Here is a 52,996-nt window from a genome sequence, read left to right on the forward strand (position 1 = left end):
TGCCCGGCCTGGTCCTCGGCCCGGTGCTCGGCCTGGTCCTGGGGCGTCGCGGCGGGGCCGGTCCGGTCGTTGGAGCTCATGTCGGCTCTTCGCTGCGCTCGCTCATGACGAGGAGCGAGCCTACGCCCCGGCCCGGCAAGCGGCTGTGCCGCACCCGTCGGAGATGAGAAGATTTCCGGGTACGGCGGAGTGGATGGGGCGACCCGGCCCGCGTTGCCTGGAGGTGACCATGCTGTCCTCGCGGCTTCGCATGACCGGCTGGCCCGCGGTGCTGCTCGGCCTCGTCCTGGGGGTCCTCGGGGTGCTGCCGGGGGCCGCGCCCGCTCTGGCGGCCGACGTCTTCGTGCAGCTCAACCCGGACACGGTCCAGGCCGGCAATCTCGTCGGCATCCGGGCCAGTTGCCAGGACAACACCCAGCCGGCCACCGTCGAATCCGGCGCCTTCGGCACCCTGACCGTCCAGCCCCAGCAGAACGTGCTCACCGCGGCCGCGCTGGTGCCCGCGAACACCAGGGCCGGCACGTACCGGGTGAAGCTCAACTGCCCGGGCGGCCCGGACGCCACCGCGAGCCTCATGGTGCTGACGGGCGGGCAACCCAGCCGGGGGCCGGCCACCGGATTCGGCGGCACGGCGGGGGAGCGGCCCGGCGGCGGCCTCCTGCTGGTCGGCCTGACCGCGCTCGTGCTGGGCGCCGTGTTCGGTGTGCTGGCCCTGCGTCGGCGCCCCGCGGTGGTCGGGCTCCGTCTCGACGGCGGCCGCGGCCGCCTCGCGGATCGGGGACCGGACCGCCGGCCGGAAGGCGGTCCCGACGGCCGGGCGGATCGCGGGCTCGACGGCCGGGCCGATCGCGGTCCCGACGGCCGGGCGGATCGCGGTCCCGACGGCCGGGCGGATCGCGGGCTCGACGGCCGGGCCGATCGCGGCCCGGACCGCCGGCCGGTCCGCCACTGACCCGGTCCCGGCGCCGTGGCCACGCTGCACCACACCCACCGCCCGGCGCTGCGACCGCGCCGGCCCGACCGGCCGATGCGCCGGTACGACCGGCCCCGGTCGCGGCGGCGGTGGTTCGGGCCGGCCGCGGTGGTGCTGCTGCTGTTCGGCGTGTTCGCCACCGGCGCCGGCCTCGGCCAGGCCGCGAGCGGCCCGTGGGCCTGGCTCAGCGGCCGTAGCAAGCCGCCGCCCCGATCCTTCCCGGTGCTCGCGCCCAGCCGCCCGGTGCGGGTGGTGGTGAAATCGATCAAGGTGGCGGCGCCGGTCATGCGGGTGGGGCTCGCGGCCGACGGCTCCGTGGCCGTGCCCGACCTGGCCAACCACAACCAGATCGGCTGGTACGACCGTGGGCCGACGCCGGGACAGTTCGGCCCGGCCATCATGGTGGGGCACGCCGACACCAAGACCGGGCCGTCGGTCTTCCACGACCTGGTCCGGCTCCGCCCCGGAGCGCGGATCGAGGTGACCCGCGCCGACCGGTCGGTGGCGCTCTTCGAGGTCAACTCGGTGGAGCACTTCGACAAGGGCAAGCTGCCCGCCCAGCGGGTCTACGGCGACTTCACCCGGCCGCAGCTCCGGCTGATCACCTGCGGCGGCGACTGGCTGGGCGGCAGCGTCGGCTACTCGGACAACGTCGTGGCGTTCGCCTCGCTGATCGGCTCCCGCAGGTTGTAGCCGGGCAAGCTCAAGATCATTGCGTGGGATCGGCGCGCGCCGCCGGCAGGTCGACACCGAAAACCGGCAACGATCATGGCGTCGCCCTCGCCCTCGCCCTCAGCCGGTCAGCGGGACCACCTCGAACTCCAGCAGCGTCGCGCCGCTGGCCACCGGGCGCTGCCCACCGCCATCCCGCCCGCCGCCGTGCGCCTCGCGGGCCGGGCCGGCCGCCCAGGCCCGGTAGGCCTTCTCGGTCTCCCAGCGCGTGTAGACGAAGTATCGGCTCTCGCCGGCCACCGGTCGCAGCAGCTCGAAGCCGAGGAAGCCGGGCACGCCCACCATGGCGGACCGGCGGGCGGCGAACCGCCGTTCCAGCTCGGTTCCGGCGCCCGGCGGGATCTCGATCGCGTTGATCTTTACCACAGCCATGGATCCCACCCTACGCAGCGCCGGCCGGCTCCACGTCGATCACGATGGGGGCATGGTCCGAGGGGCCCTTGCCCTTCCGCGCCTCCCGATCGACGTACGCCGACCGCACGCCGTCGGCGAGCGAGGGGGTGGCGTACACGAGGTCGATCCGCATGCCCTTGTTCTGGTGGAACATCCCGGCCCGGTAGTCCCAGTAGGTGTAGGGGTGCGGCCCCTTCATGGGGGTGGGCACCACGTCCACGAGGCCGAGGTCGCGCAGGTCGGCGAGGGCCTGCCGCTCGGCCGGGGTGACGTGGGTGGACTCGGCGAACAGGCTGGGGTCCCACACGTCCGCGTCGGTGGGCGCGACGTTGAAGTCCCCGCAGACGGCCAGCGGCGCGCCGCCGCCCAGCTCGGTGGCGAGCGCGTCGCGCAGCCCGGCGAACCAGTCCAGCTTGTAGCGGTAGTGCGGCGAGTCCGGGGTCCGCCCGTTCGGCACGTAGATCGACCAGACGCGCGTCCCGGCGCACGTGGCCGCGATGGCCCGGGCCTCCGGTTGGGGGAAACCCGGCTCGCCGGGGAACCCGACGGCGACGTCGGTGAGGCCGATCCGGGACAGCACGGCCACCCCGTTCCACCGGCCGTCGCTGTGGCTGGCCACCGCATAGCCCAGCTCGCCGACCTCGTCGGCCGGGAAGGAACCGTCTGGGCACTTGGTCTCCTGCAGGCACACCACGTCCGGGCCGGTGCCGGCCAGCCAGTCCAGCAGCCGGGGCAGGCGTGCCTTTACCGAGTTCACGTTCCAGGTGGCCAGGCGCATGTCAGCTCCCCGGGTTCTCGCCGCGGTTCTGCTCGGCCAGGAACCGTTCCAGCTCCGCGCCGAGCTCGTCGGCGGTGGGCAGCGGGCCGCCCTGGGAGGCCAGCAGGTTGCTGCCGGTGCGGCCGCGGGTGAACGCGTCGTACTGCTCCTCGAGCGCGCGTACCAGCGTGGCCGCCTCGGCGGTCTCGGCGATCTGCCGGTCGATGTCCGACCGGACCTCCTCCGCGGCGCCGCGCAGCGCGTCGGTTGGCAGCAGCAGCCCGGTGCTGCCGGACACCGAGCCGAGCAGCAGCTCGGCCGCGGCCGGGTAGTCGGTCTGGGCGACGTAGTGCGGCACGTGCGCGGCGAAGCCGAGCGCGTCCCGGCCGCGCTGACCGAGCCGGTATTCCAGCAGGTGGCCGGCGCTGCCCGGCACCTGTACCCGCTGCAACCACGGCTCGTGCCCGACGAGCAGGTCCGGCCGGGTGGCGTGTGCGGTCACCCCGCCGGGGCGGGTGTGCGGCACCGCCATGGGGATCGAGTTGAGCCCCACGGTCAGCCGCACGTCGAGCCGCTCGATCAGGGCGATCACGGCCGCCACGAACCGTTCCCACTGGCTGTCCGGCTCCGGGCCGGTGAGCAGCAGGAAGTCCACGCCGCCGGAGTCGGTGAGGGCCCGCAGCTCCAGCCGGGGATCCTCGTAGCTCTGCCAGTGGTCCTCCACGAAGATCATGGGTGGCCGCCGGGAGCGATAGTCGATCAACTGGTCGACGTCGAAGGTCGCGACGAGCCGTCCGTCGAGGGTCGAGGTGAGGTGTTCCCGGGCCAGCCGGCTGGCGTGCCCGGCGTCCACGAACCCGGTGAGCGCCTGGATCAGCACCGGCTGACCCAGCTCCGGCAGGTCGTCGGCAAGTTCGTACAGCTCGTGCGGATCACGCACCGGTCCAGACCTCCTCAACGCGGCGGCTCGCGCCGGCCGAAACGCCCCCATGGCACAACGCTGCCGTCATCTTCGTCCATCCCAGCCAACCACCCCGACCCGCGGTGCCCGAACGGCGCGGGTGGTGATGTGCGTCTCCGCCGTACCGGCTCGCCCGGGCCGCCGGCCGGCGCGGGCCGGGCGGCGGCCGGCGCGGGCCGGGCCCGGGGGCGGCCGGCGCGGGCCGGGCCGGCGGCATCCGGTTGGCGCGCGGGCGGTTTGGGTAAGGATGGCGGCAACGCCCCGCCCGGGGACGGACAGGAGGAGCGACGATGTCGGTTATCCAGCGGCTCACCGCGTTCCTGCAGTCGCCGCGTGGCCAGCGGATGGTCGCGCGGGGCCGGCAGGAGCTGGCCAAGCCGGAAAACCAGGCCAAGCTGCGCCAGCTTGCGGGCCGGTTCACCAACCGCCGCCGGTAGCGGCGCGGCGCGGCCCCGAGACGACCGGGGGCCGCGCGGCGCCGGCCGCACGCACCCACCCCATCTTCAGGAGGTCCGCGTGACCGACACCGCCCGGCCCGATGACGGTGCCACCCGCGGCGCGGACCCGGCCGGCGGCGACGATCCGGTCGACGGCATCGATCCGGCCGGCCCGGCGGCGCTGCCAGCGAACCTGTGGGACCGGATGCGCGACGATCCGCAGTACGCGCCCGAGCACCTCGCGCTGGAGGCGGTCCGCCGGCTCGGCCCGGAGGCCGCCCGGTGGGCCGAGCGGGCCCGCGCCGCCGGGCCCGAGGTGGCCGGCGACGAGCTGGCCCAGCGGGTGATCCGCAAGTTCCTCAACCTGGCCCGGCTCTCGGGCGCGGTCTCCGGCGCGGCCGGCCTGCCCGGCGCCATCATCGACGTCGGGGTGCTGGCCTGGACCCAGGCCCGCATGGTGCTGCACATCGCCGCCGCGTACGGGGTGGACCCGACGCAGTCCGAACGGGCCACCGACCTGCTGGTGCTGCAACGGGTGCACAAGGTCGCCGAGAGCGCCCGGCTGGCGCTCGGGGTGGCCGCCGGTCGGGAGCGGGCCGGCGAGCTGTTCGCCCGGACCGACACCCCGCTGCGGCAGGCGCTGCTCCGGCTCGGCGTGCGGCTGGCCCGGATGGCCGGTGTCCGGGCGGCCAAGCGGATGCTGGCCAAGGCGGTGCCGGGCGCCGGGGTGCTGCTCGGCACCTGGGCCAACTCCTCGGCCACGGCCGAGCTGGCCCGCCGGGCCCAGGACATGTACCGGCCGGAGCCCGGTCGGGTGCCGGCGCAACGCCAGCCCTGAGCGCCGCCTGCCCATGAGCCCCGCCTGCCCCTGAGCGCCGCCTGCCCCTGAGCCCCGCCTGCCCCTGAGCGCCGCCCCGCCTGGACGCCGGTCGCGGCTGGCCGGTCAGCCGCCGAGCCGCCAGGCCCGCCAGGCCGTGGCGGCGAGGGCTTGCTGCCCGTCCACGTCCGGATGGAAGAAGTCCAGCGGGTTCACCATGTCCTTCGAGAAGGCCACCCGGTGCACGGCGCCGCCGTCGTACCGGCATCGCCTGCCGTAGCCGGAACACGCGGCCGCGAGCTGGTCGTCGTACGCGTCGATCCGGGCCGCGAACGCGGCCCGGCGCCGGACGTCGGTGGCGGACGTCGAGGTCGGGTTGGCCAGCAGCGCCGGGCACACGCCGTGCGCCCACACCCGTACGGCCAGCCGGTCGGTGTGCCCGACGGACCACAGCCGGTTCAGATCGGGGACGCTGGCGACCAGGACCTGCGCCCGGGGGCGGCCGTCGCGCAGGACCCGCAGCGCCCGGTCGACGTCGGCGCGGAACTCGGCGACCGGGGTCATCTGGTCGATGTCCGGACGGCAGGCGTCGTTGGCCCCCACCAGCAGCGTCACGTAGTCGGCCCGGTGCCGCACCGCGGCGCCGGCCTGGTCCGGCAGCGCGGCCGCCCGGGCCCCGGCCACGGCCTCGTTGTGCGGGGTCAGGTCGAGCCCGGGGTCGTCGGCCATCAGCCGGCTGCGGATGCTGTCCACCCGGGTGCTGCTGCCGGTCGACCAGGAGTTGCGCGGGCAGGAGATCAGGCTCAGGCACGAGCCGAAGGCCGTGCTGATGGAGTCGCCCAGCGCCGCGATCGAGGCCGCGTGCCGGTGCGTCGGGGATCGGCTCGGGCCGGGGTGGCCGGTCCCGCCACCCTCGCAGGCGATGCCCACGGCGGCGACGGCGGCCGCGGCCACGGCGGCGATCCAACGGCGAGGCATCCGGCTCCCGAGACGTCGACGGACGGCGATGGCCGGGTAACTCTACGGTGCTTCCGGGCTCCGGGGTAAGGGTCCCGTCGGCGGCCCGACAGGTTAGCCGCCCGCGGGCCCGGGTAGTTGGATCAGATGGCAGCCAGGCAGCAGCCGCGCGGGGCCCGCGGAACGGTCGGGCACGCGTACAGTGCCCTCAACCTGCGGTTGGCCCTGGCCTCGTTCGGCCTGGTGGTCAGCGTCGTCCTCGGGATCCTGGTGCTCCGGGCCGGCTACCGGGTGCCCGCCGCGGTGCTGTTCCTGCTCGCCGCGGTCGCGGTCGTCGACCTGGTCGTCGTGCAACGGCGGCGGGCCGCCCGCCGCCGGGCCGAGCCGCCGGGCTCGCGCCACTCGCTCTTCGAATGAACGGGAGTACGCCGATGACCATGGCCAGCGTCAACCCCGCGACCGGCCAGACCGTGCAGACCTTCGACGAGGCCACCGACGAGCAGGTCGACGCCGCGATCGGCCGCGCCCACGACGCCTATCGGGCGCTGCGCGGCACCACATTCGCCCAGCGCGCCGGCTGGATGAACGCCGCGGCCGACCTGCTGGAGGGCGGCGCCGACGACACCGCCCGGATGATGACCACCGAGATGGGCAAGACACTGGCGGCCGCGAAGGCCGAGGTGACCAAGTGCGCCACGGCCTGCCGCTTCTACGCCGAACACGCCGAGGAGTTCCTGGCCGACGAGCCGGCCGACGCCGACGCCGTGAACCCGACCCGGGCGTTCACCCGCTACCAGCCGATCGGCCCGGTGCTCGCGGTGATGCCGTGGAACTTCCCGCTCTGGCAGGTGATCCGGTTCGCCGCCCCGGCCCTGATGGCCGGGAACACCGGCCTGCTCAAGCACGCCTCCAACGTGCCGCAGACGGCGCTGTTCCTCGAGGACCTGTTCACCCGCGCCGGCTACCCGGCCGGGTCGTTCCAGGCCCTGCTGATCGACTCCAAGAAGGTGGAGCGGGTGCTCACCGATCCGCGGGTCCGGGCCGCCACGCTGACCGGCAGCGAGCGGGCCGGCCGGTCGGTCGCCGAGATCGCCGGCCGGGAGCTCAAGAAGACCGTGCTCGAGCTCGGCGGCAGCGACCCGTTCGTGGTGATGCCGTCGGCCGACCTGGACCGGGCCGCCCAGGTGGCCACCACCGCGCGCTGCCAGAACAACGGCCAGTCGTGCATCGCCGCCAAGCGGTTCATCGTGCACGCCGACGTGTACGACGCGTTCGCCGAGAAGTTCGTGGCGGCCATGTCCGCCCTGCGGGTGGGCGACCCGATGGCGGACGGGACCGACGTCGGCCCGCTGGCCACCGAAAAGGGCAGGGAGGACATCGAGGAGCAGGTGCGGGACGCGGTCGACAAGGGCGCCCGGGTGCTCTGCGGCGGGCAGCGGCCGGACGGGCCGGGCTGGTACTACCCGCCGACGGTGGTGGCCGAGCTGACGCCGCAGATGCGGATGTACGCCGAGGAGGTCTTCGGCCCGGTCGCCGGCCTCTACCGGGTCTCCTCCTACGCCGAGGCTATCGAGCTGGCCAACGGCACGCCGTTCGGGCTGGGCTCGAACGCGTGGACCCGGGACGAGGCCGAGCAGCAGCGGTTCGCCGCGGACCTGGACGCCGGCAGCGTCTTCGTCAACGGCATGACAACCTCGTACCCGCAGCTGCCGTTCGGCGGGGTGAAGAACTCCGGCTACGGGCGCGAGCTGTCGGCCTGGGGCATCCGGGAGTTCTGCAACGTCAAGACGGTGTGGGTCGGCGAGGGCGCGGCGCCGGGCGGCACCGCACACGCCGAATGATCGAGGCCGCCGGGCGACGCGGTTGACCGCGTCGCCCGGCGGGTACCGATCGGCGGCATGACGACGTACGGAATCCACGCCTCCCACGAGCAGATCCACCCCGCCGCCCTCCTGTCCGCGATGGTCCGGGCCGAGCAGGCCGGGTTCGACGCCGCCATGTCCTCCGACCACTTCTCGCCGTGGAGCACCCGGCAGGGCCACTCCGGCTTTGCCTGGTCCTGGCTGGGGTCGGCGCTGCAGGCCACCTCGCTGCCGTTCGGTGTGGTCAACGCGCCCGGCCAGCGCTACCACCCGGCGGTCATCGCCCAGGCCATCGGCACCCTCGCGGCCATGTACCCCGGTCGGTTCTGGGCGGCGCTCGGCACCGGTGAGGCCAGCAACGAGCACATCACCGGCGGCGGGTGGCCGCGCAAGGCGGTACGCACCGCCCGGCTGCGCGAGTGCGTCGGGGTGATCCGCGCGCTGCTGGCCGGCGAGGAGGTCAGCCACGACGGGCTGGTCACCGTCGACCGGGCCCGGCTGTGGACGCTGCCCGAGCAGCCGCCCGCGCTGGTCGGCGCGGCCGTGAGCCCGGCCACCGCGCGCTGGTGCGCGGAGTGGGCGGACGGGTTGATCACGGTGAACGCGCCGGTCGACCGGCTGCGCCGGATCATCGAGGCCTACCGCGAGGCCGGCGGCCGGGGCCGGCTCCACCTGCAGGTGCACCTGAGCTGGGCGCCGGACGAGGCCGAGGCCGCCCGCATCGCCCATGACCAGTGGCGCAGCAACGTCTTCCCGCCGCCGGTGTGCTGGGACCTGGAGCTGCCCGAGCACTTCGACGCGGTCTCCGACCGGGTCCCGCTGGAACAGGTGGCCGACGTCGTGGAGATCTCCGCCGACCTGGACCGGCACGCCGAGAAGCTGCACGGGTACGCCGAACTCGGCTTCGACGAGATCTACCTGCACCATGTCGGGCAGCGGCTGGACCGGTTCATCGACGCGTTCGGCGCAGAGGTGCTGCCGAAGCTGCGGACTGCGTGATCGGGACCAGACCCGGGACCTTCTAGGCTTGCTTCCATGCATGGCTTGTTGGACGTCGTCCTGCTGCTCGCCGTGGCGGTGCTCGGGGCGGCGTTGGCCCGCCGGCTGGGCATGTTGTCGCCCATCGTGCTGGTCGTGGTCGGGCTCGTTCTGTCGTTCGTTCCGGGGATCCTCAACGTTCACCTCGAACCCGAGGTCGTCCTGATCGGGATCCTGCCGCCGCTGCTGTACGTCTCGGCGCTGGAGACCTCGGTGCCGGCGTTCCGCACCAACATCCGGCCCATCCTGCTGCTCGCGGTCGGTTTGGTGATCTTCACGGCGATCGTCGTTGGTGTGGTCGTCCACCTGTTGCTGCCGGCGCTGCCGCTGTCGATCTGCGTGGCCCTCGGCGCGGTGGTGGCGCCGCCGGACGCCGTGGCGGCCACCGCGGTGGCCCGGCGGATCGGGCTGCCCCGCCGGCTGGTGACCATTCTCGAGGGCGAGAGCCTGATCAACGACGCCACCTCGCTGGTGCTGCTGCGGGTGGCGGTGGCCGCGGCCACCGGGCCGGCCCTGAACGCCCTGCAGGTCGGCCGCGAGGTGCTGGTGGCCGCCGGTGGCGGGGTGGTGATCGGGCTGCTCGGGTTCCTGCTGTTCGGCTTCCTGCACAAGCGCGTCCGGGACCCGCTGCTGGACAACGCGCTGTCGCTGATCGCCCCGTTCGCGGTGGTGGCCGCGGCCGAACCGATCGGCGCCTCCAGCGTGGTGGCCGTGGTGGTCACCGGCCTGGGCCTGGGGCACAAGCTGCCGGTGCTGATGTCGGCCGCCTCCCGGCTGCAGATGAGCGCCTTCTGGCGGCTGGTCCGGTTCCTGCTGGAGGGCCTGGTCTTCGTGCTGGTCGGTCTGCAACTGCGTGAGGTGGTGACCGGGCTGGACCGGCCGGTCGCCATCGTGGCCGGGGTCACCGCCGCCGTGCTCGGCACGGTGTTCCTGACCCGGTACGTCTGGGTCTTCCCGGCCACGTACCTGGCTCGGCTGGTGCCCCGGGTCCGTCGCCGCGACCCGTCGCCGCCGGCCAACTTCCCCGCGGTGATCGGCTGGGCCGGCATGCGCGGCGTGGTCACGCTGGCCGCGGCGCTCGCGCTGCCGCTGACCGTGCCGGGCGTGCCGACCTACTCCCGCAACCTGTTCGTCTGGATCGCCTTCGCGGTCATCGTCTTCACCCTGGTCGTCCAGGGCGCGACGCTGCCGGCGGTGGCCCGGCGGCTGCGGCTGCCCTCCGACGACCCGGCGCAGGACGCGCTGGCCGAGGCCGGCATCCAGCAACAGGCCGGCCGGGCCGCGCGGGAGCGGCTGGAGGCGGCCGCCGACGGGGCGCCGGAGGCGGTCGTGAAGCGTCTCCGCCGGTTGGTCGAGGACCGCACCAACTCGGCCTGGGAACGGCTCGGCGGCGACGAGCGGGAGACCCCCTCCCAGGCGTACGGTCGGATCCGGCAGGAGATGATCGACGCCGAACGTGAGGTCTTCCGCAGGGCCCGGGACGACGGCCGGATCGCCGAGGAGGTGCTGGTTCGCGCCTACCGCGACCTGGACCTGGAGGAGTCGATGTTGAGACGGAGTGAGGAATGAGCTGCACCCACCTGGCCGAGGCGGGCACGGTCGAGCCGGAGACGACCGGCGAGTGCCCGGAGTGCGTGGCCGCGGGCGACGACTGGGTACACCTGCGGGCGTGCCTGAGCTGCGGGCACGTCGGCTGCTGCGACTCGTCGCCGAACCGGCACGCCACCAAGCATTTCCAGGCCACCGGGCACCCGGTCATGCGATCCATCCAGCCCGGCGAGAACTGGCGGTGGTGCTTTGTGGACGAGGCCATCGGCTGATCCGCCGGACGCCGCCGTCGCCCGGCCCCGGGGCGCGGCCGTCACCCCGGCGCCGGGGGCCGCCGTCACCCGGCCGCGGGGTGTCGTGGTTTGCCCTCGATCCGCCACAATGAGTGGCCCGGACCGCAGCGGGCGGTTCGGGAGGCGGGAGGCGGCGTGGGCCAGGACAGCGAGCCGGCGGCCGGTCCGGCGATCCCGCCGCCCCGGGTGGTGTGGTTCCGCCGGCTGCGCCTGGTGGCGCTGCTCGTGGTGCTGGTGGTCGCCGGGGTCGCGGTGGCCCGGGTGGTCACCGCCGGCGGGCCGCCGACCCGCCAGGACCTGCTGCGCCGGGCCGGCCTGGCCGGCAAGCAGCAACTGCTCATCGGCGTGAAGGACGACCAGCCGGGGATCGCCCAGGTGGCCCCCGACGGCAGCTACGCCGGATTCGACATCGACATCGCCCTGATGATCGCCGCCGACCTGGGCTTCGCGCCCGGTTCGGTCCGGCTGCTGCCGATCGAGAGCGAGGACCGGATCCGGCGGCAGGCCCGCGACGGCGACCGGTTCGTCACGGTGGACATGGTGGTGGCCTCGTTCAGCATCACCGACGAGCGGGTCCGGCAGGGCGCCACCTTCTCGGCGCCATATCTGAGCACCGAGCAGTCGGTGCTCACGCTCAAGACCGATGAGCGGCCGGTGGACAGCCTGCGCGACCTGCGCGGCCGGAAGGTCTGCACGCTGGCCACCTCCACCGCCGAGCCCAACCTGCGCGACCTGGGCGCGCTGGTGGGCACCCGCAAGCGGGTCAGCGAGTGCGTGCAGGACCTGTACGACGGCCACGTCGACTCGGTGGTCACCGACGCGGCCATCCTGGCCGGCTTCGTGGCGCACCGGCCCGGCGATCCGTGGTCGGTCCAGCGGGCCCGACCGCTGCGGCTGTGGGACATCGGCGAGGCCGGCCAGGAGCTGTACGGGGTGAACACCGGCTCGAACGTGGCCCTGCGCGACCTGGTCGACCTGTCGCTGTACCGCTCGGCGACCGACCCGGAGGACCGGCGGTGGGAGGACGCGTTCGACCGCAACCTGCGCTGGGAGCAGCCGGCCAGCCTGCCCCAACAGGTGGCGGTGGACCAGCAGCCCGCGGCCCGGAAGGTGGAGGTGCGGCAGTGGCCGTGGGAGACGGTGGCCCTGCCACCTCCGGCCCCGTGGCGGCGGGCGGCCCGGAGCGGCGCCCGCGGGCGCGGACGGCCCAGCAGTGGCTGCTGACGCTGCTGCCGGCGTTCCCGGTCCTGCTGCTGGTGCTGCGTCTGTGGCAGCTCAGCCGGCAGGACATGTCCACCATGCTGCTGCTGGTGCAGTACGTCAGCCCGCTGGGCATGCTGAGCGCGCTGCTGATCGCGCTGGTCTGGGCGTTCCCGTTCGGCGTGCTGGTCCTCGGCGTGCTCGGCTGGCTGCTGCGGGTCAGCGCGCCCGACCGGTTCGACCCCGAGCGGTCGCTGCTGGCCTCGGCCGCGGCGCGCACCCCGGGCTGGGTGTTCGGCGCGGCCACCGCGCTGGCCGCCCTCACCTGGCAGCTCCGCTTCCTGCCGGCGCTGCTCATGCTCGCCCTGTGGCTGGCCGGCCTGCGGGCCCGGTACCGGTGGCCGGGGCGGCCGGACCGGCTGCTGGCGGTGGGCGTCGCCGTGCCGGTCCTGGCCGCGGTGCTGGCGTACGGCTGGCTCGGGCCGGCCATCGTGTCGGCCGTGCGGCTGGGTGAGCTGGTCACGGCCGTGCTGCTGGCCCTGCCGCCGGCCGGCGCCGTCGTCCTCACCGGTCCGGTCCCGCGCCGGGCCGCGCCGGCGGTCACGCACGGCACGGCGTACGCGGTGGCCGTGATCGCGCCGCTGGTAATGGGTACGGTGTTCCTTCGGGTCTCGGTGCTGCCCACGGCGGCCGTCGAGGTCGGCCCGGCGCCACCCGCGACCGGTCCGGTCGAGGTGGTGGTCGGGCAGGTGGTGACGGTGACCGACCGGATGACGATCGTGTTGGACCAGCGGGGGAGCGTACGGTTCGTGCCGAACGAGGAGGTGCGAGGTCAGGTGCTCTGCCCCGAGACCGCCCGGATCCCGACCAGCGCCGTGCGGGCGCACGGCTGGCCGGTGGAGGAATCCGCCCTCAACTGGGTGATGCCCCACCGGCCGTTGGCCCCGCCCGATCCACGGTGTTCGGGCCGGGTCGTCCCGGCCCGGGGGCCGGAGGCGCCCCGATGACCCCGGAGATGCCGGCCGAGGTGTCCACCGGACCGGCGGCCGGCGGCCCGGCCATCCCGGCGGGGCCGGCCGGGGCGGAACGCCGGGCAACCCGCGGTGATCTAGTAGAGACAACGGGGCCCGGTGATGGCAGGCTGCCTGCCATGACCCTCAAGCTGCGTTCCGCGGCGGTGAGCGACCAGGGGCTGGTGCGCAGCAGCAACCAGGACTCGGTGCACGCCGGAGAATGGTTGGTGGCCGTGGCCGACGGCATGGGCGGGATGGCCGCCGGCGACCTGGCCAGCGAGATCACCATCGAGGCGATCTCGGGTCTGGACGTGCCCACCGCGGACGACGCCATGGTGGTGGCGCTGCAGGGCGCCATCGAGGTGGCCAGCGGGCGGATCCGGGAGGCGGTCGAGGAGGACCCGACCCGGCAGGGCATGGGTACGACCCTCACCGCGCTGTTGATGTCGGTGAGCGGCACCTGTCTGGCCGTGGCCCACGTCGGCGACTCGCGGGCCTACCTCTTCCGAGACGGCGCCTTCGCCCAGGTCACCCGGGACGACACGTTCGTGCAGATGCTCGTCGACGAGGGCGTGATCACCGCGGAGGAGGCGAGCAGCCACCCGCGCCGGGCGGTGGTGACCCAGGCGCTGCAGGGCGACACGGTACGGGCCGCCTACCTGACCGTCGAGCCGCGCCCCGGCGACCGGTGGCTGCTGTGCAGCGACGGCCTCACCAACGTGGTCCGGGCCGACACCCTCGCCGAGGTGGTGAGCGGGTACGCCGACCGGGAGGCGTGCGCCCGGCGGCTCGTCGACCTGGCCCTGCGCGCCGGCGGACCGGACAACATCACCGTCGTCGTGGCGGACGTGGTCCCGGACGACGAGGTCTGAACCTGTTCGTATCCGGCTTCGCTGGCCCTGCGGGTCCGCGGTGGTGGGTTTCCGCCGGAGCCCGCCCACTCTGGGCGGTCAGGCTTGATCCCGACGTGGGCGGGCTCCGGCGGAAACCCTGTGGTGGTCCGGGTGAGCCCATGGGTCCGGGTTGGGTCCGACGACGCGGAAGGGCCCGGACCGACCGGTCCGGGCCCTTCCGCTGGTGGCTTTGGTGGCTTGCTTTGTTGCTTGTGTTCTCGGGTGCTCGGTGGGGCTCAGTAGGTGTCGACGAGCTGGCCGCGGAGCTTGGTGAGGGCGCGGGCCAGCAGCCGGGAGACGTGCATCTGCGAGACGCCGATCTGGTCGGCGATCTGCGACTGCGTCAGGTTGCCGTAGAACCGGAGGGTGAGGATCTTCTGCTCACGCTCGTCGAGGGTGGCGAGCGCCGGCCCGAGGGCGACACGCAGCTCGGCCAGCTCGAACTCGCCGTCCTCACCGCCCAGCATGTCGCCGAGCTCGGTGGCCCGCTCACCGTCGCCGGTCGGGGTGGACAGCGACACGGCGTTGTACGCCCGGGCGCCCTCCAGGCCCTCCAGGACCTCTTCCTCGGTGACCTTGAGGTGGGCGGCGATGTCGGCCACCGTCGGCGAGCGGCCGAGCGACTGCAGGAGCGAGCTGTTCGCCTCGGAGATCGCGAGCCGCAGCTCCTGGAGGCGGCGGGGAACCCGGATGTCCCAGGTGCGGTCCCGGAAGTGCCGCTTGAGCTCGCCGATGATCGTCGGGATGGCGTAACCGGCGAAGTCGACGCCGCGGCTCGGGTCGAACTTGTCGACGGCCTTGATCAGGCCGACCGACGCGGTCTGGATCAGGTCGTCGCTGGGCTCGCCGCGGCCGCTGTAGCGGTGGGCGAGGTGCTGCGCCAGCGGCAGCCACGCCTCGATCGCCTTCGCCCGCAGGGTGGCCCGGGACGGGTGCCCGGCCGGCAGCGCCGCCATGGCCTCCAGCAGCTCGGTGGCGCTGTCGGTCGACGTTCCGGCGACGCTCGTGGTGCCTGTCGGAGCGGTGGACTGCTTGGTCATCGTCGCGGTCATGGTGGTCCTCCCTGCACCTCGTCCGCGGGCAAAAGACAAGTTGTGCATTTGTGTGTGTCAGTTGGGCCGTTCGAGGGCAACCCTAACCTGATCGGCTCTGAGAAATCTAGCCGAAAGGCCGATGGAGAAAGCTCGCGTAACGGGAGCTTTCCGGACATCGTGCCAAGAATATTTGCGGCAGGGCCACGATCTCAGCGCGGCCGGGTGCGACGAGGGTCACCAGGTCCGCCGGAGCCGGGCCCGGATCGGCCGGCCGTCCGGGTCGTAGATCAGCCGGTAGGCCGGCACCGCCCACAGCTTGGTGGCCGGTCCCAGGTGCTCGGGCCGGTGCGGGCGCAGCCGGCCGGGCGGCCGCGGACCACGCTGGCCGCCGTCGTACCACTCCTGCACCGCCTGCGCGCTGGCGGTGATGGCCGCGACCGCGTCCGCCGGATCCAGCAGGTCGGCGTCCTCGCTGCCGTCCGGCGCCCGGTCCAGATGCTCACGCCACAGCCGCAGGCGCAGGTCCCGGGCGTACCGCCGGGCGCCGTCGCCGAGCCCGGCGGGGTCGGTCGGCGCCCGCTCGTCGCGGGTGTCGTCCAGCACGGCGCAGGACAGCTCGCTGTCGTGCGTCCAGGAGCGCCGGTTGAGGTTGTCGCTGCCCACCGTCGCCCAGACGTCATCGACCACGCAGACCTTGGCGTGCACGTACACCGGGTTGCCGGCGCGGTTCTCCAGGTCGAACACGTGCACCCGGTCCGGGTCGGCGCGCTGGCAGACCTCCAGGGCTATCTCCCGGCCCACCTGGTTGGGTGGCAGGGCGAACCGGCCGTCCACGTCCGGGTACCGCGGCACCACGGCGACCAGATGCAGCTCCGGCTGCTCCCGAAGCGCCGCGGCGAACAACTCGGCCACGTCCTTCGACCACAGGTACTGGTCCTCCACGTAGATCAGCCGCCGGGCCCGGCGGATCACCTTCGTGTAGCCGCGCGCGATGCTCCGCTCGCCGTCCGGCGCGAACCGGTACGCCGGCTTGACCGACGGGTACGTCCGCAGCACCTGGATCCGGTGTGGCCCGGCCGGCGGCGGCTCCGGCGGCTGGTCCGGCAGCGGATCCGGGCGCAGGTCCGCGCCGCGCAGCCGGTCCCGCACGTACGCCACCGGGTTCTCCGAGTCCAGCGGCATCGGGTCGGTCCAGCGCTCCCGGAACAGCGTGTCCAGCGCCCCGACCACCGGCCCGCGCAGCTCCAGCTGGACGTCGTGCCACGGCGGGTGCTCGCCGTACCGCTTGTTCATCTGCAGCGGCTGCGGGTCGCCGTCGTGCGTCGCGTCGTCCCGCCGGCTGTGGCACAGGTCGATGCCACCGGCGAACGCCACGTCCCGCTCGGGCGCGTTGGGGTGGCGCAGCACCACCAGCTTCTGGTGGTGCGAGCCCAGCCGGCGTACCCGCTGGTCGAGCAGCACCTCGCCGCCGGCCGCGCGGACCTGGTCGCTGAGGTTGCGGTTCTCCTCCTCGCTGAACTGGAGCTTGTCGACGTGCGAGCGCCAGATCAACCCCTTGACCACCACGCCCCGCTGCGCCGCCGCGGCGAACAGCTCGGCCACGGTCGGCCCGTCCGGGCGCAACCGTTCGTCCGGGTCGCCCCGCCAGTCCGTGAAGAACAGGTGGTCACCGCGTTCCAGGCCGCTCACCTCGGTGACCAGCCGGTCGAAGTACGCCGAACCGTGCACCAGCGGCTCGGCTCGGTTTCCCGCGCACCAGATGGGTAATCCGGTTGCGGGGTTGGCACGTTCCCGCTCGGTCAGGAACCACTCCTCGATCGACACGTACCGCCCCTTCGAGGTCGACGTCGCCCACACGGTAGGACGCTCGTCATGTTTGCGCATGTCGGGGCCGGTATGCGGGAAGCGATACCGGGCGGGCGCGGACGGCCGCGGACACGAGACGCCAGACCTGGGGAGGTCACGATGACGACGGACACGGCACACACCGACACCGGCAACGACCAGCATCCCGAGGGCGAGCGGGGAATGCTGCTGGCCATGCTCGTGATGGTGCTGCTGGGCGTGGCCGGCATCTTCGTCGCCACCTGAGCCGTTCGCGCCGTCAGGGGCGCTCCGTCCAGAACGACCGGAACGCGGTGAACGGCGGATCATCGCCCGGCTCGGGCACCCGGAAGGCCGCGCAGCGATCCACCAGCGCGGCCCCGGGATCGTTCCCGATGTGCTGCCGGCTCCCGCCCGGGAAGGGATCCGGGATCCGCTCCCAGCCGAGGTTCCGCTCGTAGTACGCCACCGCCGTGCGCACGGACGGGGCCCAGTGGTCGTCGAGCACCACCAGGCCGCCCGGCCGGACGATCCGGCGCAGGAAGTACAGGTCGACGAAGACCTCGTGGAACCGGTGGCTGCCGTCCACGAACGCCGCGTCGGCGACCAGGCCCTCGGCCAGCAGGCCGGGCAGGGCGGTGGAGGACTCCGCCTCGATCTGCGTCGCCACCCGGTCCAGGCCGGCGTCGCGCAACAGGTCCCACCCGACGTTCGACCAGATGCTCTGCTGGAACGGGTCGATGACGACCTGCCGGGGACGCGCCGACCCGACGGTGCTCAGCGCCTCGCCGATGGCCAGGGCGGAGCTGCCGTACGCGAGCCCGATCTCGACCACCGTCTCGGCGCGCTCCGCGACCAGCAGGTCCCGGAGCAGGTCGCAGTCGGGCCGGGGGAGACTCACGGTCTCGAAGTCCAGGCCCTGGCCGCGGGTCCAGGGCGGGCCGTCCCGGTGCAGCCGCCGGCGGACCTCGTCGATCCGGGCGGCGCGTTCGCCATTCGTCATGCGACCAGTCTTCCGGGGTCCACCCCGTGATACGGCGCGGCGGCGGGGCCGCGCGAGGAGGACCGGCTCTGTTACCGTCCTGGAGTTGCGATCGACCGGAGGAGGTGAGTCCCATTACCGCGGTGAACGGTTGGACGCTCCCCTCCGATCCGGCAGCACGGTCCCTCTGACGCGGGCAACCCGCGGGGACGGCCGAGACGGGCGTCCGGAAGCAACCTCACCCCAAACGGCATGACTGGCGTGTTTCGGTTCCCGGCCGGTGCCACCGCGGTCCAGGTCGTGTTCCGGACGTCGTGCGGAACGCGGCCCATTCTCCGCACACCGTCCGCGAGGAGGGCCGAACCATGTCTACCTTCACCGGCTCCGATGGAGCCCACCTTTACTACGAGGACCGGAACCCCGAAAGCGGGCCGCCGATCGTGGCGCTCGCCGGCGGGCCGACGCTGCACCCGCGCTACCTGGGCGACCTGGCCGGACTCGGCCGGGACCGGCGGCTCATCGTCCCGCACCCGCGCGGGGTGGGCGAGTCGCCGTTGCCGGCGGACACCGAGCGGGCGTCCTTCTGGCACCAGGCCGAGGACCTCGAACACCTCCGGGTAGCACTCGGGCTCGACCGGCTGCTGTTGCTGGGCCACTCGGCCGGCACCCGGCTGGCGATCAGCTACGCGGCACGGTATCCGGAGCGGGTGGCCGGGCTGATCCTGGTCGGGCCGCCGGCCGGTTACCTGGTCGACGTCCCGTCCGATGCCAAGGATCTGCTCGACCGCCGCCGCCAAACTCCCGAGCTCGAGGCCGCCGTCGCCGCCTGGGGGGCCGGGCCGGAGACCGAGGATGATCCCGGGTTCAACGCCTGGCAGCAACGGATCGCCCCGATCGGGTACGCCAGCTGGGGGGAGCGGGAGCGGGCGCACGCGGCGGACGGATGGTACAGCTTCGCCGCGTACTGGCCGTTCTTCAGCGTCGATCCGCCTGCGGACCTGGCGGCCCGGCTCGACGCGGTCACCGCTCCGGTCCTGGTCGTGTCCGGCGCGGTGGACTGCAGCGTCGGGGTGGCCCCGGCGCTCGCGGTGGCGGAACTCTTCCCGGCGGGGGAGTCCACGGTGATCCCGGACAGCGGTCACTTCCCCTGGGTCGAGCAGCCGGCGGCCTTCCGCCGCGCGGTCGACGGCTTCCTGGACCGCCTGCCGCTGGCCTGACTCGCCGGTGACGGATACGCCAGCCACCGCATCCGGTCGGGGTGGGGTGGCTGGCGTATCCGCGAGCGGGCCTGGGCCCGTCGCCGGCCGGTGGCGGGGGCGACGGGCGCGTTCAGGGACGGTCGGGTTGGCCGCCGGTGTGCGGGAGGCGCTCGGCCGGCACCACGCCGAACCGTCCGGCCTGGTAGTCCTCGAACGCCTGGATCAGCTCGGCGCGGGTGTTCATCACGAACGGCCCGTAGTGTGCCACCGGCTCGCGGATCGGCTGACCACCCATGACGTACAGCTCGAGGGCGGGCGTGTTGGCGTCCTGGCTCGCCTCGGCGGCGAACCGGATGACGTCGCCGGGCCCGTAGACGGCGAGCTGACCGGTGTGCACGGGCCGCCGGTCGGTGCCGACGGTGCCGCGCCCGGCCAGCACGTACACCAGGGCGTTGAAGTCGGGCCGCCAGGGCAGGTCGACCTGCGCGCCCGGCTGGACCGTCACGTGGCTGATGGTGATCGGCGTGTGCGTCGACCCCGGGCCGCGGTGCCCGGCGATCTCCCCGGCGATCACCCGCAGCAGCGCGCCGCCGTCGGCGGTGGTGAGCAGCGCCGCCTCCTTGCCGCGGATGTCCTGGTAGCGCGGCGGGTTCAGCTTGGCCACCCGGGGCAGATTCACCCAGAGCTGGAGGCCGTGGAACAGACCGCCGCTGACGACCAGGTGCTCCGGCGGCTTCTCGATGTGCAGGATGCCGCGCGCGGCGGTCATCCACTGGGTGTCGCCGTTGGTGATGGTGCCGCCGCCACCGTTGGAGTCCTGGTGGTCGAAGATGCCGTCGATGATGTACGTGACGGTCTCGAAGCCGCGGTGCGGGTGCCAGGCCGTGCCCCTCGGCTCGCCCGGCGCGTAGTCCACCTCGCCCATCTGGTCGAGGTGGATGAACGGGTCCAGCTCGCTCATCGGCACCCCGGCGAAGGCCCGGCGCACCGGGAAGCCCTCGCCCTCGTACCCGCTGGGGGCGGTGACCAGCCGGCGGACCGGCCGGTAGCTGGTGGTGGCGGGGTCCTGCCGGGGCAGGCGGGGCAGGACCAGGACGTCGTCGACGGTGATCGCGGGCATCGGATGCTCCTTATCGAGCCAGGGGTGCGGTGCGGTCGGCGCGCAGCCGGGCGCCGAGCCGCTGGAAGACGCGGGTGAGGCAGGCGATCTCGGCGTCGTCGAGGTCGTCCATGAGGTAGGCGCGGACCGCGGCCAGGTGCGCCGGCGCGGCCTCGCGCAGCGCCAGCAGCCCGGCCGCGGTGAGCACGGCCTCCTGGCCGCGCCGGTCGCCCGGGCAGGTCTGCCGGGCCACCAGGCCGCGGCGCTGCATGGCCGAGATCTGGTACGTCAGGCGGCTCGGCGAGAAGACGAGCCGGTTGGCCAGCTCGCCCATCCGCAGCCGCTGGCCCGGCGTCTCGGAAAGCAGCACCAGCACGTGGTAGTCGGCGAAGCTCAGCGCGCTGCCGGCCCGCAGGTCCTCCTCCAGCCGGGTGAGCAGCAGCTGGCTGGACTCGATGTAGGCCCGCCAGCCGGCCAGCTCCGCCGCGCTCAGGCTCTCCGTCATGCCGCCACGATAGCAGTCATTCAAATTTTAAACAAACCCTTGAGCTTGTGCGGATGCCTACGTCAGAACGGCTCCTTGGAAATTGAAGTTCCGCCCCCGAACCGGCGGTCCGGGCCCCGCGGTGCGAGGATCTTGTGGTGGGCCGGGCGCTACCGGCCCGACGCGTGAGAGGGGACGCAATGCGCTACCGCACCCTGGGCGCCACCGGCACGGTGGTCTCCACCCAGTGTCTCGGCACGATGACCTTCGGGGCCGAGACCGACCAGGAGGGCAGCTTCGCCCAGCTCGACCGGTTCGTCGAACGCGGCGGCACGTTCCTGGACACCGCCGACGTGTACTCGGCCGGCACCTCCGAGGAGATCGTCGGGCGCTGGCTGGCCGACCGCCCCGGAATGCGGGACTCCCTGGTCATCGCCACCAAGGGCCGCTTCGCGATGGGTCCCGGCGGCAACGACGTCGGGCTGTCCCGGGTGCACCTCACCCGGGCCCTGGAGGCCAGCCTGCGCCGGCTCGGCGTGGAGGCCGTCGACCTCTACCAGGCGCACGCCTGGGACCCGCTGACCCCGATCGAGGAGACGCTGCGGTTCTTCGACGACGCTGTACGGGCCGGGAAGATCCGGTACGCGGGCGTCAGCAACTTCACCGGCTGGCAGCTGCAGAAGGCCGCCCTGCTCACCGCGCACCGCGGCCTGAGCCCGATCGTCACCCTGCAGCCGCAGTACAACCTCCTGGTCCGGGACATCGAGTTCGAGCTCGTGCCGGTCTGCCAGAACGAGGGGATCGGGATCCTGCCCTGGTCGCCGCTGGGCGGGGGATGGCTCACCGGCAAGTACCGCCGGGACTCGGCGCCGAGCGGCGCCACCCGGCTCGGCGAGAACCCCGACCGCGGCGTCGAGGCGTATGCCGGGCGCAACGCCGAGGAACGGACGTGGCGGGTGCTCGACGAGGTCGGCCGGATCGCCGAGGCCCACGGCGTCACCATGGCCGCCGTGGCGCTCGCGTGGCTCACCGACCGGCCCGCGGTGACCTCGGTCATCCTGGGCGCCCGCACGCTTGAGCAGCTCGACCAGAACCTCGACGCGGCCGACCTGCGGCTCGACGACGCGGAGATCGGGCGGCTGGACGAGGCCAGCGCTCCGGCCGTGGCCGACTACCCGTACGGCGTGCCCGGGGTCAACCAGCGGGCCCGCGACCTGCCCGCCTGAGGGTCCCCGGCCGGATACCGTGGCCGGGTGGATGATCTCGACCTGCTCGACTGGCGCGAGCGCGTGGCCCGGCTCTACCTCTCGGACCTGGACCTGGCCGGCTTCCGGGCCGCCCGGGACCGGCTGTTCGCCGAACATCCGGCGTCACCGGTCGCCGGGCAGCCCGGATTCGGTGGGCTGAGCTACTTCCCGGCGAACCCGGACGCGGTCCTCGACGTGCCGCTGGAACCGGCCGAGGGAACGGAATCGATCGACACGGGCGGCCCCGACGGGGTGGTGACGTACCGCCGGGTCGGGGTCGCCCGGACGCCGTGGGGCAACCTCACGCTGTGGTGGATCACGGCGTACGGGGGCGGCCTGTTCGTGCCGTTCCGCGACGCGACCTGCGGCCGGGAGAGCTACGGCGGCGGGCGCTACCTGACCGACACCGTGAAGGGCACCTTCGGGCGCGGCCTCACGCTGCTGCCCGGCCGGCGGGTCCGGCTCGACTTCAACTATGCGTACAACCCGAGCTGCTGCTACTCCGCCGACTGGGCCTGCCCGCTCGCGCCGCCGGAGAACCGGCTCACCGGTCCCGTCCGGGCCGGCGAGCAAACGTACGGCTGATCGCCTGGTGGGACGATCGATGCATTGACTTATATCGAATGAAAGACTGTGCCTCAATCATCGCGACCAGGCGCCTGAGGGGTGGCCGATGCTTCGATCAGTCGTCACCGTGTTGACGGCCGCCGGCCTGTCGCTCGCCGCCGCCGGCGCCGCCGCCGCCGCAGCGTCCCCGGCGGGCGCAGGGTCCGCGGCGGGCGTGTTGGCCCCGGCGGGCGGGCCGGCGCTGCCGGCGGCGTCGCCCACCGTCATCGTCACCTGCCCGCCGGCGCTGCCGATCGGCGGTCAGGTGACGGGGACGACCGCCACCAGCGTCACGGTGAGCTACTACATGCTGCTCACCCCGCCCTGCGGCTACGACACCCCGATCACGGTCAGCCTGTTCGCCAGCCGGGAGGACGCCGCGCAGTGGCGGGCCCCGGTGGCCGAGGCTCTCTCCGGGCCGGAGCGGAACGGGTCCGTCACTATCGGCGGCCTGACCCCGGACACCGACTACTGGTTCCGGTTCACCGGCGCGGGCGGGCAGCGCGACCCGTACGTGATCGGCGGCCCGGCCCACACCGCGGCGCTGTCGGCGTGCGCCGCGACGTTCGCCGTCGACTCGCGGTGGGGGAGCGGCTTCGTCGCCACGGTCACCGTCCGCAACTCCGGAACCCAGCCGCTGTCGGGCTGGCAGGTCTCCTGGCGGTGGCCCGGCGACGAGCGCGTCCAAGGCGTCTGGGGCGGCGTGGCCACCGGGTCCGGCGCCGACGTGACGGTCCGGAACGCCCCGTACAACGGGAGGCTCGGCGTGGGCGCCTCGACCACCTTCGGCCTGCTGGTGTCCACCACGGCGGCGCCCGCCGCCATCGCGCCGACCTGTCAGCCGTCGGTCGGCTGACCCGGTGGCCAAGCGTTAAGAAGGGGCCCCTTCCTATACAGAAAGCGATAAGAAGGGGCCCTTCCTTCCAGACCGGCACCGTTAGTGGGCGGTCTGGGGTGGGCGCATGGGTTGCCAGTTGAGGCGGCTCAGCATCTGCCTCGCCTGCTCGGCGAAGTCCGCGTCCGCGGTCACCGCGTACTCGCTGGCCTGCAGGGAGCTCGCCGAGCTGAAGTCCCGGCGGCCGCCGCTCATGGCGTGCGCGATGGCGCCGAAGATGGCGCCCCAGATCGCGCCGATGATCAGCGCGATCACGATGATGGCGAGCCAGTTGCCCCCGGTGAAGATCCCGAAGAGCAGGCCGATGAACAGACCGAACCAGGCGCCCGTGCCGGCGCCGGCCAGCGCGGCCCGTCCGGTCGTCATGCGGCCGAGGACGCTCTCCACCAGCCGAAGGTTCGTCCCGACGATCGCCGTGTGCTCCACCGGGAACCGGTTGTCCGCCAGGTAGTCGACCGCCCGCTGCGCCGACGCGTAGTCCGGGTACGACCCGATCGTGACGCTCGGTCGGCCGGTCTCCGGACCGCCGTCGCCGCTCGGCGGGCTGGCCGGCCGGCCGGCGGGTCCGGGCGGGAAGGTGTTCTCGCTGGTCCTGGTGCCCGTCGTCGGCACCCAGCCCGGGCTGGTACTCCTGGTCATGAGCTGCCTCCTTCGTCAATCTCGGGGTTCCCGATCGGGCGGACGGTAACCACGCGTCACGGCCCCGAGGGCCCGGTCAGGTCGAGCGGGGCCCGGTCAGGTCGAGCGGCGTTCCGGCCCGACTGGGTGGTTCCGCCACGGCTCCCACCCGGCCCGCGTTCCGTTGGGGGGCTGCGGCCGGCCGGACCGTCCGGGTGCACAATTCCTGGAATGCGCCTGGTCATCACCGCCGACACGCACGTACCGAAGCGGGCCCGGGACCTGCCGCCCGCGCTCTGGACGGCCGTCGAGGCGGCCGACGTGGTCGTACACGCGGGGGACTGGGTGGACGAGGCGCTGCTGGCCGCCATGACCGCGCGCAGCCGCCGGCTCATCGGGGTGTACGGCAACAACGACGGGCCGCCGCTGCGGGCCCGGCTGCCCGAGGTGGCCCGGGTCGAGCTGGCGGGGCTGCGGCTGGCCGTCGTGCACGAGACCGGGCCCAGGCAGCGTCGCGAGGAGCGCTGCGCGGCCCGCTTCCCGGACACGGATCTGCTGGTCTTCGGGCACTCGCACATCCCATGGGACACGGTGGCGCCCGGCGGGCTCCGGCTGCTCAACCCCGGCTCACCCACCGACCGCCGCGCGCAGCCGCACGCGACGTACCTCACGGCCGAGATCTCCGCCGGCCGTCTGACGGGGGTACGGCTGCACCGGCTCCCGCCGCGCTGACGCCGATCCGCGTCCCGCGCGGCCGGAGCCGGTGCCCCGGGCTACTGGCCGCGGCCGGTCTGCTCCTGCAGATCCTCGATCCGCTTGGCCGCGTCGGCCTTGGTCATCTCCCCCGGAAGCTCGCTGCCCGCCTCGCGGGACAGCGTTTCCAGGTACGACCGCTGGGCGGCCGTCCACGGCTCCTCGCCGGTCACCCACTCGTCCGGGTCCTTGATGGCACCCGCCGGGTTGGCCTGCGGGCTGTTCTGGTCGCTCATCGTCTCCACCCTCTCTCGAACGGGCGTACCAATACCCGGGGTGATCGCCGGCCATGCGTGCCCGGCTGCCCGAATTCGTGCCCGCGGAGTGGATTAAGACGCTGGCGCATATACGCGTAGGACGTATATGCTCCGGACATGAGCGACCGAGGCCTGCGCGAGCCGGCATTCCTGGTTCTGACGTCCCTGGCGGCCGAGCCGCAGCACGGCTACGCGATCATCGAGGACGTCCTGCGGATCTCCGACGATCGCGTACGGCTGCACACCGGCTCGCTGTACGCGATCCTCGACCGGCTGCGCGAGACCGGCCTCATCGAGGTCGACCGCGAGGAGGTGGTCGCCTCCCGGCTGCGCCGCTACTACCGGATCACCGCCGCCGGCGCCGAACGGCTGGCCGAGGAGACCCGGGCGCTGCGCCGGCACGCCGACGCGGCCGCGCTGCGCCTGCGCCGGCTGGGCGGCCTAGCGCAGGGCGGTGCGGCATGAGCGAGCGCAGCGAGCGAATCATCAAGCTCAGTGCGCCGGAGCCTCATGCCGGGGCCGGAGCGCAGCGAGAGGCCGGCATGAGCGGCGGGGGGCTGGAGCGTCGCTACCGCCGCCTGCTGTCGAGCTACCCGGTCGCCCACCGGGCCGCCTACGGCGAGGAGATGCTCGGCGTGCTGATGGCCGGGGCGGCGCCCGGGCAACGCCAGCCGGGCCTACGGGAGTCGCTCGACCTGGTGGTCTCCGGGCTGCGCGCCCGGCTGCGGGTGCCGGTCCGGGCCGCCGGCTCCGCGCCCTGGCGGGAGGCGTCCGCGGTCTTCGGCTACGGGGCCGCCGTGCTGCTGGCCGCCATCCCCGCGTACCAGCTGAGCCCCGGGATCTTCGCGCGCGGGCTGCCCGGACTGTCCCGGACCGGCCTGGTGCTGGCGCTGGTCTGGACCCTGGTTGCCGGCACGGCCGCGCTCGGCTGGCGGCGGGCCGCCGCGGCCTGCGCGATTGTTGCTGCCGCCGGACAGGGCGTCGCGGTCGCGCGGACCTATGTCGGCTTTCCCGACGACGCGGTCACCTCGTGGTGGCGACTGGTGGTGGCGATCACCGCGGCGGCGTCGCTGATCGCGTTGTTGCCGTCCGCGACCCGACCGGAAGCGGCCCCCGCGCTCCTGACGCGCTCGAGGCTCGCCATCGCGGTGGCCGCGGCGGTGCCGCTCGTGGCCGTTCCCCTGTTGACGGGGGCCGCCATCCGGGCGGGCTTCTACCTGAGGGAGGGCGATCCCGGGGTGCTGGCCGGGGACACCGTGCTGCTGGCGGCCCTGGCGATCGTCACGCTGCGGCTGCGGCCCTCGCTCCGCCGGCGGGTGCTGGTGCTGACCGCGCCCGCCGTGGCCACCATGCTGGTGGTCAAGCAGACCTTCGGTGGCTTCCTGGCCTCGTCACCCCGGTTCGACCCGCCGGTGTACCTCGTCGCGCCGCAGTGGGCCGGCCTCGTCCTCACCCCGCTGCTGGTCTTCGTGGGAGGCTGCTGGGTGCTCGCCCGCTACGAGCGCCGGCTGGCCTCGGGAGCGCTGCTGGGCTGAGGCCGTGGCGGGCCCGGCCCGCCCACCGGCGGCGTCGCGGACGGGGGCCGCCGGCGGGCGCGCCGCGGGACGCCCTCGGCTGGCGCCGGCGCGTCGCCCGTCGGCGCGCCGCGGTAGCACGCCGCCCCGGCGCGACCTGCCGGCGTGGCGCGACCTGCCGGCGTGGCGCGATCCGCCGGCGTGGCGCGATCCGCCGGCGTGGCGCGGCCCGCTGGCGCGGCGCTGCCGGCCGGTCGGGGCGGGTGCTCGTTAGGATCCGCCGGTGAACGATGGCGAAGGTGTGACGGTCGTCGGAGCCGGCATCGCGGGACTGTCCTGCGCCCGCGAGCTTGCCACGGCGGGCGTGCCGGTCCGGGTCCGGGAGCGGGCCCGGGTCCCGGGCGGACGGATGGCCAGCCGGCGGTTCGACGGGCGGCCCGTCGACCTGGGCGCCGCGTACTTCACGGTCAGCGACCCGGACTTCGCCGCCACGGTCCGCCGGTGGGCGGCCGCCGGCCTGGCCCGGGAATGGACCGACACCTTCGTGGCCTACGACTCAGGGGGCCGGACGGCCCGGCCCGGCCCGATGCGCTGGGCCGCGCCTGACGGGCTGCGCAGCCTGGTCACCGACCTCGCCGTCGGGCTGGACGTGACGACCGACCGGCTCGTGACGATGGTCGAGCCCGGGCCGCTGGTGGACGGCGACCGGGCGTCGGCCGTCGTGCTCGCCATGCCCGGCCCGCAGGCGGCCCGGCTGCTCGACACCCCACTCGCGGCGGCCCTGCGGGCGGCCCAGGCGCAGCGTTGGGCGCCCAGCCTGGCGGCCGTGCTGCGCTATCCCGAGCGCTGCTGGGCCGACTTCGCCGGCGCCTTCGTGAACGACCACCCGGTGCTGCGTACCGTCTGCGACGACGGCGACCGGCGCGGCGACCGGGCGCCGGTCCTGGTGGCGCACACCACCGACCGCTTCGCCGGGGGGTACCTGCCGCAGCCGACGCTGGCCGGCCCGGCCATCGAGGTCGCGGTCCGGGAACTGCTGGGCCTGCCCGATCCGGCCGCCGAGGTCTTCGTGCACCGCTGGACGTACGCCCATCCGGCGGACGGGGCCGGCGGCGGGCCGGCGTACCACCTGGACGACGACGGGATCGGCCTGGCCGGGGACGCGTTTGGCAAGCCCCGGGTGCAGACGGCCTGGCGCTCCGGCCGCGCCCTCGGCCGCGCCCTCGCCACCCGCCTCTCCCACCCCTAACCACCCCCCCGGACCCCCACCCCCGGGCATCCCCACTCCCCGGACCCCGCCCCGGCATCCCCCCGGACCCCACCCCCGGCATCCCGACGATCTTGCACTTTGGCCCCGACAAAGAAGGCTTTAAGCCGCAAAAAGGGGGCCCAAAGTGCAAGATCGCCGGGGCGGAGCGGGGCGGGGCGGGCTGGGGCGGGGCGGGGCGGGGGAGGGGGCAGTTAGGCCGCGGATTGGGCGGGCTGGTGGTCCGGGACCGACGGGGAGCGCTCGCCGCGGCGGTCCAGGCGCCGCATCACCGGGGTGGCGGCCACCCCGTGCACGACCACCGAGACCACCACGACCAGCCCCACGGTGGCCCAGAGCAGGTCCGCCTGCGGGAAGTGCGCGTGCGCGGTGGCGTACGCGAGGTAATAGAACGAGCCGACGCCGCGGATGCCGAACAGGGCGATCACCCAGTGCTCGGCCGGCCGCCCGGGCGCCCCGCGCAGCGACAGCCAACCGGTGAGCGGCCGGATGACCAGCACCAGCGCCAGGCCGACGGCCGCGGCCGGCCAGGTCAGCGGGCCGAGCAGCCCGCCGACCACCGCGCCACCGAACAGCAGCAGCAACAGCACGGTCAGCAGCCGTTCGATCTGCTCGGCGAAGTCGTGCAGCACCTGGTGGAACTCGTGCGAGCGCTCCGCCGCCCGGATCGCCCGGGCCGCCATGAACACGGCCACGAAGCCGTACCCGCCGGCGACCTCCACCAGCCCGTACGCCAGGAACGTGGCGGCCAGCGCCAGGAAGCCCTCGGCGTGCTTGGCCAGCCGCAGCTTCTCCGACGGTGCCCGGAAGAACAGCTTGCCCAGCAGCCAGCCGATCAGCAGGCCGCCGCCCACCCCGACGGTTAGCTTGTAGAGCACGTCGACGGCGAACCAGTGGGCGAGCCAGCCGGAGGGCGCGAGGCCGACCGAGGCGATCGCGATGGCCGCGTACACGAACGGGAAGGCGAGCCCGTCGTTCAGGCCGGCCTCGGAGGTGAGCGCGAACCGCACCTCGTCCTCGGAGTCCTCCACGTCGGTGGGCTCACCCACCTGCACGTCGGAGGCCAGCACCGGGTCGGTGGGCGCCAGCGCGGAGCCCAGCAGCAGGGCGGCGGCCGGCAGCAGGCCGGCCCACCACCAGCCGAGCAGCGCCACCGCGCCGATGCACAGCGGCATGGCCACGGCCAGCAGCCGGGCGGTGGACGACCAGCGCCGCCGGCCGAACGGCCGGTCGATCTTGAGGCCGGCGCCCATCAGCGCGACGATCACGCCGACCTCGGTGAGGTGCTGGGTCAGCGTCGGGCTGGCCAGCGGGTCGGGCCGGGGCAGTCCGGTCGGCAGCAGGAACAGCAGCATGCCCAGGCCGAGAAACGCGATCGGCATGGACAGCGGGCGGTGCTCCAGCAGCCGGGGCAACGCGCCGGCCAGCAACGCGGCCAGGTTGGCGAGCGCGAACACCAGATCGACAGCGTCCACGCCGTACGACTCCTTTGCGGTTGTGTGGGGGATGCGTGCGGGTCCCGACGGCCGTCGGACCGGCGGGCGGGGAGCGGACCCGGCCGTGGTCCGCGGCCGGGTCGAGGGTCGGTGGGCGGGTCGAGGGTCGGCGGGCGGGTCGAGGGTCGGGGGGCGGTCGAAGGCGGGTCAGGTGGGGTGGGGCGCCGGCGGGCGCCGAGCGGCGGCGGGGAGGCCCGCCCGGTCAGGCCAGCCGGCCCAGCGGCGACTCGTCCAGCGCGGCCAGCAGGGCGGCCGGGTCGTCGTACACCGCCACGGCGCCGGCGCCGGCCAGCTCCTCGCGGCTGGTGCCGCCACAGGTCAGGCCGATACACGCCACATCGAGCTTGCCGGCCGCCACCACGTCCCAGACGGAGTCGCCGACGAACAGCACGCGGTCGGCGTCCAGCCCGGCCCGCTCGAGCGCGGTCGCCACGATGTCCGGCGCCGGCTTGCTGGCCTCCGCGTCGGCCGAGGAGGTGACCGTGTGCACCACGTCGTCCACGCCGAGGGTCGCCCGCAGCGCGGCCAGCTCCGGCTTGCCCGCCGAGGAGGCCAGCACCACCCGCAGGCCGCGGTCCGCGCAGGCGCGTACCAGGTCCTGCGCCCCGCGCAGCGGCCGCAGCCGTTCCCAGTACGTCGCGAAGAGGGTCCCGTGGGCGGTCACCATCTTCTCGTCGGCGTCCCGGTCCCGCTCGGACCCGAGCAGATGATCGAGCAGCTGGTCGGAGCCCATCCCGATGGCCCGGTGGATTTGGGCCATCGACACGTCGTGGTCGAACTGCCGGAACGCCTCCCACCAGGCGACGGTGTGCAGGTACGTCGTGTCCACGAGGGTGCCGTCGAGGTCGAAGAGCACGCCGGCGGGGCGGTTGGCGTCCATGGCCCCCTGTTACCCCACGCCCCCTGGGCTGACGCGTGACGTGGGCGACGGGATCAACATCTCGAACCACACGGTGGAGCCGCGTACCGTCGGGTCGGTCCCCCAGGCGTCGCTGAGCTGCTCGATCAGGCCGATCCCGCGCCCCCGGCTGCTCAGCGCGTCGGTCTGGGCCCGGACCACCCGCCCGCGGTTGCCGCTGTCGGCCACCGAGACCAGCAACCGCTCCGGGGTCAGGTCGATCTCCACCCGCGCCGCCGTGCCGGCGTGCAGCAGGGCGTTGGTGGTCAGCTCGCTGGTGCACAGCACGGCCGCGCCGATCACCTGCTCGGGCACCTGCCACTCGGTGAGCTGGTCGGTCATCCAGTGCCGCACCCGGCCCGGCGCGGTGGGCTCGGCCGGCACCTCCATGGCGGCCGACCGGCTCGGCGAGATCGCGTGTTCCACCGCGAGCACGGCCACGTCGTCCTCGGTGGCGCCCGGCACGGCGGTGCTGGCCACCGCGCACAGCGTGCGGGGGTCGCCCGCCGGCGCCCCGGCCACCACCGTCGCCAACCGGTCGAACCCGGCGGTCAGGCCCTGCTGGCGGCGTTCCACCACGCCGTCGCTGTAGAGCAGCAGGGTGTCGCCGGGCGCGAGCTGCAGGGTGGCCGCCGACCGCCGGCCACCGAGCCCGAGCGGGGCGCCGGTGGGTACCTCCAGATAGTCGGCGCTGGCCCGGCCGTCCGGTCCGACCCGCCGCAGCAGCGGGGCCGGGTGGCCGGCGCTGGTGATCCGCATCCGGCCGTCGCCCGGTTCGATCACCCCGTACACGACCGTCACGAACAGCTCGTCGCTGCTCGCCTCGGCGCCGAGGCTGGTCACCAACCGGTCCAGCCCGCGCAGCACCACGGCCGGGTCGGGGTCGTTCAGCGCCAGCGCCCGCAGCGCGGCCCGGACCTGGCCCATCACCGCCGCCGCCTGCACGTCGTGGCCGGCCACGTCGCCCAGGACGACGGCCAGTTCGCCGTCGGAGAGCCGGAACGCGTCGTAGAAGTCCCCGCCTGCAGCGTTGCCGTCGACGCCGGGCTCGTACCGGGCGGCGAGCCGCAGGCGGGGCAGATCGGGCAGGTTGTCCGGCAGCATGCTGCGCTGGAGCAGTTGCGCCGTGCCGTGCTGGTTCTCGAACCGGCGGGCCCGCTCGGCGGCCTGGGCCAGCAGCTCGGCCGCCGCGGCCAGCAGCGCCCGTTCGGCGGGCGCCCAGGTGTGCGGGACGCGGTAGCCGACCGTGATCGCGCCGCGCAGCGACGGCGTCCGCAGCGGCAGCGCGGCCAGCGCCCGGACCAGTTGGTCGTGCCGGTCCACGGCGGTCGACCGGAGCGGCTGGCCGTCCGACACGAACGTCGGCTGCCCGCTGCGGGCGGCGACCACCAGCGGGGCCGTCGAGTCCTCGGCCTGGCGGCGCCACAGCGGCGGGAGCCGCTCGTCGACCTCGTCCAGCTGATCGCTGCGGACCCGGCGCACCGCCCGCCAGGCCGTTCCGTCGTCCACCCCGAAGGCCACCTGCTCGGCGTCGAAGGACGCCAGGGCGTACCGGAGCGCCACCCGGGCGACGTCGTTGAGGGTGAGGCTGCCGGCCAGCGCCGAGGTGAGCTCGCTGAGGTTGCGCAGCCGCTGGGTCATCTGCGCGGTCTCGACCGCGATGATGAGGACGCCCAGGATGTCGCCCCGGTCGTCCCGTACCGCCGAGTAGCCGCGGGAGAAGACGCGGTACTCGGCGCGGCCGGGGTCGACCGGGCCGACCGGAAAGACCGTCTCGGGCTCCTGCCAGGGCGTACCGGTGCGGTAGACCCGCTCCACCACGTCGCCGATGCCGGGCTGTCGCCACGCCTCGGCGATGGCCTCCGCGGCCGGCCGGCCGAACGCGGCCGGGTGCGCGGCGCCGATGAGCCCCGCGAACGGCTCGTTGTAGACCAGCCGGTGCTCCGGGCCGCACGCCACGGCCATCGGCATGGCGGCGTCGAGCACCAGGTCCACGGCGGTACGCAGCGCCGGCGGCCACTGCGCGGCCGGCCCGAGCTGGGCCTCCGGCCAGGCACGGGCGGCCGGCGGGGTCGCCTCGGCCCGCTCCGGCGCGGGCGCGGGAGCGGGCGGCGCCGGTATCCGCCCAGCCGTACCTGCCATGTATGCAGCGTAACGGGACGACACCCGTCGTTCATGATCGGCGGCCGGGACCGGCCGGATCTGCCGGTCCCGGCCGCTGGATCCGCCGGTCGCGGCCGGCCGTCCGGTTCCGGCCCGTCCGTGGGGATTATCAACGCAAAGGGGGAATTTCACCCCGGCGGCGGCCGGTTGCCCGCTCGGGCACCGGGTAAGCCGCGGGCGCGAAAGTCCAGGTCAAACGGGAGGTATGCCATGACCGGCGCGGTCGCGCTCCGGCAGGTCGACGTAACTGCCGGCTGGAACGAATTCACGAGGTGGGTGGTGCTGTTCGTGCCGCGGGTGATCGGGTCCATCCTGATCATCATCGTCGGATGGCTGGTCGCCAAGGCGGTGCTCAAGCTCGTCGACCGGGTGCTGGAACGGGTCGGCTTCGACCGGGCCGTCGAGCGCGGCGGGGTGGGACGGGCGCTCGAACGCAGCCGGTACGACGCGAGCGACATCCTCGCCCGGGTGGCCTACTACGCGGTGCTGCTGTTCACCCTGCAGGCGGCGTTCGGCATCTGGGGGTCCAACCCGATCAGCAACGTGATCGGGAACATCGTCGGCTGGCTCCCGCGGGCCTTCGTGGCGATCATCATCGTGGTGGTGGCCGCGGCCTTCGCCAGCGCCATCCGGGACCTGATCACCGGGGCGCTCGGCGGGCTGTCGTACGGCCGGCTGCTGGCCGATGTGGCCTCGATCTTCGTGATCGCGCTCGGCATCATCGCGGCGCTGAACCAGGTCGGCGTGGCCACCACGGTCACCACGCCGGTGCTCATCGCGGCGCTGGCCACCGTGGCGGGCATCCTGATCGTGGGCGTCGGCGGCGGTCTGGTGCGGCCCATGCAGAGCCGGCTGGACGGCTGGCTGACCCGGGTCGAGCAGGAGACGCGGCAGCGCCGGGGCCAGGCGTACGCGGCGGGCCGGGGCGACGTCGAGCGCGAGATGGCCGACCGGGGCGGGGCCACGACCCGGCAGCCGGCGGGTTCGTCGAGCGGCGGGGTGTACCGGGCCGGTCCGGAGGACGAGCCGGGCCGGGGTCGCTGACCGGTCGAACGCGGACCGGCTCAGCCGCGGGCCGCCAGCAGCGATCGTGGCCGGCGGTCGGGGCTGGCGGCGGCGGTCAGCAGCGGATGCCGGTGGCGGCCCGGGCTGACGCGGTCAGCAGCGGATGCCGGTGGCGTGCGCCAGCGCGCAGACGGCCACCAGCCGGACCAGCACCCAGTCGGGCTCCGACCAGTCCACCGGGTCGGCCGGCGGCTGCCAGCCGTGCTCCACCGCGGCCGCCCGCACGCCCTCGGCGTACGCCTCGAGCAGCGCCGGGGGCGGCGGTCCCGCCGCGATCCCGCCGATGCCGTCCCGTACCGCGGCCGCGTGCTGGTCGACGGCGGCCAGCAGGCCGGGCCGGCCGGCGGCGGCCGCCAGCCCGGTCGCGCCGTACGACGACAGCAGCGCGGCCAGCACCGGTGGCGCGGTCCGGCGGCGGGACCGGCGGCCGGTCCCGGCGAACGGGGCTCTCATGTCCGCCGAGGCTACCTGTCGGTAGCGCCGGCCACCCTCGGCCGGTCGGCTGAGGACCTCGCCGCGACCGTTCCGACCCGGGGGTCGTCGCGGGTACCGAACCGGACAACCGGCGCCGCGGCCGACCGGTCGACGCGGTGGAGTGACGAGCCCCGCTCGGGGGTACCGACCGGACGGTTCAGCACCGACGGGAGGCGGCATGGCCGGGCTGGGACGTACGGACACCGCACCGGACGGCGACGGTCCGGACGCGGCCCATCGGCGGCCGCCGGGCCTGGACGACCGGACCGTGGCGGCGCTCGGCAGGCTCAGCGAGGCGCTGGAGACGGTGGAGCGGGTACGCGGGCACCTCTACTCGCTGCACCAGCTCACCGGGCAGGCCGACCTGATGCTGGACGAGGCCGTCGAGCTGTTCCGCTCGGCCGGGCACGACGCGCTCGCCGACCGGATCGAGCGGGAGCTGATCGGGCGGAACGTGATCGCCGGCCGGTGGACCTTCCAGATCGTCGAGGACTACGACGACGGGTACTACGCGGTCTTCCGGAACGTGGAGGCGGCGGCCCGTGACGACCTGGCCGGCGGCCGCCGGCACCTGCACGAGGCGGAGCTCAAGGAGCGGCGGCGCACCCGCGGCCAGCCGGGGCACGAGGCCCGGCCGGCGCAGCGGTGACGACTGGCCGGCGAGGCCGTGCCCACGGCACGGTGTTCGGCGAGGTCGTGCCGGCGGCGCGGTGTTCGGCGAGGCCGGATCCGCGGCGCGGCGCTAGTCGCCGATCTCGACGTTGGCCGGACGGCGCCGCCGGGCGTCGTCCGCGATGATGACCGTGGCCACGAGCAGCGCCACGCAGACGCTGAACAGCCAGGACTGGTCCGGCAGCACTCGGGCGGCCACCGGCGCCTGGAACGCGGCGAGCAGGAAGCCCACCCAGGCGAGGCGGCGCTGACGCATGCTGAGGAATCCCGAATCCTGATGCATTCGGCAAGTCTTCCCGCTGTGCGCGCCGACGCCCTCAGCCGATCGGACCATTTTTCCGGTGGGTAATTGTCGCATTCGGACTGCTTCGTGAGAAGCCGGTCCGTTCCCTCCGGGGTCGACTCGGCGAGGCGTCGCGGCTAGGCTCTGGACCGGTAAAGGTGACGGGTACGGGGAGGGGATCGGCATGGCCAACGCGGCACCGAGCGGCACGATCCGGACCCCGGCGGAGCCGCCCCGCGCCCGCCCCCTGCGGCCGGGAGCCGCGCTGTTGCTGCTGGCGTACCTGGCCTTCGTGAGCCTCGGGCTGCCGGACGGCCTGCTCGGCGTCGGATGGCCCTCCATCGCCCGCGACTTCGGCGTCCCGGCCGCGTCCGTCGGCCTGCTGCTCACCGCGGGCACCGCCGGGTACCTCACCTCGAGCGTGGTGGCCGGCTTCACGGTCGCCCGGCTCGGCGTCGGCTGGCTGCTGGCCGGCAGCACCGGGCTGGTGAGCCTCGCGCTGGCCGGCTATGCGGGCGCGCCGTTCCTCGCCGTGATGGTCGGCTGCGCCCTGCTGGCGGGGCTCGGCTCGGGCGCCATCGACAGCGGCCTGAACGCGTACGCCGCTGCGGCCTTCGGGCCCCGGCACATGAACTGGATGCACGCCTTCTTCGGGCTGGGCGTGGCGCTCGGCCCGATGATCATGACAGCGGCGCTCGACCGGGGCCTCGGCTGGCGCTGGGGGTACGGCGCGGTGGCGATCGCCCAGGCCGGGCTCGCGCTGGCGTTCGTGCTGAGCGCGCGGCGCTGGGCCGCCAGCCGGCAGCCAGGGGCCACCGGCGGCGCGGCCCCGGCCATGCCGATCGGCCGGACGCTGCGGCTGCCGGCCGTCTGGCTCGGCGCGGCGTCCTTCGCCGTGTACGTGGCCGTCGAGGTGGGCGCGGGGCTCTGGGCGTACTCCGTGCTGACCACCGGCCGCCACCTCGGTACGACGGCGGCCGGCATGGTCGTGGCGCTGTACTGGGGCAGCCTCTTCGCCGGCCGGGTGGTGCAGGGCCTGGTGGCCGAGCGGGTCGGCAGCCGGTCGGTGCTGCGGGCCAGCCTGCTCGGCATGGTGGCCGGCGCGGCGCTGGTGGCCGTGCCCGGTCCGGGCTGGCTGGCCGCGACCGGTCTGGCCGTGCTGGGCTTCGCGGCCGCGCCGGTCTTCCCGCTGCTCACCCTGACCACCAAGGACCGGGTGGGCGCCGAACATGCCGACCGGGTGATCGGGGTGCAGATCGGCGCGGCGGGCCTGGGCGGCGCGCTCATCCCGGCGGGGATCGGCGTGCTGCTCGGCCGGTACGGGCCGCCGGCCCTGGGGCCCGCCCTGCTGGTGCTGACCGCCCTGCTGACCGGCCTGTCCCTGGCCGCCGAACGCCGCGGCGCGGCCGCCGTTGCGGGCGTCCCGAAGCCCGACCAGGGCGGCCGGGCACCCGACCATGGCGGCCCGGCGTCCGACGGCGGCCCGGCGTCCGACGGCGGCCCGGCGTCCGACGGCGGCCCGGCGTCCGACGGCGGCCCGGCGCCCGACGGCGGCCCGGCGCCCGACGGCGCTCCGGCCGCGGGCGTGGAGAAGGGTCCCCTGCGCTACCGGGAGCGATGACAGGGGACCCTTCCCTTCGGCCTGGGTCAGTGCGGACCGGTGCGGCCCGTCGTGGACGGGCGGAACGGGCGGTCCCGGTCTGTCGGGTCGCGGCCCGAATCGTCCTGGGCGTCCGGCTCGGTCGAGCTGGTGTGCTCCTCGTCGGTGGCCACGGGTCCGTGGCCGAACGCCGACTCCTCGCCCGCGTCGTTGCCCGTCGCGTCATCGACCTGCCCGTCGCCGGGGGAGGTGGCGATCGCCTGATCCAGCTCGCTGAGCGGCAGGCGTTCCTCGTCGCGCCACACGCGCGGATCGTTGTCGGTCATGCCCCCAGCCGTACCCAGCCGGCTGTGCGCCAAACGATCCGCCACCCGTGCCGGACGCTGCCCGACCGCGGCGAAATCGGATTTTTATTGTCACAGCCACCTGGCATGGTCGGACGCGTGATCGAGGTGACCGGATTGGCCAAGCATTTCCGCGTGCACCGTCGACAACCCGGGCTCGGCGCTGCGCTGCGCTCGCTCGTCCGGCGGGAGCACGTCACGGTGCGCGCCGTGAACGACGTCAGCTTCAGCATCGGCGAGGGCGAGGTGATCGGCTTCCTCGGCCCGAACGGCGCCGGCAAGACCACCACGCTCAAGTGCCTCACCGGCCTGCTGCACCCGACGGCCGGCGCCGTCACGGTGCTCGGGCACACCCCGCACCGCCGCGAGTCCGCGTTTCTGCGCCGGATCTCCCTGGTGATGGGGCAGCGCAACTCGCTGTTCTGGGACCTGCCGCCCGCCGACGCGTTCGAGGTGAACCGGGCCATCTACGGGCTCGCCGCCGGTCCCTACCGGTCGGCGCTGGAGGAGCTGGTCGAGCTGCTCGACCTCGAGCCCCTGCTGGGCCGGCAGGTCCGGGTGCTCAGCCTCGGCGAGCGGATGCGGTGCGAGCTGGCGGCCGCCCTGCTGCACCGGCCGAGCGTGCTCTTCCTGGACGAGCCGACCCTCGGCCTGGACGTCAACGGGCAGGCCGCGGTGCGGTCGTTTCTCGCCGGCTACAACGCCCGGCACGGCGCCACGGTGCTGCTGACCAGCCACTACATGGGCGACGTGACCGCGCTGGCCCGCCGGGTGCTGGTGATCGACGGTGGCACCCTGCGCTTCGACGGCGACCTCGCCGCGCTGGTGGAGGCACACTCGCCGCACCGCCTGGTCCGGGTGACCCTGCGCTCGCCCGTGCCGGTCGAGACCTGGACCGGCTACGGCCGGGTGTCCGAGGTGGACGGCGCCATGGTGACCCTCCAGGTCCCCCGCGCCGACACCGCCGCCGTGGCGGCCCGGCTGCTCGCCGACCTGCCCGTCGAGGACGTGGCCATCGAGGACCCGCCGGTCGAGCAGATCATCCAGGCGGTGTTCGCGCATGCGTGAGACGCTGACCGCCTATCCCTCGCTGGTGCGCAGCGCCACCCTGGTGGCCCTGACCTACCGCGGCCGGATGGCGCTCTGGGTGCTCGCCGGCACCTTCCCGCTGCTCACGATGGCGGTCTGGCTCACCGTCGTCGCCGAGGGCGGACCGCCGCAGGGGTGGACCAGCGGCGACTTCCTCTCCTACTACGCCGCCGCGACGGTGCTGTGGAACCTCTCCGGCCAGCACGTGGTGTGGGAGTGGGACGCCGACATGCGCAGCGGCGACCTGTCCGTGCGGCTGCTGCGGCCGGTGCACCCCTTCCACCAGTACGCCGCCGGCGACCTCGGTCACCGGGTGCTGTTCCTGGTGACGCTGGTGCCGGCGCTGGTGCTGGTGGCGCTGCTCGTGCCGGGCGTCGACTATCCGATGAGTCCGGTCCGGGCGCTCGCCGCGGCCGCCGCGCTGGTGCTGGCGTACGTGCTGAGCCTGGTGATGGCCGCGACGTTCGCGCTGATCGGCTTCTGGAGCACCCAGACCTCGAACGCCTGGATGCTGTGGTGGGGGCTCGGCTCGTTCGCCTCCGGCTGGGTGGCGCCGCTGGCCCTGATGCCGGACTGGCTGCGCACGGCCGCCCTGGTGCTGCCGTTCCGGGCCACCATGGGCTTTCCGGCCGAGCTGCTGATGGGTCGCCTCGACGCCGCGCAGACCGGGTACGGGTTCGCGGTCGGCCTCGGCTGGCTCGCCGGGTTCGCCCTGCTCTACCGCGTCTGCTGGCGGTACGGCGTCCGCCGCTACCAGGCGGTGGCCGGATGAGTCGGCTCGGTCGGCAGCTCCGGATCATCGGCATCTGCTGGCGGGCCGCGATCGCCACCGACCTGGAATACCGGCTGAACTTCGCCGCCAACATGGCGGTCAGCGCCTTCTGGATGCTCTGGGCGGTGGCCGGCGCCTCGGTCTACTTCCGGTTCACCGGCTCGGTGGCCGGCTGGTCGCACGCCGAGGTCCTCGTGGTGATCGGCCTGTTCTTCGCCCTGAACGGGCTGCGCCAGGCGCTGCTGGCGCCCAACCTGGAGCGGATGAACGAGTACGTGCGCCGCGGCACCCTGGACTTCCTGCTCACCAAGCCGTTCGACGCGCAGCTGCTGGTCAGCCTGCGCCAGCTCAACGTCGGCAACCTGCTCGACCCGGTGCTCGGCCTGATCCTGGTCGGGGTGGGCGTCGGGCTGGCCGGCCACGGGCTGCCGATCGGCGCGCTGGCCGCGTTTCTGCTGCTGTTCGCCGTCGCCCTGCTGCTGCTCTACGCGCTCACCGTGCTGCTGATGGCGTTCGGGGTGGTGTTCATGGCCGCCGAGGAGCTGGGCATCCTGTCGTTCGGGCTGGTCGAGCTGTCCCGCTTCCCGGTGCAGCTCTACCGCAATCCGCTGCGCGCGGTGCTGACCGTGGTGCCGGTGGCGTTCCTGACCACCTTCCCCGCCGAGGCGCTGCTCGGCCGGCTGGACCCCGGCCTGCTGCTGATCGGCCCGGCGGTGGCGGTCGGCGCGGTGCTGCTGGCCACGCTGGCCTGGCGCCGGGCCCTGTGCTCGTACAGCGGCGCGAGCGCCTGACCGACGGGCTGCGAGCGCGAGCGCCTGACCGACGGGCTGCGAGCGCGAGCGCCGGACCGACGGGCTGCGAGCGCGAGCGCCGGACCGCCGGACGAGCCGCGAGTCCGGTCCCGCCACGCGGGACCGGACTCTGGACGGCACGTTCCGCAGAAAGCCCGCCGGGCTACCAGCGCTTGGTCTCGTTGTTGTGGCCCAGCGCGGCCCAGACCTCGTTGATGGTCTGATAGACCACCCCGTCGGGCAACTGGTCGAGCTGCTCCAGGATCCGGTCCGGGGCCTCGTTCTCCTCGGCGCTCGCGCGCAGCGCCGCCCGGTCGCCCGGCAACGCCGAGAGGTTGACGAACCGGCCGATCTGGCTGCGCTCCTCGACCTCCTCGGTCGTCATGCCCTGCGGGACCCCGGCCCGGGTGTCCCCGGCGGGCACGGTCGTCGGTTCCGGCTGGTCCTCACCGGCCGGCTCCGGGGTGTGCCACTCCTCGACCCGCGCGCCGGCGTTGTTGGCCACCTGCTCGTTGGCCTCCCGGCTCATCTGGTCGTCGATCCGGGGCCCGTGCTTGCTGCTGCCACGTTCCATGCCAACTGCGCTACCCGGCGGTATGCCCGCTAAACGCCACCGCGCGCCACCCGGACACCGCGTCGTTCGGCCCCGGTCGGGCCGGAAGTCGTTCGGCCCCGGTCGTGCTGGAAGTCGTTCGGCCCCGTCGGGCCGGAAGTCGTTCGGCCCGGTCGGGCCGGAAGTCTTTTGGCGCGGTGGGGGCGGGCAGCCGTTTGGCGCGGCCGGAGCGGCCAGTCGTTGGGCGCGGCCGGGGCGGCCAGTCGTTTGGGCCCGACCGGGGCGGGAACCCGAGGCGCCGCAGAGGGAGGGGAACGGCATGCCCGGACGCGAGGTGCTGCCCAGCACGCTGCGCCGATCCGACCGGAAGGCGCAGGACACCTGGGCGGAGACACATGACTCGGCGGTGCAGACGTACGGCGAGGGGGAGCGGGCGCACCGCGTCGCCTTCGCCGCCGTCAAGAACACCCACGAGAAGGTCGGCGACCACTGGGAACCGAAGGCGCGCCGGGGGCCCAGCGACCGGCAGGCCGCCGGCGGCGGCCCGGCCCGGCGAGCGCCCACGGCCGGCGGCGTGGACGCCAACGCGCCCAAGGCTCACCTGATGGCGGTGGCGCAGAAGCTGGACGTGCCCGGGCGGTCCCGGATGACCAAGCCGGAGCTGGTCAAGGCGATCCAGAAGGCCAACAACCGCCGCACCACCGCGGCCCGCACCGGCGGTCGCACCGGCAACCAACCGCGCCGGGCGCGCTGACCGCCGTCACCGCCCTCGACCGCTGTCGATCATGGAGTTGTGGTGGGGATAGATGCCCGTCCGTCGCGTTTGCCGACACCACGACTCCATGATCGACAAGGGGCTCTCACCAGGAGGCGGGTGGGGCGTTCAGGTGGACCACCTTGGTGACGGTCATCTCGTCCAGCAGCTCCGGCCCGTACCCGAAGCCGTCCCCGCTGCCGCGGCGCGGCTGCGCGGCGCCGCCCGGCGCGCCCCCGAACACCGCGTTGATTTTCACCGTGCCGACCGGCAGCTCCCGCCAGGCCCGCTGGGCCCGGGACATCGAACCGGTGAGCACGGTGGCCGCGAGCCCGTACCGGGAGCTGGCCGCCCGGGACACCGCCTCGTCGAACGACTCCACGACCATCACCGGGGCGACCGGCCCGAAGGTCTCCTCGCGCATCACGGCCATCCCGTCGGCGCAGTCGGCCAGCACGGTCGCCGGGTAGAACGCCCCCGGCCCGTCCGGGAGCTCGCCGCCGATCAACACCCGCGCCCCGTCGGCCACCGCCGCCCGGACCTGCCCGTGTACGTGGTCGCGCTGCCGGCGGTCGACCAGCGGGCCGAGCTCGGTCAGCGGGTCGCGGCCCGGGCCCATCCGCAGGGCGTCGGCCCGTTCCACCAGCGCGGTGAGGAACCGGCTGGCCAGGTCGCGCAGCACGTAGATCCGTTCCACCGCCACGCAGAGCTGACCGGAGTTGGCGAAGGCGCCCAGCGCGGCCTGCTCGGCGGCCCAGTGCGGGTCGACGTCGGAGTCCACGATCAGCGGGTCGCTGCCGCCGTTCTCCAGCAGCGGCTTGGCGCAGGTGCGCGCGCAGGCGGCGGCGATCGACCGGCCGGTGGCGGTGGAACCGACGTGCGCCACCAGGTCGACCTCCTCGGCCGCCAGCGCGGCGCCGACCTGGCCGTCCCCGGTGAGCAGCGACAACACCCCGGGCGGCAGGTGCTCGTCCAGCAGCCGGGCCAGCAGCCACCCCGTGCCGGGGGTCCGCTCGCTCGGCTTGTAGACCACCGTGTTGCCGGTGACCAGGGCCGCGCCGAGCAACCCGCAGGAGACGGCCACCGGGTCGTTCCACGGGGTCAGCACGGCCACCACGCCCCGCGGCTGCGGGACCATCACGTCGATGGCGTCCGGGTCGCCCAGCAGGGAGCGGCCGCGGTGCAGCGGGCCCAGCTCGGCGTACTGGCGCAGCGTGGCCACCCCGGCCGCGACGCCGCCCCGGGCGGCCCCGATCGGCCGGCCCATCTCGGCCGTCTCCGCCTGGGCGAGCTCCTCGGCCGCGGCCTCCACCGCGTCGGCGGCCCGGTGCAGGGCCGCGGCCCGCTCGGCGGCGGGCGTTCCGGCCCAGCCCGGCGCGGCCGTCCTGGCCCCCTTCACGGCCGCGGCCACCGCGTCGGCCATTGCGGTGGGCGCCGTGCTGACCGGCGTATCGTCGGCCGGGTCGTGTACCACGAATTGATCCGGTCCGCTCCCGGCGCCCCATGCGCCCGCAATCAGTTGCTGCACGGTGTACATGTGCGCTTGGGTGCCCCGGTCCGGGCCGAACAAACGCCGCCGAGCGCCGCTCCGGGCGCCGGCCGGAGCGCGGGGGAGGCTGATCGGTGTCCGTGACCACGGTGGACGCGGTGGTGATCGGCGCCGGACACAACGGGCTGGTGGCCGCCAACCTGCTCGCCGACGCAGGCTGGACGGTGGCGGTGCTGGAGGCCACCGGCCAGCCGGGCGGGGCCGTCCGGTCCGCCGAGGTCACCGCCCCCGGCTACCTCAGCGACCTGTACAGCTCGTTCTATCCCCTCGGGATCGCCTCGCCGGTGCTGCGCGGTCTCGACCTGGACCGCTACGGCCTCGGCTGGCGGCACGCCCCCGCGGTGCTCGCCCACGTCCTGCCGGACGACCGCGCGGCCGTGCTGCACCGCGATCCCGCGGACACCGCCGGCTCGCTGGACCGGTTCGCCACCGGGGACGGGGAGCGCTGGCTGAGCCTGTACGACGAGTGGCGATCGATCTCCGAGCCGCTGCTCGACGCGCTGTTCACCCCGTTCCCGCCGATGCGCGCCGGCGCCGCGCTGCTGGCCCGGCTGCGCACCGCCGGCAGCCTGCGGCTGGCCCGCCGGGGAGTCCTGCCGGTGGACCGGCTCGGCGCCGAGCTCTTCCGGGGTGCGGGCGGGCCGCTGCTGCTGACCGGCTGCGCGCTGCACACCGACCTGGCGCCGGGTGAGGCCGGCTCCGGAATGTACGGCTGGCTGCTGGCCATGCTCGGCCAGCAGGTGGGCTGGCCGGTCGCCGCCGGTGGCGCGGGCCGGATCACCGACGCGCTGCTGACCCGCCTCGCCGGGCGGGGCGGGCGGGTGCACCTGGGCCAGCGGGTGGACCGGGTGCTGATCGCCCGGGGCCGGGCCATGGGCGTACGCGCCGCCGGCGGCACCTGGCGGGCCCGCCGGGCGGTGCTGGCCGACGTGCCGGCCCCGGCGCTGCTGCTCGATCTGGTCGGTCCGCGCTGGCTGCCGCCCCGGCTGGTGGCCGACCTGGAGCACTTCCGCTGGGACGGATCCACCGTCAAGGTCGACTGGGCGCTGTCCGGGCCGATGCCGTGGACCAACCGGGAGGTGGGCGGCGCCGGGACCGTGCACCTCGGCGGCGCCGACGCGGCGGGGCTGCGCCGGTACGCCGCGGCGCTGGCCGACGGCGAGCTGCCGCCCGAACCGTTCCTGCTGGTGGGGCAGCCCGCGACGGCCGATTCCGGGCGGGTGCCGCCCGGCGGGGAGGCGCTGTGGGCGTACACCCACCTGCCGTTCCGGCGGGACTGGCCGGCGGCGGCGGTGGCCGAGGTGGTGCGCCGGATGGAGGCGGTGCTCGAACGGCACGCGCCGGGCTTCGGCGCCCTGGTCCGGGGCCGGCACGTGGCCGGGCCGGGTGACCTTGAGCGGGCCGAGCCGAGCCTGGTGGGCGGGGCGGTCGGCGGCGGCAGCTCGGCGGCGTACCAGCAGCTCGTGCTGCGCCCGGTGCCCGGCCTGGGCCGGGCGGACACCCCGATCGACCGGCTCTTCCTGGCCAGCTCCTCGGCGCACCCCGGCGGCGGCGTGCACGGCGGGCCGGGCTCGAACGCGGCCCGGGCCGCGCTGGCCCGGGACCGGCCGGTGGCCGGCGGCCTCTACGCCCGCGCGGTGGGCGCGGCGCAGCGGGCCGTCTACCGACCGTCCTGACCCACCGAACCGCAGGGCGACCGGCTAGCCGTTCAGGCCCCGGTGCCGGCTGCGCAGCTTGAACGGCATGAGCGCGCTCTCGACCTTGGTGGCCGTGGTCATCTTCGACAGGCCGTCCCGGCGCTCCTCGAAGCGGATCGGCACCTCGACGATCGTGTGGCCCAGCTTGGTGGCCAGGTAGTGCATCTCCACCTGGAAGCTGTAGCCGTTGGACTGCACGCGCTGCAGGCCGATGTCCCGCAGGGTGGCGGCGTCCCAGATCTTGAAGCCCGCGGTCAGGTCCCGGATCCGGACCCGGAGCAGGGTGTGCACGTACAGGTTGGCCCAGCCGCTCAGCGCGCGGCGGTAGATCGGCCACGCCTCGTCGAGCTGGCCGCCGGGCACGTACCGGGAGCCGATCACCACGCCCGCCTGGGTGGACAGCAGCGCGCCCAGCATCCCCGGCAGCGCCTCCGGCGGGTGGGACAGGTCGGCGTCCATCTGCGCCACGTACTCGGCGCCGGCGTCCAGCGCCCGGCCGATCCCGTCGATGTACGCCCGCCCCAGCCCCTCCTTGCCCGGCCGGTGCACCACCTGGATCCGCTCCGGGTGCTCGATGGCGAGCTTGTCGGCGACCTCGCCGGTGCCGTCCGGCGAGTTGTCGTCGGCGATCAGGATGCTCATTCCGGGCAACGGCAGCGCCAGCAGCCGCTCGACCAGCACCGGCAGGTTACCGGCCTCGTTGTAGGTCGGAACGACGACGGTGAGGCGTGCGTCCCGCCACGGGGAGGGCAGCTGCACGGGTTCGGTCATGCGGATCATCCTTGGCTCGCCGACAGCGGTTTAGGGGAGAGGGTACCCAGTCGGCCCGGAAGCGCGGCACCGGGTACGCGGCGTATCGGGTGGGCCGCCGGTCGGTTAGCTTCTCCGGGACGCCGGGTATCGCAGGCGGGGCTACGGCAGGTCGCGCGGCGAGGTGGGCCGGGTTTACTTCTCCTACCCCCGGGAACGCGCCGCCCGTGCACAACGACCGGGTTGACCCGCATCAGTGCAGGTCAGGCGCTCACGGTGCCGGCAACGAGGCGGCGTCGTGAACATCCTGCTCTGGCACGTGCACGGCTCCTGGACCACGGCGTTTGTCCAGGGCAAGCACCGCTACCTGGTGCCGGTGACCGCGGACCGCGGTCCGTACGGGCTGGGCCGGGCCCGCACGTACCCGTGGCCGGACACGGCCGTCGAGGTCACTCCGGCCGAGCTGGCGGACGAGGACGTCGACCTGGTGGTGCTGCAGCGGCCGGAGGAGGAGGAGCTGGCCGCCCGGTGGCTGCGCCGGCGCCCGGGCCGGGACCTGCCGGCCGTGTACGTCGAGCACAACACCCCGAAGGGGGACGTGCCGAACTCCCGGCATCCGGCGGCCGACCGGGACGACCTGCTGATCGCGCACGTGACGCACTTCAACGACCTGTTCTGGGACGCCGGCCGCACCCGTACGACGGTGGTCGAGCACGGCATCGTCCCGCCCGCCGCCACCTGGACCGGTGAGCTGGACCGGCTGGGCGTGGTGGTCAACGAGCCGGTCCGGCGCGGCCGCGTCACCGGCACCGACCTGCTGCCGCGGTTCGCCGCGCTCGCCCCGCTGGACGTGTACGGGATGGGTGTGGCCGGGCTGCCGGCGCACCTGGGCCTGACCGACCGGATCACCCCGTACGACGACCCGCCGCAGGCCCGGATGCACGCCGAGCTGGCCCGCCGACGGCTCTATCTGCACCCCTGCCGGTGGACCTCGCTCGGGCTCAGCCTCATCGAGGCGATGGCCATGGGCATGCCGGTGGTGGCGCTGGCGGTGACCGAGGCGCCGCTCGCGGTGCCGCCCGACGCCGGAATCCTGTCCAGCCGCGTCGGCGACCTGGTGGACGCCACCCGTTGGCTGCTCGACGAGCCGGAGCAGGCGCGCCGGCTGGGCGAGCGGGCCCGGGCGGCCGCCCGCGCCCGGTACGGCCTGGACCGGTTCCTGGCCGACTGGGACCGGCTGCTGGAGGAGGAGCTATGCGCATCGCGATGATCTCGGAGCACGCCAGCCCGCTCGCGGTGCTCGGCGGCCAGGACGCCGGTGGGCAGAACACCCACGTGGCCGAGCTGGCGACGGCGCTCGCCGAGGCCGGCCACGACGTGCGGGTGTACACCCGGCGGGACGACCCGACGCTGGCGCCGGCCGTCCCGGTGCGGCCCGGCGTGACGGTGGCGCACGTGCCGGCGGGTCCGGCGGTGCCGGTGGCCAAGGACGAGCTGCTGCCGCACATGGCGGAGTTCAGCCGCTGGCTCACCCGGGAGTGGGGCGAGGGCTGGCGGCCGGACGTCGTGCACGCGCACTTCTGGATGAGCGGGCTGGCCGGGATCACCGCCGGTCGGCGGCGCGGGGTGCCGGTGGTGCTCACGTACCACGCGCTGGGCACGGTGAAGCGCCGGCACCAGGGCGCGCAGGACACCAGCCCGCGGGGCCGGATCGACTACGAGCGGGCGCTGGGCCGGGCCGTCGACCGGGTGATCGTGCAGAGCCGGGACGAGGTACGGGAGCTGGCCCTGCTCGGCGTGCCGCGCAGCCAGCTCACGGTGATCCCGTCCGGGGTCAACCTCGCGGCGTTCGCCCCCACCGGTGCGGCCGCGCCGCGGGAACCGGACCGCCCCCGGCTGCTGACGGTCGGCCGGCTCGTCGAGCGCAAGGGCTTCGGCGAGGTGGTCGAGGCCATGCGGCTGGTGCCGGACGCCGAGTGCCTGATCATCGGAGGCCCGCCGGCCGAGGGGTTGGCCGCGGACCCGCAGGCGCGGCGGTTGACCGAGCTGATTCACCGGCACGGCCTGGCCGACCGGGTCCGGCTGATCGGTGCGGTGCCCCGGGAGCGGATGCCCTACTGGTACCGCTCCGCGGACCTGCTCGTGGCGGCGCCGTGGTACGAGCCGTTCGGCCTCACCCCGCTGGAGGCGATGGCGTGCGGCGTACCGGTGGTGGGCACCGCCGTGGGCGGGCTCACCGACACGGTCGTACCGGGGCTGACCGGCGACCTCGTGCCGCCGCGCGATCCGGCGGCCCTCGGCCGGGCCGTGGCCGGCCTGCTCGCCGACCCGGTGCGCCGGTACGCGTACGCGACGGCCGCGCTGGACCGGGCCCGTACCCGGTACTCCTGGCAGCGCGCCGCGGACCAGCTCGGCGAGGTCTACGCGGCCGTGGGCCGGGTGCGCGAGCCGAGCCGGGTGGGGGCGTGATGTCCGACGCGGTGGGGGTGCTGGACAGCCACCTCGCCGGCCTCGCCGCCACGCTGCTGCCCTACCGGGAGCAGGCGGCCCGGCTCGGCCAGTGGGGCGGCGAGCTGGCGTGGCGGCTCGGCCACGGCGGCCGGCTGCTGGTCGCGGGCAACGGCGGCAGCGCCGCCGAGGCGCAGCACCTCGCCGCGGAGCTGGTGGGCAAGCTGCGCGGCGACCGGGTGCCGCTGTCCGCGATCGTGCTCGGCGGGGACGCGTGCGGCCTCACCGCCATCGGCAACGACTACGGGTACGCCGACGTCTTCGCCCGCCAGGTGCGCGCGCACGGCCGCCAGGACGACGTCCTGCTGCTGATGTCGACCAGCGGGCGCAGCGCCAACCTGCTGAGCGCCGCACGGGCCGGGACCGAGATCGGCATGCGCTGCTGGGCGTTCACCGGCCCGGCGCCGAACCCGCTGGCCGAGATGTGTGCGGACGTGCTCGCCGTACCGTCGTCCGACCCGCAGGTGGTCCAGGAGCTGCATCTGGTCTCGGTGCACGTGCTCTGCGAGTACCTGGAGGAGGCGCTGCTCACCGTCCTCGGGTCGGCGGGCTTCCTCGGCCCGACCACCCGGTCCGCGCCGTCGGCCATGCGGGCGGCGGCCCCGGCCACCCCGCCGCCGGTCGAGCCGCCCCCGGCGGTGCCGGTGGAGCCGCCCCCGGCGGTGCCGGTGGAGCCACCCCCGGCGGTGCCGGTCGGGACGCCGTCGGCGACGCCGGTCGGGACGCCGCTGGGTGGCCCGGGCGGGGCGCCGCCGCCGGCCCCGGTGCCGCCGGACGCCGAACCGGTCGTCCCGCCGGCCGGGGTCGAGGTCACCGTCGCCGATCCCGGCGGAGCCGAACCGGGCGCGGTCCGATGAGGGGCGCCGGCCCGCTGGTGGTGCTCGGCGACACGCTGCTCGACCGGGACGTCGAGGGGGTGGTCAACCGGCTCTGCCCCGACTCCCCGGTGCCGGTGCTCGACGAGGGGGAGGCGGCCGACCGGCCCGGCGGGGCCGGCCTGGCGGCGCTGTTCGCGGCCGGGCAGGGCTTCGAGGTGGCGCTGGTGACCGCGCTCGCCGACGACGCCGGCGGCGCCCGGCTGGCGAAGCTGCTGACCGCGGCCGGGGTCCGGGTGTACGCGCTGCCGCTGCGGGGCAGCACGCCCGAGAAGATCCGGCTGCGGACCCGGGGCCAGGTGCTGCTGCGGCACGACCGTGGCGGGCCCGCCGGCCCGCTGGGGGAGCCGGCCGACGCGGTGCTCGAGTTGCTCGCCGACGCGGCGGCCGTGCTGGTGGCCGACTACGGCCGGGGGGTGGCCCGGCACCCGGCGCTGCGCGCCGCGCTGGCCGCCACCCGGGCGCCCGTGGTCTGGGACCCGCATCCGCGCGGGCCGGCCGCGGTTGCCGGGACGCGGCTGGTCACCCCGAACGAGAACGAGGTACGAGAGCTGGCCGGGGCCGCTCCGGGCCGGTCCCGGCTGTCGGCCGCGGCGCACGGCGCGCAGTCGCTGCGGCAACGCTGGCGCGCCGCGGCCGTGGCCGTCACGCTGGGCGGCGACGGTGCCCTGCTCAGCCACGTCGACTCGACGCCGCTGGTGGTGCGGGCGCCGATGGCGGCGCCCGGCGACACCTGCGGGGCGGGTGACCGGTTCGCCGCCACCGCGACCGTGGCGCTGGCCAGCGGGGCGCTCGTCTCCGAGGCGGTGGAGCGGGCCGTCGCCGAGGCGTCCGCGTACGTGGCGCGGGGCGGCGTCGCGGTCGCCGTACCGGCCGCGCCGGCCGGTCGCGCGGTGGCGCCGGCGCCGGACCGGGCCGCGTCGACGCCGGTGGACGCCGCGGCGGCGGACGACCGGATCGGGGTGAGCGCGGCGGGCGCCGTGGTGGCCGGGGTGCGCGGCCGTGGCGGCACCGTGGTAGCCACCGGTGGCTGCTTCGACCTGCTGCACGCGGGGCACGTGGCCACCCTGGAGGCGGCCCGCCGGCTCGGTGATTGCCTGGTCGTGTGCCTGAACTCCGACGAGAGCGTGGCCGGGCTCAAGGGACCGGGCCGGCCGGTGGTGCCGCAGGCCGACCGGGCCCGGCTGCTGGCGGCTCTCGGCTGCGTGGACGCCGTGCTGGTCTTCGACGAGGGCACGCCGCACGGGGCGCTGTCCTGGCTGCGGCCGGACATCTGGGTCAAGGGCGGCGACTACGCGACCGGCGCGGGCGACGAGCCGCAACTGCCGGAGGCGGAGATCCTGCACCGGTGGGGCGGCCAGACCGTCGTGGTGCCGTACCTGGACGGCCGCTCGACCACCGGCATGATCGCGGCGGCGCGCGCCCAGGAGGCGGCCGGGTGACCGCGACCGGGCCATCGGTGCTGGTGACGGGCGGTTCCAGCGGGTTGGGCGCCGCCGTGGTGGCCGGCGTGCTGGCCGCCGGCGGCCGGCCGTGCGTGCTGGACCGGCAGCCGCCGGCCGACGGGTTGCCATTCGTCCGGTGCGACCTGGCCGACACCCGGGCAGCCGAGGCCGCCACCCGGCAGCTGGCCGAGCAGGTGGGCGGGCTGGACGGGCTGGTCACGGCGGCCGGGATGGACGTGCCGGGCCGGCTGGCGGACGTGCCGGCGGAGATCTGGGAACGGATCGTGACGGTGGACCTGCTGGCCACCGCGGCCGTGGTCCGGGCGGCGCTGCCGTACCTGGAACGCTCGGCCGGCCGGATCGTGACGGTGGCCTCCACGCTCGGGGTCAAGGCGGTGAGCGACGCCACCGCGTACTGCGCCGCCAAGTTCGGCGTGGTCGGCTTCACCCGGGCCCTGGCGGCCGAACTCGCCGGCTCGGTCGGGGTGACCCTGCTGGTGCCCGGTGGCATGCGGACGGCCTTCTTCGACGAGCGCGACCCGGAGTACCGGCCGGGCCCGGACGCCCAGCTCAGCGACCCGGCGCAGGTGGCCAAGGCGGTGCTGTACGCGCTGGGTCAGCCGCCGGGCTGCTCGATCCGGGAACTGGTGGTGTGCGCCGACCGGGAAACCTCGTACCCGTGATCCTGGTGCTGCGGGCGCTCGGGATCGGTGACCTGGCCACCGCCGTGCCGGCGCTGCGCGGGCTGCGGGGGGCCTGGCCGGACCGTCCGCTGGCGCTCGCCGCGCCCGGCTGGCTGGCGCCGCTGGTCGAGCTGACCGGCTGCGTCGACCGGCTGATCCCCGTCGACGGGCTGGCGGGGGAGGGACTCGACGGCGTCGGAATGGGTGCTGACGGCGCGGCCGGCGACGCTGACGGCGCGGCCGGCGACGGGCGACGCGGCCGGTCGCCCGGCGAGCACCGGCCCGGCCCGTCGCCCGGCTACCCCCGGCGCGGGCCGGTGGCGGGTGGGGCCGGGCCGTACCGCGCGGTGAACCTGCATGGGCGGGGACCGGAGTCGCACCGCCTGCTCCGCCGGGCCACGTCGGCGCCGCTGCTGGCGTTCGCCTGTCCGGCGGCCGGGCACGCCGACGGTCCGCAGTGGCGCGCCGACGAGCACGAGGTCCGCCGCTGGTGCCGGCTGCTCGACTGGTACGGCGTACCGGCCGATCCGGCCGACCTGGAGCTGGACCGGCCCGACCCGTCCCGGTGCCCGGTCGGGGTGACGGTGGTGCACCCGGGCGGCAAGGAGCCGGCCCGGCGCTGGTCGGCCGGGCGGTTCGCGGCGGTGGCCCGGGAGCTGGACCGGAGCGGGCACCGGGTGGTGGTGACCGGCTCGCCGGCCGAGCGGGAGCTGACCGCCCGGGTGGCGGCCGCGGCTGGCCTGCCGGCCACTTCCGCGCTCACCGGGCTCGGCCTGGCCGGGCTGGCCGCGCTGGTGGCGCACGCGCGGCTGGTGGTGAGCGCCGACACCGGGGTGGCGCACCTGGCCACCGCGTACCGGACGCCCTCGGTCGTGCTGTTCGGACCGGTCCGTCCCGAGCACTGGGGCCCGCCCCCGGATCGTCCCTGGCACCGCGCCCTCTGGGCCGGTCCCGTCACGGAGGCCGCCTCGGCGGACGCGGCCAGCTCGGCGGAGGCGGTCGGCTGGGCGAGCGTGCCCGGTCCGGCGGGCACGGTTGGTCCGGCGGACGCGGACCCGGACGGTGCGCACTCCGGGCTGCATCCGGCGCTGGCGGCCATCGGCGTGGACGAGGTGTTGGCGGCGGCCGTGGCGGTCGACCGGCTCGGCCGAGCCGGGGAGGTCGGGTCGGTGCCGGCGTTCTCGCGTCCTTGACCCGTCGCCTCGCCCGGACCGTCCGGGCCGCTACTGCGCGGCTGCCGGGCCGGGACCGGGCTCGGGGTGCGCGGCCAGAAACGCCCGGGCCGCCCGGACGTCCCGCAGCACCAGCGCCGCACCGACGGCCAGGATCAGGATCAGGACGCCCGCGAAAATCAGCCGGACGATGGTGAAGCTGGTGAGCGCGCCGCCGAGCTGGAGCAGCGTCAGCCCCGCCATCAGCCACACCACCCAGCGTTGGCCGGCCATCTGCGCGGCCGTCCGGCGCAGGAACGGCAGGTCGGAATCCGCGAACGGAGCCCGACCGCGCAGCCGCGCCATCGCCTTCCGGCGGCTGCCCCAGCCGAGCACCGTCAGCGGGGAGCCCGGTCCGCCGCCGAGGGCACGCCTGATCCGCACCCCTCGGACGATCGCGGCGAGCTCGACCGCCAACCCAAGGACGGTGAGGACCCCGCCGGCGACCGACGCCCACTCCGGCCGGTGGACGGGCCGGGTCGGGTTGTGGCCGGTGGTGAGGCCGATGGCGAACGCGACGAGCAGCACCGTCACGGTGGCCACCACCACGATCAGCAGCAGCCGGCGGCGGAACGTTCGGTGCCGCCGGGCGATCGACGGGTCGTCCGGCCCACTCATACCCCTCCACAGCGGGCGCTCCTGCTCGGCAGCCACGGCATCCCCGTTCCCTGGTCCGATGTGGAGAACATTCCCTCGGGGCGTGACGGGGAACCATGGATCCGCGGGCGGATCGATCAGCCCTCGTCTGCGGAGTGTTGCCGGAGGAAGGCCGCGGCCCGGTGGGCGTCCCGGAGGATGAACGCGGCGCCCGCCCCGATCAGCAGGACAGCGGCGAGCACGAACCCAAACCCGGCAGCCGGGCGGGGGTCGCGGACCGCCGGGCCGAGGGCGATCAGCACGACGCCCACGGGGGGCAGGACCCGCCAGCGCTGCCGCACCACCCGCCGGGCCACCTCGCGCAGGAACGGCAGGTCAGCCGGGTCGACCGCGTCGGCCCGGCGGATCCGGCGCAGCGCCGCGCGGCACTCCTCGGCGGTCCGGTCACCGGCAGGCGAATCGGGTTCGGTCCGCAGCCGCCCGGTGGCGGCGGCGTATCCGATGGCGCCCAACCCTACGACCAGGCCGAGGGCCATGAGCAGGACCGGGATCACGCCGGTCATGCCGGCGCTCCGGTGCGCTGAGCGACCAGCGTGGCCACTCCGTCGAGGATGCGGTCCAGGCCGAAGTCGAAGTCCGCGTCGGGATCCGCTTCCTGCTCGGCGGCGAACAGGTCCCCGGCGATCAACCCGTGCAGCTCAGGGAACCGGCCCGCGTCCACCAGCAGCGCCAGCCGCTGCCCGTACCCGCTCATGGCCTCCTCGGCGGTCACCCCGCGGGCTCCGGCCGCCGCCGCGATGTCCAGGGTGACCTGCGCCCAGTAGCGCACGTAGCCGGCCAGCAACATGACGGTGGACAACTTCTCCGGGCCGGTGAGCCCGGTGGTCCGCAGCGCCACGAGAGCGTCCTCCATCCAGTGCATCTGGTTGGGCAGGATCGGTGGCGATTCGACCGGGACGTGGCGCAGCCACGGGTGGCGACGGTAGCCCTCGAGCACCCCGCGGGCCCATCGGGCCAGGCCCGTTCGCCAGTCCAGGTCCGGATCCGGCGCCGGCGGGAGGCCGTACGCGGCAT

Annotated in this window: 57 protein-coding genes and 1 pseudogene (1 of these 58 only partly in view); 35 read left to right on the plus strand and 23 right to left on the minus strand. The window is 74.9% G+C overall.

Features of this window, described 5'->3' with window-relative positions; genetic code table 11:
- The first annotated feature begins 229 nt into the window (after positions 1-229).
- Together ACFFHU_RS21100 and ACFFHU_RS21105 are read left to right on the plus strand one after the other, a co-directional pair.
- Entirely contained in the window at positions 230-952 is a 723-nt protein-coding gene (locus tag ACFFHU_RS21100; RefSeq protein WP_377341460.1) for a hypothetical protein, read from the plus strand.
- Positions 953-1,027: 75 nt separating this feature from the next.
- Positions 1,028-1,666, plus strand: a complete 639-nt coding sequence (locus ACFFHU_RS21105) for a class F sortase (RefSeq protein WP_377341852.1) — start codon at positions 1,028-1,030, stop codon at positions 1,664-1,666.
- Between the two features lie 99 nt (positions 1,667-1,765).
- On the opposite strand, the gene ACFFHU_RS21110 is transcribed toward ACFFHU_RS21105, so the two are convergent.
- Genes ACFFHU_RS21110 through ACFFHU_RS21120 form a run of 3 tightly spaced genes read right to left on the minus strand, consistent with a single transcriptional unit; the run spans position 1,766 to position 3,795 of the window.
- Positions 1,766-2,077 (minus strand): antibiotic biosynthesis monooxygenase family protein, encoded by a 312-nt coding sequence (locus ACFFHU_RS21110; protein ID WP_377341463.1) that lies wholly within the window; start codon positions 2,075-2,077, stop codon positions 1,766-1,768.
- Positions 2,078-2,087: 10 nt separating this feature from the next.
- Positions 2,088-2,876, minus strand: a complete 789-nt coding sequence (locus ACFFHU_RS21115) for an exodeoxyribonuclease III (protein ID WP_377341465.1) — start codon at positions 2,874-2,876, stop codon at positions 2,088-2,090.
- Position 2,877: 1 nt separating this feature from the next.
- The gene (locus tag ACFFHU_RS21120) at positions 2,878-3,795 is read right to left on the minus strand and encodes a proteasome assembly chaperone family protein (protein ID WP_377341467.1); all 918 of its coding nucleotides are present in this window, start codon (positions 3,793-3,795) and stop codon (positions 2,878-2,880) included.
- Between the two features lie 311 nt (positions 3,796-4,106).
- On the opposite strand from ACFFHU_RS21120, the gene ACFFHU_RS21125 reads away from it, so the two are divergent.
- Both ACFFHU_RS21125 and ACFFHU_RS21130 read left to right on the plus strand, forming a co-directional pair.
- On the plus strand, positions 4,107-4,253 hold the full coding sequence (locus ACFFHU_RS21125; protein WP_377341469.1) for a hypothetical protein: 147 nt from the start codon (positions 4,107-4,109) through the stop codon (positions 4,251-4,253).
- Positions 4,254-4,332: 79 nt separating this feature from the next.
- On the plus strand, positions 4,333-5,091 hold the full coding sequence (locus ACFFHU_RS21130) for an EcsC family protein (RefSeq protein WP_377341471.1): 759 nt from the start codon (positions 4,333-4,335) through the stop codon (positions 5,089-5,091).
- A 105-nt stretch (positions 5,092-5,196) separates the two neighbouring features.
- Here ACFFHU_RS21130 and ACFFHU_RS21135 read toward each other — a convergent pair whose 3' ends face one another.
- A complete protein-coding gene (locus ACFFHU_RS21135) occupies positions 5,197-6,048 on the minus strand; it encodes a GDSL-type esterase/lipase family protein (RefSeq protein ID WP_377341473.1) in 852 nt (283 codons plus the stop codon).
- A gap of 126 nt (positions 6,049-6,174) precedes the next feature.
- On the opposite strand from ACFFHU_RS21135, the gene ACFFHU_RS21140 reads away from it, so the two are divergent.
- From ACFFHU_RS21140 to ACFFHU_RS21175, 8 genes are all read left to right on the plus strand, one after another.
- Positions 6,175-6,444, plus strand: a complete 270-nt coding sequence (locus ACFFHU_RS21140; RefSeq protein ID WP_377341474.1) for a DUF6343 family protein — start codon at positions 6,175-6,177, stop codon at positions 6,442-6,444.
- Between the two features lie 14 nt (positions 6,445-6,458).
- Entirely contained in the window at positions 6,459-7,868 is a 1,410-nt protein-coding gene (locus ACFFHU_RS21145) for an NADP-dependent succinic semialdehyde dehydrogenase (RefSeq protein ID WP_377341476.1), read from the plus strand.
- Positions 7,869-7,925: 57 nt separating this feature from the next.
- Positions 7,926-8,888, plus strand: coding sequence for a TIGR03885 family FMN-dependent LLM class oxidoreductase (locus ACFFHU_RS21150; RefSeq protein ID WP_377341478.1), 963 nt, complete (start codon positions 7,926-7,928; stop codon positions 8,886-8,888).
- A 36-nt stretch (positions 8,889-8,924) separates the two neighbouring features.
- Entirely contained in the window at positions 8,925-10,496 is a 1,572-nt protein-coding gene (locus tag ACFFHU_RS21155; protein ID WP_377341480.1) for a Na+/H+ antiporter, read from the plus strand.
- Entirely contained in the window at positions 10,493-10,747 is a 255-nt protein-coding gene (locus ACFFHU_RS21160) for a ubiquitin carboxyl-terminal hydrolase 14 (protein ID WP_377341482.1), read from the plus strand. The genes ACFFHU_RS21155 and ACFFHU_RS21160 overlap by 4 nt, the downstream gene beginning before the upstream one ends.
- 156 nt (positions 10,748-10,903) lie before the next feature.
- A complete protein-coding gene (locus ACFFHU_RS21165; RefSeq protein ID WP_377341483.1) occupies positions 10,904-11,992 on the plus strand; it encodes a transporter substrate-binding domain-containing protein in 1,089 nt (362 codons plus the stop codon).
- A complete protein-coding gene (locus tag ACFFHU_RS21170) occupies positions 11,932-12,975 on the plus strand; it encodes a hypothetical protein (protein WP_377341485.1) in 1,044 nt (347 codons plus the stop codon). The genes ACFFHU_RS21165 and ACFFHU_RS21170 overlap by 61 nt, the downstream gene beginning before the upstream one ends.
- A gap of 143 nt (positions 12,976-13,118) precedes the next feature.
- Entirely contained in the window at positions 13,119-13,853 is a 735-nt protein-coding gene (locus ACFFHU_RS21175) for a PP2C family protein-serine/threonine phosphatase (RefSeq protein WP_377341487.1), read from the plus strand.
- A 257-nt stretch (positions 13,854-14,110) separates the two neighbouring features.
- Here ACFFHU_RS21175 and ACFFHU_RS21180 read toward each other — a convergent pair whose 3' ends face one another.
- Positions 14,111-14,926 (minus strand): SigB/SigF/SigG family RNA polymerase sigma factor, encoded by an 816-nt coding sequence (locus ACFFHU_RS21180; RefSeq protein WP_377341489.1) that lies wholly within the window; start codon positions 14,924-14,926, stop codon positions 14,111-14,113.
- Between the two features lie 216 nt (positions 14,927-15,142).
- A complete protein-coding gene (locus ACFFHU_RS21185; RefSeq protein WP_377341491.1) occupies positions 15,143-16,792 on the minus strand; it encodes a phospholipase D family protein in 1,650 nt (549 codons plus the stop codon).
- An 81-nt stretch (positions 16,793-16,873) separates the two neighbouring features.
- Here ACFFHU_RS21185 and ACFFHU_RS21190 point away from each other — a divergent pair, with 81 nt between their 5' ends.
- Entirely contained in the window at positions 16,874-16,999 is a 126-nt protein-coding gene (locus tag ACFFHU_RS21190; RefSeq protein ID WP_377341493.1) for a hypothetical protein, read from the plus strand.
- Positions 17,000-17,012: 13 nt separating this feature from the next.
- On the opposite strand, the gene ACFFHU_RS21195 is transcribed toward ACFFHU_RS21190, so the two are convergent.
- Positions 17,013-17,735, minus strand: coding sequence for a class I SAM-dependent methyltransferase (locus tag ACFFHU_RS21195; RefSeq protein WP_377341495.1), 723 nt, complete (start codon positions 17,733-17,735; stop codon positions 17,013-17,015).
- A gap of 344 nt (positions 17,736-18,079) precedes the next feature.
- Here ACFFHU_RS21195 and ACFFHU_RS21200 point away from each other — a divergent pair, with 344 nt between their 5' ends.
- Positions 18,080-18,931 carry an alpha/beta fold hydrolase gene (locus ACFFHU_RS21200; protein ID WP_377341497.1) on the plus strand — a complete coding sequence of 284 codons (852 nt, stop codon included), beginning with the start codon at positions 18,080-18,082 and terminating at the stop codon, positions 18,929-18,931.
- A 112-nt stretch (positions 18,932-19,043) separates the two neighbouring features.
- Here the strand turns inward: ACFFHU_RS21200 and ACFFHU_RS21205 are convergent, their stop codons facing one another.
- Together ACFFHU_RS21205 and ACFFHU_RS21210 are read right to left on the minus strand one after the other, a co-directional pair.
- Entirely contained in the window at positions 19,044-20,033 is a 990-nt protein-coding gene (locus ACFFHU_RS21205) for a pirin family protein (protein WP_377341498.1), read from the minus strand.
- A gap of 10 nt (positions 20,034-20,043) precedes the next feature.
- On the minus strand, positions 20,044-20,517 hold the full coding sequence (locus ACFFHU_RS21210) for a MarR family winged helix-turn-helix transcriptional regulator (RefSeq protein WP_377341499.1): 474 nt from the start codon (positions 20,515-20,517) through the stop codon (positions 20,044-20,046).
- 179 nt (positions 20,518-20,696) lie between these two features.
- On the opposite strand from ACFFHU_RS21210, the gene ACFFHU_RS21215 reads away from it, so the two are divergent.
- The 3 genes from ACFFHU_RS21215 to ACFFHU_RS21225 all read left to right on the plus strand — a co-directional run bounded on the left by ACFFHU_RS21215 (position 20,697) and on the right by ACFFHU_RS21225 (position 23,205).
- Complete coding sequence (locus ACFFHU_RS21215) at positions 20,697-21,722, plus strand: aldo/keto reductase (RefSeq protein ID WP_377341501.1); 1,026 nt, start codon at positions 20,697-20,699, stop codon at positions 21,720-21,722.
- Between the two features lie 27 nt (positions 21,723-21,749).
- Positions 21,750-22,328, plus strand: coding sequence for a DUF1684 domain-containing protein (locus ACFFHU_RS21220; RefSeq protein ID WP_377341502.1), 579 nt, complete (start codon positions 21,750-21,752; stop codon positions 22,326-22,328).
- A gap of 88 nt (positions 22,329-22,416) precedes the next feature.
- A complete protein-coding gene (locus ACFFHU_RS21225) occupies positions 22,417-23,205 on the plus strand; it encodes a cellulose binding domain-containing protein (RefSeq protein ID WP_377341504.1) in 789 nt (262 codons plus the stop codon).
- A gap of 81 nt (positions 23,206-23,286) precedes the next feature.
- On the opposite strand, the gene ACFFHU_RS21230 is transcribed toward ACFFHU_RS21225, so the two are convergent.
- Entirely contained in the window at positions 23,287-23,883 is a 597-nt protein-coding gene (locus ACFFHU_RS21230; protein WP_377341506.1) for a YflT domain-containing protein, read from the minus strand.
- Positions 23,884-24,093: 210 nt separating this feature from the next.
- Here ACFFHU_RS21230 and ACFFHU_RS21235 point away from each other — a divergent pair, with 210 nt between their 5' ends.
- Positions 24,094-24,594: a metallophosphoesterase family protein gene (locus ACFFHU_RS21235; protein WP_377341508.1), complete on the plus strand. Its 501-nt coding sequence runs from the start codon at positions 24,094-24,096 to the stop codon at positions 24,592-24,594.
- A gap of 41 nt (positions 24,595-24,635) precedes the next feature.
- Here ACFFHU_RS21235 and ACFFHU_RS21240 read toward each other — a convergent pair whose 3' ends face one another.
- Entirely contained in the window at positions 24,636-24,851 is a 216-nt protein-coding gene (locus ACFFHU_RS21240) for a DUF3072 domain-containing protein (RefSeq protein WP_377341510.1), read from the minus strand.
- A 138-nt stretch (positions 24,852-24,989) separates the two neighbouring features.
- Here ACFFHU_RS21240 and ACFFHU_RS21245 point away from each other — a divergent pair, with 138 nt between their 5' ends.
- The 3 genes from ACFFHU_RS21245 to ACFFHU_RS21255 all read left to right on the plus strand — a co-directional run bounded on the left by ACFFHU_RS21245 (position 24,990) and on the right by ACFFHU_RS21255 (position 27,635).
- On the plus strand, positions 24,990-25,337 hold the full coding sequence (locus ACFFHU_RS21245; protein ID WP_377341512.1) for a PadR family transcriptional regulator: 348 nt from the start codon (positions 24,990-24,992) through the stop codon (positions 25,335-25,337).
- A gap of 77 nt (positions 25,338-25,414) precedes the next feature.
- Positions 25,415-26,407 carry a hypothetical protein gene (locus tag ACFFHU_RS21250; protein WP_377341513.1) on the plus strand — a complete coding sequence of 331 codons (993 nt, stop codon included), beginning with the start codon at positions 25,415-25,417 and terminating at the stop codon, positions 26,405-26,407.
- A 280-nt stretch (positions 26,408-26,687) separates the two neighbouring features.
- Positions 26,688-27,635 carry an NAD(P)/FAD-dependent oxidoreductase gene (locus ACFFHU_RS21255; protein WP_377341854.1) on the plus strand — a complete coding sequence of 316 codons (948 nt, stop codon included), beginning with the start codon at positions 26,688-26,690 and terminating at the stop codon, positions 27,633-27,635.
- A gap of 212 nt (positions 27,636-27,847) precedes the next feature.
- Here the strand turns inward: ACFFHU_RS21255 and ACFFHU_RS21260 are convergent, their stop codons facing one another.
- The 3 genes from ACFFHU_RS21260 to ACFFHU_RS21270 form a co-directional block, all read right to left on the minus strand.
- Positions 27,848-29,128: a cation:proton antiporter domain-containing protein gene (locus tag ACFFHU_RS21260; RefSeq protein ID WP_377341515.1), complete on the minus strand. Its 1,281-nt coding sequence runs from the start codon at positions 29,126-29,128 to the stop codon at positions 27,848-27,850.
- Positions 29,129-29,351: 223 nt separating this feature from the next.
- Positions 29,352-30,029, minus strand: coding sequence for an HAD family hydrolase (locus ACFFHU_RS21265; protein WP_377341517.1), 678 nt, complete (start codon positions 30,027-30,029; stop codon positions 29,352-29,354).
- Positions 30,030-30,038: 9 nt separating this feature from the next.
- Complete coding sequence (locus ACFFHU_RS21270) at positions 30,039-32,189, minus strand: SpoIIE family protein phosphatase (RefSeq protein WP_377341519.1); 2,151 nt, start codon at positions 32,187-32,189, stop codon at positions 30,039-30,041.
- Between the two features lie 231 nt (positions 32,190-32,420).
- Between ACFFHU_RS21270 and ACFFHU_RS21275 the strand changes: the two genes are divergently transcribed.
- On the plus strand, positions 32,421-33,254 hold the full coding sequence (locus ACFFHU_RS21275; RefSeq protein WP_377341521.1) for a mechanosensitive ion channel family protein: 834 nt from the start codon (positions 32,421-32,423) through the stop codon (positions 33,252-33,254).
- Between the two features lie 114 nt (positions 33,255-33,368).
- On the opposite strand, the gene ACFFHU_RS21280 is transcribed toward ACFFHU_RS21275, so the two are convergent.
- A complete protein-coding gene (locus ACFFHU_RS21280; protein ID WP_377341523.1) occupies positions 33,369-33,728 on the minus strand; it encodes a DUF6401 family natural product biosynthesis protein in 360 nt (119 codons plus the stop codon).
- Positions 33,729-33,927: 199 nt separating this feature from the next.
- On the opposite strand from ACFFHU_RS21280, the gene ACFFHU_RS21285 reads away from it, so the two are divergent.
- Positions 33,928-34,398, plus strand: coding sequence for a hypothetical protein (locus ACFFHU_RS21285; protein WP_377341525.1), 471 nt, complete (start codon positions 33,928-33,930; stop codon positions 34,396-34,398).
- A gap of 93 nt (positions 34,399-34,491) precedes the next feature.
- Here ACFFHU_RS21285 and ACFFHU_RS21290 read toward each other — a convergent pair whose 3' ends face one another.
- Complete coding sequence (locus ACFFHU_RS21290; protein WP_377341527.1) at positions 34,492-34,704, minus strand: hypothetical protein; 213 nt, start codon at positions 34,702-34,704, stop codon at positions 34,492-34,494.
- 184 nt (positions 34,705-34,888) lie between these two features.
- On the opposite strand from ACFFHU_RS21290, the gene ACFFHU_RS21295 reads away from it, so the two are divergent.
- Entirely contained in the window at positions 34,889-36,325 is a 1,437-nt protein-coding gene (locus ACFFHU_RS21295; protein ID WP_377341529.1) for an MFS transporter, read from the plus strand.
- Positions 36,326-36,351: 26 nt separating this feature from the next.
- Here the strand turns inward: ACFFHU_RS21295 and ACFFHU_RS21300 are convergent, their stop codons facing one another.
- Entirely contained in the window at positions 36,352-36,630 is a 279-nt protein-coding gene (locus ACFFHU_RS21300; RefSeq protein WP_377341531.1) for a hypothetical protein, read from the minus strand.
- Between the two features lie 105 nt (positions 36,631-36,735).
- On the opposite strand from ACFFHU_RS21300, the gene ACFFHU_RS21305 reads away from it, so the two are divergent.
- The 3 genes from ACFFHU_RS21305 to ACFFHU_RS21315 are packed head-to-tail and all read left to right on the plus strand — an operon-like array spanning position 36,736 to position 39,300.
- Positions 36,736-37,716, plus strand: coding sequence for an ABC transporter ATP-binding protein (locus tag ACFFHU_RS21305; RefSeq protein ID WP_377341533.1), 981 nt, complete (start codon positions 36,736-36,738; stop codon positions 37,714-37,716).
- Positions 37,709-38,509: an ABC transporter permease gene (locus ACFFHU_RS21310; protein ID WP_377341535.1), complete on the plus strand. Its 801-nt coding sequence runs from the start codon at positions 37,709-37,711 to the stop codon at positions 38,507-38,509. Before ACFFHU_RS21305 ends, ACFFHU_RS21310 begins: the two co-directional genes overlap by 8 nt.
- Positions 38,506-39,300, plus strand: coding sequence for an ABC transporter permease (locus ACFFHU_RS21315; protein ID WP_377341537.1), 795 nt, complete (start codon positions 38,506-38,508; stop codon positions 39,298-39,300). The genes ACFFHU_RS21310 and ACFFHU_RS21315 overlap by 4 nt, the downstream gene beginning before the upstream one ends.
- A gap of 163 nt (positions 39,301-39,463) precedes the next feature.
- On the opposite strand, the gene ACFFHU_RS21320 is transcribed toward ACFFHU_RS21315, so the two are convergent.
- A complete protein-coding gene (locus ACFFHU_RS21320; protein WP_377341539.1) occupies positions 39,464-39,874 on the minus strand; it encodes a DUF2795 domain-containing protein in 411 nt (136 codons plus the stop codon).
- Between the two features lie 298 nt (positions 39,875-40,172).
- Here ACFFHU_RS21320 and ACFFHU_RS21325 point away from each other — a divergent pair, with 298 nt between their 5' ends.
- Positions 40,173-40,607, plus strand: coding sequence for a ChaB family protein (locus ACFFHU_RS21325; protein WP_377341541.1), 435 nt, complete (start codon positions 40,173-40,175; stop codon positions 40,605-40,607).
- 106 nt (positions 40,608-40,713) lie between these two features.
- On the opposite strand, the gene ACFFHU_RS21330 is transcribed toward ACFFHU_RS21325, so the two are convergent.
- On the minus strand, positions 40,714-42,144 hold the full coding sequence (locus tag ACFFHU_RS21330; protein WP_377341542.1) for an aldehyde dehydrogenase family protein: 1,431 nt from the start codon (positions 42,142-42,144) through the stop codon (positions 40,714-40,716).
- Between the two features lie 92 nt (positions 42,145-42,236).
- Here ACFFHU_RS21330 and ACFFHU_RS21335 point away from each other — a divergent pair, with 92 nt between their 5' ends.
- Positions 42,237-43,832 carry a phytoene desaturase family protein gene (locus ACFFHU_RS21335; protein ID WP_377341856.1) on the plus strand — a complete coding sequence of 532 codons (1,596 nt, stop codon included), beginning with the start codon at positions 42,237-42,239 and terminating at the stop codon, positions 43,830-43,832.
- A 24-nt stretch (positions 43,833-43,856) separates the two neighbouring features.
- On the opposite strand, the gene ACFFHU_RS21340 is transcribed toward ACFFHU_RS21335, so the two are convergent.
- Positions 43,857-44,624 (minus strand): polyprenol monophosphomannose synthase, encoded by a 768-nt coding sequence (locus ACFFHU_RS21340; RefSeq protein ID WP_377341544.1) that lies wholly within the window; start codon positions 44,622-44,624, stop codon positions 43,857-43,859.
- Positions 44,625-44,901: 277 nt separating this feature from the next.
- On the opposite strand from ACFFHU_RS21340, the gene ACFFHU_RS21345 reads away from it, so the two are divergent.
- From ACFFHU_RS21345 to ACFFHU_RS21370, 6 genes and pseudogenes are all read left to right on the plus strand, one after another.
- Complete coding sequence (locus ACFFHU_RS21345) at positions 44,902-45,873, plus strand: glycosyltransferase (RefSeq protein WP_377341546.1); 972 nt, start codon at positions 44,902-44,904, stop codon at positions 45,871-45,873.
- Positions 45,858-47,072, plus strand: coding sequence for a glycosyltransferase (locus ACFFHU_RS21350; RefSeq protein ID WP_377341548.1), 1,215 nt, complete (start codon positions 45,858-45,860; stop codon positions 47,070-47,072). Before ACFFHU_RS21345 ends, ACFFHU_RS21350 begins: the two co-directional genes overlap by 16 nt.
- A pseudogene (locus tag ACFFHU_RS21355) lies at positions 47,072-47,782 on the plus strand (D-sedoheptulose-7-phosphate isomerase); the annotation flags it as partial. The gene ACFFHU_RS21350 and the pseudogene ACFFHU_RS21355, both read left to right, overlap by 1 nt.
- Positions 47,783-47,964: 182 nt before the next feature.
- On the plus strand, positions 47,965-49,428 hold the full coding sequence (locus ACFFHU_RS21360; RefSeq protein WP_377341550.1) for a PfkB family carbohydrate kinase: 1,464 nt from the start codon (positions 47,965-47,967) through the stop codon (positions 49,426-49,428).
- Positions 49,425-50,114 (plus strand): SDR family oxidoreductase, encoded by a 690-nt coding sequence (locus ACFFHU_RS21365; protein ID WP_377341552.1) that lies wholly within the window; start codon positions 49,425-49,427, stop codon positions 50,112-50,114. Before ACFFHU_RS21360 ends, ACFFHU_RS21365 begins: the two co-directional genes overlap by 4 nt.
- Complete coding sequence (locus ACFFHU_RS21370; protein WP_377341554.1) at positions 50,111-51,307, plus strand: glycosyltransferase family 9 protein; 1,197 nt, start codon at positions 50,111-50,113, stop codon at positions 51,305-51,307. Before ACFFHU_RS21365 ends, ACFFHU_RS21370 begins: the two co-directional genes overlap by 4 nt.
- Before the next feature lie 30 nt (positions 51,308-51,337).
- Here ACFFHU_RS21370 and ACFFHU_RS21375 read toward each other — a convergent pair whose 3' ends face one another.
- The 3 genes from ACFFHU_RS21375 to ACFFHU_RS21385 all read right to left on the minus strand — a co-directional run.
- Positions 51,338-51,943 carry a hypothetical protein gene (locus ACFFHU_RS21375; protein ID WP_377341556.1) on the minus strand — a complete coding sequence of 202 codons (606 nt, stop codon included), beginning with the start codon at positions 51,941-51,943 and terminating at the stop codon, positions 51,338-51,340.
- Between the two features lie 116 nt (positions 51,944-52,059).
- Entirely contained in the window at positions 52,060-52,485 is a 426-nt protein-coding gene (locus tag ACFFHU_RS21380; RefSeq protein ID WP_377341558.1) for a hypothetical protein, read from the minus strand.
- Positions 52,482-52,996, minus strand: partial view of a TetR/AcrR family transcriptional regulator gene (locus ACFFHU_RS21385; protein ID WP_377341559.1) — the 3' portion only. Its footprint extends 250 nt past the window's final position; 515 of the gene's 765 nt are visible here — the last part of the coding sequence; its start codon lies beyond the right edge, outside the window — the gene reads right to left on this strand; the stop codon is at positions 52,482-52,484. The genes ACFFHU_RS21380 and ACFFHU_RS21385 overlap by 4 nt, the downstream gene beginning before the upstream one ends.

It is taken from the genome of Plantactinospora siamensis, from assembly GCF_042434095.1.
Classification (GTDB): Bacteria; Actinomycetota; Actinomycetes; order Mycobacteriales; family Micromonosporaceae; genus KBS50.

Excerpts from the sequence above, each read along its gene's own strand:
- ACFFHU_RS21100 (WP_377341460.1), top strand. The coding sequence starts at position 230 with ATGCTGTCCTCGCGGCTTCGCATGACCGGCTGGCCCGCGGTGCTGCTC.
- ACFFHU_RS21105 (WP_377341852.1), top strand. The coding sequence starts at position 1,028 with ATGCGCCGGTACGACCGGCCCCGGTCGCGGCGGCGGTGGTTCGGGCCG.
- ACFFHU_RS21110 (WP_377341463.1), bottom strand. The coding sequence starts at position 2,077 with ATGGCTGTGGTAAAGATCAACGCGATCGAGATCCCGCCGGGCGCCGGA.
- ACFFHU_RS21115 (WP_377341465.1), bottom strand. The coding sequence starts at position 2,876 with ATGCGCCTGGCCACCTGGAACGTGAACTCGGTAAAGGCACGCCTGCCC.
- ACFFHU_RS21125 (WP_377341469.1), top strand. The coding sequence starts at position 4,107 with ATGTCGGTTATCCAGCGGCTCACCGCGTTCCTGCAGTCGCCGCGTGGC.
- ACFFHU_RS21135 (WP_377341473.1), bottom strand. The coding sequence starts at position 6,048 with ATGCCTCGCCGTTGGATCGCCGCCGTGGCCGCGGCCGCCGTCGCCGCC.
- ACFFHU_RS21140 (WP_377341474.1), top strand. The coding sequence starts at position 6,175 with ATGGCAGCCAGGCAGCAGCCGCGCGGGGCCCGCGGAACGGTCGGGCAC.
- ACFFHU_RS21145 (WP_377341476.1), top strand. The coding sequence starts at position 6,459 with ATGACCATGGCCAGCGTCAACCCCGCGACCGGCCAGACCGTGCAGACC.
- ACFFHU_RS21150 (WP_377341478.1), top strand. The coding sequence starts at position 7,926 with ATGACGACGTACGGAATCCACGCCTCCCACGAGCAGATCCACCCCGCC.
- ACFFHU_RS21155 (WP_377341480.1), top strand. The coding sequence starts at position 8,925 with ATGCATGGCTTGTTGGACGTCGTCCTGCTGCTCGCCGTGGCGGTGCTC.
- ACFFHU_RS21160 (WP_377341482.1), top strand. The coding sequence starts at position 10,493 with ATGAGCTGCACCCACCTGGCCGAGGCGGGCACGGTCGAGCCGGAGACG.
- ACFFHU_RS21175 (WP_377341487.1), top strand. The coding sequence starts at position 13,119 with ATGACCCTCAAGCTGCGTTCCGCGGCGGTGAGCGACCAGGGGCTGGTG.
- ACFFHU_RS21180 (WP_377341489.1), bottom strand. The coding sequence starts at position 14,926 with ATGACCGCGACGATGACCAAGCAGTCCACCGCTCCGACAGGCACCACG.
- ACFFHU_RS21185 (WP_377341491.1), bottom strand. The coding sequence starts at position 16,792 with ATGCGCAAACATGACGAGCGTCCTACCGTGTGGGCGACGTCGACCTCG.
- ACFFHU_RS21190 (WP_377341493.1), top strand. The coding sequence starts at position 16,874 with ATGACGACGGACACGGCACACACCGACACCGGCAACGACCAGCATCCC.
- ACFFHU_RS21195 (WP_377341495.1), bottom strand. The coding sequence starts at position 17,735 with ATGACGAATGGCGAACGCGCCGCCCGGATCGACGAGGTCCGCCGGCGG.
- ACFFHU_RS21200 (WP_377341497.1), top strand. The coding sequence starts at position 18,080 with ATGTCTACCTTCACCGGCTCCGATGGAGCCCACCTTTACTACGAGGAC.
- ACFFHU_RS21205 (WP_377341498.1), bottom strand. The coding sequence starts at position 20,033 with ATGCCCGCGATCACCGTCGACGACGTCCTGGTCCTGCCCCGCCTGCCC.
- ACFFHU_RS21210 (WP_377341499.1), bottom strand. The coding sequence starts at position 20,517 with ATGACGGAGAGCCTGAGCGCGGCGGAGCTGGCCGGCTGGCGGGCCTAC.
- ACFFHU_RS21215 (WP_377341501.1), top strand. The coding sequence starts at position 20,697 with ATGCGCTACCGCACCCTGGGCGCCACCGGCACGGTGGTCTCCACCCAG.
- ACFFHU_RS21225 (WP_377341504.1), top strand. The coding sequence starts at position 22,417 with ATGCTTCGATCAGTCGTCACCGTGTTGACGGCCGCCGGCCTGTCGCTC.
- ACFFHU_RS21230 (WP_377341506.1), bottom strand. The coding sequence starts at position 23,883 with ATGACCAGGAGTACCAGCCCGGGCTGGGTGCCGACGACGGGCACCAGG.
- ACFFHU_RS21235 (WP_377341508.1), top strand. The coding sequence starts at position 24,094 with ATGCGCCTGGTCATCACCGCCGACACGCACGTACCGAAGCGGGCCCGG.
- ACFFHU_RS21240 (WP_377341510.1), bottom strand. The coding sequence starts at position 24,851 with ATGAGCGACCAGAACAGCCCGCAGGCCAACCCGGCGGGTGCCATCAAG.
- ACFFHU_RS21245 (WP_377341512.1), top strand. The coding sequence starts at position 24,990 with ATGAGCGACCGAGGCCTGCGCGAGCCGGCATTCCTGGTTCTGACGTCC.
- ACFFHU_RS21250 (WP_377341513.1), top strand. The coding sequence starts at position 25,415 with ATGAGCGGCGGGGGGCTGGAGCGTCGCTACCGCCGCCTGCTGTCGAGC.
- ACFFHU_RS21265 (WP_377341517.1), bottom strand. The coding sequence starts at position 30,029 with ATGGACGCCAACCGCCCCGCCGGCGTGCTCTTCGACCTCGACGGCACC.
- ACFFHU_RS21270 (WP_377341519.1), bottom strand. The coding sequence starts at position 32,189 with ATGGCAGGTACGGCTGGGCGGATACCGGCGCCGCCCGCTCCCGCGCCC.
- ACFFHU_RS21275 (WP_377341521.1), top strand. The coding sequence starts at position 32,421 with ATGACCGGCGCGGTCGCGCTCCGGCAGGTCGACGTAACTGCCGGCTGG.
- ACFFHU_RS21280 (WP_377341523.1), bottom strand. The coding sequence starts at position 33,728 with ATGAGAGCCCCGTTCGCCGGGACCGGCCGCCGGTCCCGCCGCCGGACC.
- ACFFHU_RS21285 (WP_377341525.1), top strand. The coding sequence starts at position 33,928 with ATGGCCGGGCTGGGACGTACGGACACCGCACCGGACGGCGACGGTCCG.
- ACFFHU_RS21290 (WP_377341527.1), bottom strand. The coding sequence starts at position 34,704 with ATGCATCAGGATTCGGGATTCCTCAGCATGCGTCAGCGCCGCCTCGCC.
- ACFFHU_RS21295 (WP_377341529.1), top strand. The coding sequence starts at position 34,889 with ATGGCCAACGCGGCACCGAGCGGCACGATCCGGACCCCGGCGGAGCCG.
- ACFFHU_RS21300 (WP_377341531.1), bottom strand. The coding sequence starts at position 36,630 with ATGACCGACAACGATCCGCGCGTGTGGCGCGACGAGGAACGCCTGCCG.
- ACFFHU_RS21305 (WP_377341533.1), top strand. The coding sequence starts at position 36,736 with ATGGTCGGACGCGTGATCGAGGTGACCGGATTGGCCAAGCATTTCCGC.
- ACFFHU_RS21310 (WP_377341535.1), top strand. The coding sequence starts at position 37,709 with ATGCGTGAGACGCTGACCGCCTATCCCTCGCTGGTGCGCAGCGCCACC.
- ACFFHU_RS21315 (WP_377341537.1), top strand. The coding sequence starts at position 38,506 with ATGAGTCGGCTCGGTCGGCAGCTCCGGATCATCGGCATCTGCTGGCGG.
- ACFFHU_RS21320 (WP_377341539.1), bottom strand. The coding sequence starts at position 39,874 with ATGGAACGTGGCAGCAGCAAGCACGGGCCCCGGATCGACGACCAGATG.
- ACFFHU_RS21325 (WP_377341541.1), top strand. The coding sequence starts at position 40,173 with ATGCCCGGACGCGAGGTGCTGCCCAGCACGCTGCGCCGATCCGACCGG.
- ACFFHU_RS21330 (WP_377341542.1), bottom strand. The coding sequence starts at position 42,144 with ATGTACACCGTGCAGCAACTGATTGCGGGCGCATGGGGCGCCGGGAGC.
- ACFFHU_RS21340 (WP_377341544.1), bottom strand. The coding sequence starts at position 44,624 with ATGACCGAACCCGTGCAGCTGCCCTCCCCGTGGCGGGACGCACGCCTC.
- ACFFHU_RS21350 (WP_377341548.1), top strand. The coding sequence starts at position 45,858 with ATGCGCATCGCGATGATCTCGGAGCACGCCAGCCCGCTCGCGGTGCTC.
- ACFFHU_RS21360 (WP_377341550.1), top strand. The coding sequence starts at position 47,965 with ATGAGGGGCGCCGGCCCGCTGGTGGTGCTCGGCGACACGCTGCTCGAC.
- ACFFHU_RS21375 (WP_377341556.1), bottom strand. The coding sequence starts at position 51,943 with ATGAGTGGGCCGGACGACCCGTCGATCGCCCGGCGGCACCGAACGTTC.
- ACFFHU_RS21380 (WP_377341558.1), bottom strand. The coding sequence starts at position 52,485 with ATGACCGGCGTGATCCCGGTCCTGCTCATGGCCCTCGGCCTGGTCGTA.